55 protein-coding genes (2 of these 55 running past the window's edge) are annotated in these 56,175 nt (G+C 65.8%); 20 read left to right on the top strand and 35 right to left on the bottom strand.

The window, feature by feature from the left end:
- Nucleotides 1-58: the 5' end (the start) of an aldehyde dehydrogenase family protein gene (locus HS053_RS01330; RefSeq protein ID WP_174209381.1), read on the bottom strand. The gene continues 1,388 nt to the left of window position 1, outside the view; only the first 58 of its 1,446 coding nucleotides appear in the window; its start codon is at nt 56-58; its stop codon lies beyond the left edge, outside the window.
- Nucleotides 59-208: 150 nt separating this feature from the next.
- Between HS053_RS01330 and HS053_RS01325 the strand changes: the two genes are divergently transcribed.
- The 3 genes from HS053_RS01325 (at nt 209) to HS053_RS01315 (ending at nt 2,371) form a co-directional block, all read left to right on the top strand.
- Nucleotides 209-1,036 (top strand): glycosyltransferase, encoded by an 828-nt coding sequence (locus tag HS053_RS01325; RefSeq protein ID WP_174209380.1) that lies wholly within the window; start codon nt 209-211, stop codon nt 1,034-1,036.
- The gene (locus HS053_RS01320) at nt 1,037-1,633 is read left to right on the top strand and encodes a hypothetical protein (protein ID WP_174209379.1); all 597 of its coding nucleotides are present in this window, start codon (nt 1,037-1,039) and stop codon (nt 1,631-1,633) included.
- Nucleotides 1,634-1,714: 81 nt separating this feature from the next.
- Entirely contained in the window at nt 1,715-2,371 is a 657-nt protein-coding gene (locus tag HS053_RS01315; protein WP_174209378.1) for a peroxiredoxin, read from the top strand.
- Nucleotides 2,372-2,401: 30 nt separating this feature from the next.
- Here HS053_RS01315 and HS053_RS01310 read toward each other — a convergent pair whose 3' ends face one another.
- From HS053_RS01310 to pnp, 3 genes are all read right to left on the bottom strand, one after another.
- Nucleotides 2,402-3,217, bottom strand: a complete 816-nt coding sequence (locus HS053_RS01310; RefSeq protein WP_174209377.1) for a glycosyltransferase family 2 protein — start codon at nt 3,215-3,217, stop codon at nt 2,402-2,404.
- Nucleotides 3,218-3,236: 19 nt separating this feature from the next.
- Nucleotides 3,237-4,448: a Fic family protein gene (locus HS053_RS01305; protein WP_241699715.1), complete on the bottom strand. Its 1,212-nt coding sequence runs from the start codon at nt 4,446-4,448 to the stop codon at nt 3,237-3,239.
- A 153-nt stretch (nt 4,449-4,601) separates the two neighbouring features.
- On the bottom strand, nt 4,602-6,743 hold the full coding sequence (pnp, locus tag HS053_RS01300) for a polyribonucleotide nucleotidyltransferase (RefSeq protein ID WP_174209376.1): 2,142 nt from the start codon (nt 6,741-6,743) through the stop codon (nt 4,602-4,604).
- Nucleotides 6,744-6,951: 208 nt separating this feature from the next.
- Between pnp and HS053_RS01295 the strand changes: the two genes are divergently transcribed.
- Nucleotides 6,952-7,323: a hypothetical protein gene (locus tag HS053_RS01295; protein ID WP_174209375.1), complete on the top strand. Its 372-nt coding sequence runs from the start codon at nt 6,952-6,954 to the stop codon at nt 7,321-7,323.
- Between the two features lie 14 nt (nt 7,324-7,337).
- Here the strand turns inward: HS053_RS01295 and rpsO are convergent, their stop codons facing one another.
- Nucleotides 7,338-7,607, bottom strand: a complete 270-nt coding sequence (rpsO, locus tag HS053_RS01290; protein WP_174209374.1) for a 30S ribosomal protein S15 — start codon at nt 7,605-7,607, stop codon at nt 7,338-7,340.
- Between the two features lie 338 nt (nt 7,608-7,945).
- On the opposite strand from rpsO, the gene HS053_RS01285 reads away from it, so the two are divergent.
- Both HS053_RS01285 and HS053_RS01280 read left to right on the top strand, forming a co-directional pair.
- Nucleotides 7,946-8,602, top strand: a complete 657-nt coding sequence (locus HS053_RS01285; RefSeq protein ID WP_174209373.1) for a calcium-binding protein — start codon at nt 7,946-7,948, stop codon at nt 8,600-8,602.
- Nucleotides 8,603-8,625: 23 nt separating this feature from the next.
- On the top strand, nt 8,626-8,913 hold the full coding sequence (locus tag HS053_RS01280; protein ID WP_174209372.1) for a hypothetical protein: 288 nt from the start codon (nt 8,626-8,628) through the stop codon (nt 8,911-8,913).
- Here HS053_RS01280 and HS053_RS01275 read toward each other — a convergent pair whose 3' ends face one another.
- The 4 genes from HS053_RS01275 to rbfA form a co-directional block, all read right to left on the bottom strand.
- The gene (locus HS053_RS01275; RefSeq protein ID WP_174209371.1) at nt 8,914-9,417 is read right to left on the bottom strand and encodes a DUF1643 domain-containing protein; all 504 of its coding nucleotides are present in this window, start codon (nt 9,415-9,417) and stop codon (nt 8,914-8,916) included.
- Nucleotides 9,418-9,604: 187 nt separating this feature from the next.
- Nucleotides 9,605-10,513, bottom strand: a complete 909-nt coding sequence (gene truB, locus HS053_RS01270; protein WP_174209370.1) for a tRNA pseudouridine(55) synthase TruB — start codon at nt 10,511-10,513, stop codon at nt 9,605-9,607.
- Between the two features lie 3 nt (nt 10,514-10,516).
- Complete coding sequence (locus tag HS053_RS01265; protein WP_458358871.1) at nt 10,517-11,272, bottom strand: phosphodiester glycosidase family protein; 756 nt, start codon at nt 11,270-11,272, stop codon at nt 10,517-10,519.
- Entirely contained in the window at nt 11,250-11,675 is a 426-nt protein-coding gene (rbfA, locus tag HS053_RS01260) for a 30S ribosome-binding factor RbfA (protein WP_174209369.1), read from the bottom strand. The genes HS053_RS01265 and rbfA overlap by 23 nt, the downstream gene beginning before the upstream one ends.
- Nucleotides 11,676-11,775: 100 nt before the next feature.
- Between rbfA and dapB the strand changes: the two genes are divergently transcribed.
- Nucleotides 11,776-12,585, top strand: coding sequence for a 4-hydroxy-tetrahydrodipicolinate reductase (gene dapB, locus HS053_RS01255; RefSeq protein WP_174209368.1), 810 nt, complete (start codon nt 11,776-11,778; stop codon nt 12,583-12,585).
- A 227-nt stretch (nt 12,586-12,812) separates the two neighbouring features.
- On the opposite strand, the gene serB is transcribed toward dapB, so the two are convergent.
- Complete coding sequence (gene serB / locus HS053_RS01250; protein WP_174209367.1) at nt 12,813-13,688, bottom strand: phosphoserine phosphatase SerB; 876 nt, start codon at nt 13,686-13,688, stop codon at nt 12,813-12,815.
- 166 nt (nt 13,689-13,854) lie between these two features.
- On the opposite strand from serB, the gene HS053_RS01245 reads away from it, so the two are divergent.
- The 3 genes from HS053_RS01245 to HS053_RS01235 all read left to right on the top strand — a co-directional run bounded on the left by HS053_RS01245 (nt 13,855) and on the right by HS053_RS01235 (nt 17,501).
- Nucleotides 13,855-15,003 (top strand): phosphoserine transaminase, encoded by a 1,149-nt coding sequence (locus tag HS053_RS01245; RefSeq protein WP_174209366.1) that lies wholly within the window; start codon nt 13,855-13,857, stop codon nt 15,001-15,003.
- 79 nt (nt 15,004-15,082) lie between these two features.
- A complete protein-coding gene (gene serA / locus HS053_RS01240; RefSeq protein WP_174209365.1) occupies nt 15,083-16,678 on the top strand; it encodes a phosphoglycerate dehydrogenase in 1,596 nt (531 codons plus the stop codon).
- 94 nt (nt 16,679-16,772) lie between these two features.
- Nucleotides 16,773-17,501 (top strand): metallophosphoesterase, encoded by a 729-nt coding sequence (locus HS053_RS01235; RefSeq protein WP_174209364.1) that lies wholly within the window; start codon nt 16,773-16,775, stop codon nt 17,499-17,501.
- Here HS053_RS01235 and HS053_RS01230 read toward each other — a convergent pair.
- From HS053_RS01230 to HS053_RS01205, 6 genes are all read right to left on the bottom strand, one after another.
- On the bottom strand, nt 17,498-17,689 hold the full coding sequence (locus HS053_RS01230; RefSeq protein WP_174209363.1) for a DUF2783 domain-containing protein: 192 nt from the start codon (nt 17,687-17,689) through the stop codon (nt 17,498-17,500). The two genes, HS053_RS01235 and HS053_RS01230, sit on opposite strands and share 4 nt — an antisense overlap.
- A complete protein-coding gene (locus HS053_RS01225; protein ID WP_174209362.1) occupies nt 17,689-19,236 on the bottom strand; it encodes an FAD-dependent monooxygenase in 1,548 nt (515 codons plus the stop codon). The genes HS053_RS01230 and HS053_RS01225 overlap by 1 nt, the downstream gene beginning before the upstream one ends.
- 30 nt (nt 19,237-19,266) lie before the next feature.
- Nucleotides 19,267-20,217, bottom strand: a complete 951-nt coding sequence (locus HS053_RS01220) for an MBL fold metallo-hydrolase (protein WP_174209361.1) — start codon at nt 20,215-20,217, stop codon at nt 19,267-19,269.
- A complete protein-coding gene (gene fahA / locus HS053_RS01215) occupies nt 20,217-21,482 on the bottom strand; it encodes a fumarylacetoacetase (RefSeq protein WP_174209360.1) in 1,266 nt (421 codons plus the stop codon). Before fahA ends, HS053_RS01220 begins: the two co-directional genes overlap by 1 nt.
- Nucleotides 21,483-21,536: 54 nt before the next feature.
- Nucleotides 21,537-22,898, bottom strand: a complete 1,362-nt coding sequence (gene hmgA / locus HS053_RS01210; protein WP_458358870.1) for a homogentisate 1,2-dioxygenase — start codon at nt 22,896-22,898, stop codon at nt 21,537-21,539.
- Between the two features lie 105 nt (nt 22,899-23,003).
- A complete protein-coding gene (locus HS053_RS01205) occupies nt 23,004-24,104 on the bottom strand; it encodes an MFS transporter (RefSeq protein ID WP_174209359.1) in 1,101 nt (366 codons plus the stop codon).
- Nucleotides 24,105-24,226: 122 nt separating this feature from the next.
- On the opposite strand from HS053_RS01205, the gene HS053_RS01200 reads away from it, so the two are divergent.
- Genes HS053_RS01200 through HS053_RS01190 form a run of 3 tightly spaced genes read left to right on the top strand, consistent with a single transcriptional unit; the run spans nt 24,227 to nt 26,438 of the window.
- Nucleotides 24,227-24,649, top strand: a complete 423-nt coding sequence (locus HS053_RS01200; protein ID WP_174209358.1) for a MarR family winged helix-turn-helix transcriptional regulator — start codon at nt 24,227-24,229, stop codon at nt 24,647-24,649.
- Complete coding sequence (gene maiA / locus HS053_RS01195; RefSeq protein WP_174209357.1) at nt 24,646-25,272, top strand: maleylacetoacetate isomerase; 627 nt, start codon at nt 24,646-24,648, stop codon at nt 25,270-25,272. Before HS053_RS01200 ends, maiA begins: the two co-directional genes overlap by 4 nt.
- A complete protein-coding gene (locus tag HS053_RS01190; protein ID WP_174209356.1) occupies nt 25,269-26,438 on the top strand; it encodes an acetyl-CoA C-acyltransferase family protein in 1,170 nt (389 codons plus the stop codon). The genes maiA and HS053_RS01190 overlap by 4 nt, the downstream gene beginning before the upstream one ends.
- A 30-nt stretch (nt 26,439-26,468) precedes the next feature.
- Here HS053_RS01190 and pbpC read toward each other — a convergent pair whose 3' ends face one another.
- Together pbpC and HS053_RS01180 are read right to left on the bottom strand one after the other, a co-directional pair.
- Nucleotides 26,469-28,505 (bottom strand): penicillin-binding protein 1C, encoded by a 2,037-nt coding sequence (gene pbpC / locus HS053_RS01185; RefSeq protein ID WP_174209355.1) that lies wholly within the window; start codon nt 28,503-28,505, stop codon nt 26,469-26,471.
- A gap of 1 nt (nt 28,506) precedes the next feature.
- Nucleotides 28,507-33,960 (bottom strand): alpha-2-macroglobulin family protein, encoded by a 5,454-nt coding sequence (locus tag HS053_RS01180; protein WP_174209354.1) that lies wholly within the window; start codon nt 33,958-33,960, stop codon nt 28,507-28,509.
- A 172-nt stretch (nt 33,961-34,132) separates the two neighbouring features.
- On the opposite strand from HS053_RS01180, the gene HS053_RS01175 reads away from it, so the two are divergent.
- Complete coding sequence (locus tag HS053_RS01175) at nt 34,133-36,685, top strand: hybrid sensor histidine kinase/response regulator (protein ID WP_174209353.1); 2,553 nt, start codon at nt 34,133-34,135, stop codon at nt 36,683-36,685.
- A 27-nt stretch (nt 36,686-36,712) separates the two neighbouring features.
- Here HS053_RS01175 and HS053_RS01170 read toward each other — a convergent pair whose 3' ends face one another.
- From HS053_RS01170 to HS053_RS01135, 8 genes are all read right to left on the bottom strand, one after another.
- Nucleotides 36,713-37,297 (bottom strand): GNAT family N-acetyltransferase, encoded by a 585-nt coding sequence (locus tag HS053_RS01170; protein ID WP_174209352.1) that lies wholly within the window; start codon nt 37,295-37,297, stop codon nt 36,713-36,715.
- Complete coding sequence (locus tag HS053_RS01165) at nt 37,294-38,124, bottom strand: molybdopterin guanine dinucleotide synthesis (protein ID WP_174209351.1); 831 nt, start codon at nt 38,122-38,124, stop codon at nt 37,294-37,296. The genes HS053_RS01170 and HS053_RS01165 overlap by 4 nt, the downstream gene beginning before the upstream one ends.
- Nucleotides 38,121-38,705, bottom strand: coding sequence for a molybdenum cofactor guanylyltransferase MobA (gene mobA, locus HS053_RS01160; RefSeq protein ID WP_174209350.1), 585 nt, complete (start codon nt 38,703-38,705; stop codon nt 38,121-38,123). The genes HS053_RS01165 and mobA overlap by 4 nt, the downstream gene beginning before the upstream one ends.
- Before the next feature lie 14 nt (nt 38,706-38,719).
- Nucleotides 38,720-39,352: a hypothetical protein gene (locus HS053_RS01155; RefSeq protein WP_174209349.1), complete on the bottom strand. Its 633-nt coding sequence runs from the start codon at nt 39,350-39,352 to the stop codon at nt 38,720-38,722.
- Nucleotides 39,353-39,375: 23 nt separating this feature from the next.
- Entirely contained in the window at nt 39,376-39,510 is a 135-nt protein-coding gene (locus tag HS053_RS01150) for an aa3-type cytochrome c oxidase subunit IV (protein ID WP_174209348.1), read from the bottom strand.
- Between the two features lie 87 nt (nt 39,511-39,597).
- A complete protein-coding gene (locus HS053_RS01145) occupies nt 39,598-40,641 on the bottom strand; it encodes a S1 family serine peptidase (protein WP_174209347.1) in 1,044 nt (347 codons plus the stop codon).
- Nucleotides 40,638-41,801: a hypothetical protein gene (locus tag HS053_RS01140; RefSeq protein ID WP_174209346.1), complete on the bottom strand. Its 1,164-nt coding sequence runs from the start codon at nt 41,799-41,801 to the stop codon at nt 40,638-40,640. Before HS053_RS01140 ends, HS053_RS01145 begins: the two co-directional genes overlap by 4 nt.
- 45 nt (nt 41,802-41,846) lie before the next feature.
- Complete coding sequence (locus tag HS053_RS01135) at nt 41,847-42,596, bottom strand: caspase family protein (protein ID WP_174209345.1); 750 nt, start codon at nt 42,594-42,596, stop codon at nt 41,847-41,849.
- Between the two features lie 171 nt (nt 42,597-42,767).
- On the opposite strand from HS053_RS01135, the gene HS053_RS01130 reads away from it, so the two are divergent.
- From HS053_RS01130 to HS053_RS01120, 3 genes are all read left to right on the top strand, one after another.
- Nucleotides 42,768-43,727, top strand: coding sequence for an L-malyl-CoA/beta-methylmalyl-CoA lyase (locus tag HS053_RS01130; RefSeq protein WP_174209344.1), 960 nt, complete (start codon nt 42,768-42,770; stop codon nt 43,725-43,727).
- Between the two features lie 264 nt (nt 43,728-43,991).
- Entirely contained in the window at nt 43,992-44,951 is a 960-nt protein-coding gene (locus tag HS053_RS01125) for an acetyl-CoA carboxylase carboxyltransferase subunit alpha (RefSeq protein WP_174209343.1), read from the top strand.
- Between the two features lie 80 nt (nt 44,952-45,031).
- Entirely contained in the window at nt 45,032-45,526 is a 495-nt protein-coding gene (locus tag HS053_RS01120) for a hypothetical protein (RefSeq protein WP_174209342.1), read from the top strand.
- Here HS053_RS01120 and HS053_RS01115 read toward each other — a convergent pair whose 3' ends face one another.
- From HS053_RS01115 to HS053_RS01095, 5 genes are read right to left on the bottom strand one after another with little or no spacing between them, the layout of a single operon-like run.
- Nucleotides 45,527-46,132 carry an MSMEG_1061 family FMN-dependent PPOX-type flavoprotein gene (locus HS053_RS01115; protein ID WP_174209341.1) on the bottom strand — a complete coding sequence of 202 codons (606 nt, stop codon included), beginning with the start codon at nt 46,130-46,132 and terminating at the stop codon, nt 45,527-45,529. It abuts the gene before it with no gap.
- On the bottom strand, nt 46,132-46,455 hold the full coding sequence (locus HS053_RS01110) for a TfoX/Sxy family protein (protein WP_174209340.1): 324 nt from the start codon (nt 46,453-46,455) through the stop codon (nt 46,132-46,134). The genes HS053_RS01115 and HS053_RS01110 overlap by 1 nt, the downstream gene beginning before the upstream one ends.
- Complete coding sequence (locus tag HS053_RS01105) at nt 46,439-47,194, bottom strand: lysophospholipid acyltransferase family protein (RefSeq protein WP_174209339.1); 756 nt, start codon at nt 47,192-47,194, stop codon at nt 46,439-46,441. The genes HS053_RS01110 and HS053_RS01105 overlap by 17 nt, the downstream gene beginning before the upstream one ends.
- A complete protein-coding gene (locus HS053_RS01100) occupies nt 47,194-48,081 on the bottom strand; it encodes a cell division protein FtsX (RefSeq protein ID WP_194245486.1) in 888 nt (295 codons plus the stop codon). Before HS053_RS01100 ends, HS053_RS01105 begins: the two co-directional genes overlap by 1 nt.
- A 5-nt stretch (nt 48,082-48,086) precedes the next feature.
- Nucleotides 48,087-48,758: an ATP-binding cassette domain-containing protein gene (locus tag HS053_RS01095; RefSeq protein ID WP_174209337.1), complete on the bottom strand. Its 672-nt coding sequence runs from the start codon at nt 48,756-48,758 to the stop codon at nt 48,087-48,089.
- 178 nt (nt 48,759-48,936) lie between these two features.
- Between HS053_RS01095 and HS053_RS01090 the strand changes: the two genes are divergently transcribed.
- Nucleotides 48,937-49,788, top strand: a complete 852-nt coding sequence (locus tag HS053_RS01090) for a zinc-ribbon domain-containing protein (RefSeq protein ID WP_174209336.1) — start codon at nt 48,937-48,939, stop codon at nt 49,786-49,788.
- A gap of 112 nt (nt 49,789-49,900) precedes the next feature.
- Here HS053_RS01090 and HS053_RS01085 read toward each other — a convergent pair whose 3' ends face one another.
- The 4 genes from HS053_RS01085 to argH form a co-directional block, all read right to left on the bottom strand.
- Entirely contained in the window at nt 49,901-52,417 is a 2,517-nt protein-coding gene (locus HS053_RS01085) for a DUF4175 domain-containing protein (RefSeq protein WP_174209335.1), read from the bottom strand.
- 14 nt (nt 52,418-52,431) lie between these two features.
- Nucleotides 52,432-53,697: a diaminopimelate decarboxylase gene (gene lysA / locus HS053_RS01080; protein WP_174209334.1), complete on the bottom strand. Its 1,266-nt coding sequence runs from the start codon at nt 53,695-53,697 to the stop codon at nt 52,432-52,434.
- 128 nt (nt 53,698-53,825) lie between these two features.
- Nucleotides 53,826-53,948 carry a hypothetical protein gene (locus tag HS053_RS22460; RefSeq protein ID WP_277817034.1) on the bottom strand — a complete coding sequence of 41 codons (123 nt, stop codon included), beginning with the start codon at nt 53,946-53,948 and terminating at the stop codon, nt 53,826-53,828.
- 36 nt (nt 53,949-53,984) lie between these two features.
- On the bottom strand, nt 53,985-55,388 hold the full coding sequence (argH, locus tag HS053_RS01075; RefSeq protein WP_174209333.1) for an argininosuccinate lyase: 1,404 nt from the start codon (nt 55,386-55,388) through the stop codon (nt 53,985-53,987).
- A gap of 26 nt (nt 55,389-55,414) precedes the next feature.
- Between argH and HS053_RS01070 the strand changes: the two genes are divergently transcribed.
- Both HS053_RS01070 and pheS read left to right on the top strand, forming a co-directional pair.
- On the top strand, nt 55,415-55,957 hold the full coding sequence (locus tag HS053_RS01070) for a TlpA family protein disulfide reductase (protein WP_174209332.1): 543 nt from the start codon (nt 55,415-55,417) through the stop codon (nt 55,955-55,957).
- Nucleotides 55,958-56,074: 117 nt separating this feature from the next.
- Nucleotides 56,075-56,175 carry the 5' portion of a phenylalanine--tRNA ligase subunit alpha gene (gene pheS, locus HS053_RS01065; RefSeq protein ID WP_174209331.1) on the top strand. It continues 982 nt past the right edge of the window, so 101 of the gene's 1,083 nt are visible here — the first part of the coding sequence; it begins with the start codon at nt 56,075-56,077; its stop codon lies beyond the right edge, outside the window.

Raw genomic sequence — 56,175 nt, 5'->3', positions numbered from 1 at the left:
GCGGGGTGGCGGGGGCAACCCAAGCCCCGTTGATGTAGAATTCGCGGCGAATGATCATGGCAGACCTCCTGTTGCGGGCAGAGGGTGGCATTGTGCCGCGCGGGGCGCAAGCCGATGCGCGCCACGTTTGATCAAACCGCGACGCCCTGGCTGCATTGTGGCAGCATGGGCTTGGGTATAGAACGGCGCGCAGGCGGCGAGGTGGGCGATGTTTTCCGAACTGATCATCACGACATACGAGAACCCGCGCGCGCTGGCGCTGTGTCTTGAATCGCTGCGATATCAGACGCGGATGTGTGACGGCATCTGCATTGCCGATGACGGGTCGGGGGCGGAAACGGCGGCGGTGATCGCCCGCTATGTGGCCGAAAACCCGGCGGTGCCGCTGCGCCATGTCTGGCACGAAGACCGCGGGTTTGAGAAATGCGCGATTCTGAACAAGGCCATCGCATCAAGCGGGGCCGAGTTTCTGGTGTTTCTGGACGGCGATGTGATCCTGCACCCCCGGTTCATCGCCCGGCATTTTGAACTGGCGCGGCCGGGGCGGTTTAGCAGCGGCGGGATCATCCGGCTGGACGCCAAAGCCTCGGCGGCGGTGACGGCACAGGACATTGCCAGCGGGCGGCTGTTCGACCGGGGCTGGCTGCGTGCGAACCGGGCGATTGACCGGCTGGGCACCTGGCTGAAGACCATGCCGTTCGGGCCGCGCGTGATGGGCTGGTTCGACCGCCTGACCCCGGTGCCGAAATCGCTGCTGGGCGCGAACTGGTCGGCGTTCCGCGCCGATATCCTGAAGGTCAACGGCTTTGACGAGACGATCAAGTATGGCGGGCTGGACAAGGAAATGGGGTTCCGGCTGATGAATGCGGGGATTGCGGGGCAGCACATGCGCTATACGGCACCCCTCTTGCATCTGGACCACCCGCGCGGCTATCGAGACCCGGATCGGGTGCGCCGCCAGAAGGCCGCATTGCACGCGACGCGGCGTTCGGGCCAATTCTGGACCGAGAATGGTCTTACCCGGAAAGGTGACTGAATGTTCTTCCGCCCCAAGATTTACCTGCCGCCGCTGACCTTCCCCGATGCTGAACGCGATCTGCTCTGCGCCACCTATGAGGCGGCAAGCCGGATCGTCGAATATGGCTCGGGCGGGTCAACGCTGGTTGCGGCGGCGGCGGGCAAGCCGATTCTGTCGGTGGAAAGCGATCGGAAATGGGCCGCGAACATGAACGCCGTGCTGGCGCGCGACTTTTCGGGCGCCCGGGCCGAGGTGATCTGGTGCGATGTCGGCCCGACCAAGAAATGGGGCACCCCGCGCGGCACGGCGGCCCACCGCCAGTTCCATCTCTATCCGCTGGCGGTCTGGGACCGGCCCGATGTGGGGGTGCCCGATGTGGTGCTGGTTGACGGGCGGTTCCGCATCGCCTGCTTTTGCGCGACCGTGCTGCGGATGACGGCGCCGGTAACCCTGCTGTTTGACGATTACGTCAGCCGGCCCGAATATGCCGTGGTCGAGCAACTGGTGAAACCCCACCGGATCACCGGGCGGATGGCCGAATTCCGGCTGGAGCCGATGCAGGTTCCGCAGGATCAGTGGACCTGGTTCATCGGGGCTTTTGCGCGAACCCGCTAATAACGAGAAAACTGGTCGCCTTTTCTTCGCAACGGGGTTACACCTGTTGCTACCACCCTCGGCTCATACAGGAGTTGCACCATGGGCATCCGCATCAACGATATCGCCCCCGATTTCACTGCCGAATCCACTGCCGGGACCATTCATTTCCATGAGTGGCTGGCCGACAGTTATGCGATCATCTTCAGCCACCCGCGCGACTTTACCCCGGTCTGCACGACCGAGTTCGGCGCCGTGGCGCAACTGGCCGCCGAATGGGCCAAGCGCAAGACCAAGGTCATCGGCGTGTCGGTTGATTCGGTCGCGGATCACGAGAAATGGAAGCGCGACATCGAGGCGTTTTCGGGCAGCCCGGCCGATTTCCCGATCATCGACGACACCTCGCTGACGGTGTCGAAAGCCTATGACATGCTGCCGGCTGATTTCTATCTGCCGACCGAAGGCCGCACCCCGGCCAACTCGGCCACGGTGCGGACGGTCTACATCATCGGGCCAGACAAGAAGGTGCGGCTGACCATGACCTATCCGATGTCGGTGGGCCGCAACTTTGCCGAGATCCTGCGGGCGCTCGATGCGGTGCAGGCCACCGACGGCGTGCCCTTCGCCACCCCGGCCAACTGGGTGCCCGGTCAGGATGTGATCGTGGCGCTGTCGGTTTCGACCGACGATGCCAAGGCGAAATTCGGCGATCTGGACATCAAGCTGCCCTATCTGCGCTTCGCCAAGCGCCCGGTGTAAGGCGATTGGGGGGCTGCGGCCCCCCATTTGCTAGCCGTGCCACGCTCCGGCAAGGCGGCCGCGGGCATGGGCGCGGCCACTTGCGTTGCGCCACGCCTGCCGCTCAAGACAAAATCCCAGCGCCTTGATCCACCCCAGAACACGCGGCAGCGGCAGGCCATGCTTGCGCGCGGCATGGATATAAGACCGGCTGAGGTGATAGCCCCGCTGCCATGAAAGCGTGGGCGAGCGCGGGGTGCTGCTGCCGGGCTGGTGGGTAACCCTGGCGGCTGGCACCAGAACCAGCGGGCCGAAGGCGGCGCGCAGCCGCAACGACAGGTCATCATCCTCATAATAAAGGAAGATCGCCGGATCAAAGCCGCCAATCGCCTGAAATGCCGACCGCCGCACCAGAAGCGCCGCCCCGCTGAGAACCGGCATTTCGGTTTCCCTCTGCGGCGGTTGCGCAGGGGCGAAACGGTCGGTCGGGGAAAGCTCGGTCAGCCGCTTGTAGCTGATCCGCCCGGCGGCATCGGTCAGCGTGGGGCCAAAGGCCACCGCCGCAGGATGGCGGCGGGCCGCGTCCAGCAGTGTCGCAAGGCAACCGGGGTGCAGCCGGGCATCGGGATTGAGAAACAGAAGAAACCCCGTCGTCACCTCCGCGGCCCCCAGATTGCAGCCCCGGCCAAAGCCGATGTTGCCCGGCGCCGGGATCAGCCGCACGCCCTGCCCCACCGCCCAATCGGCCAACCCCGCTTCGCCTGCATTGTCCACCACCACCAGCGGCACCCCGGGCGGCAGACTGCCCGCCATCGCCGGCAGCACGGCAAGGCTGTGATAGGCAACGGTGATAACGGTGACGTCCATGCGGGGAGAACTGTGGGCTTCAGCCCTCCTCGGCTTCATGCCGGATGATGTCGATCAGGGGTTTGAAACCATAGATCGCGGGCCTCCGTCCGGCCCCCGCCTCAATCTGTGACAAGATACCGACCTCGCGCAGTTTGCGGGTCATGCTTGCCGCAACATGGGCTGGAATCCGGTCATGGCCCGTGAACCTGCTGTTCTTGAAGCTCGGATTGGCAAACATGAAATCCAGCGCCTCGATTGCCCACTCGCTTTTCAACTCATCGCGGAAGCGCAGCTTCATTTCGTCATACAGCCGGAAGATTCGTTCCGCGACGGTAATATTGCGCTCCGCTTGATCGCGCAGCCCGTCGAGGAAGAACACGCACCATTCTGTCCATTCCCCATGTGACGAGACACGCCGCATCATGTCGATATAGTCATCGCGGTGCCGCTCGAAGTAGGAACTGACGTAGAAATGCGGCTGCCGGATCAGCCCCGAGGTCCACAACATCAGGGTGATGAGCATCCGCCCGATCCGGCCATTGCCATCCTTGAACGGATGAAGCGCCTCGAACTCGACATGGGCGATGGCGGTCTTGAGCAGCCGGTTGAGCGGAGCCTCCCGAATAAAGCCGACAAGCGATTGCATTCCCAGAGGCAGAGCCTCGGGGCTGATCGGCACGAAGGAGACCGCCTGGCGGCGGCGCTCTCCGATATAATTTTGCTCGGTCTTGTAGGCGCCCGGGGATTTGGTGGCACCGCGCCCCCATGACAGCAGAATCTGATGTGCGGTTCGGATCAGATGCTCGGACAGAGGAACTCCGGCCTCAATCTCGCGCTGGATGCGTTGCATCGCACGCGCATAGAGGAAGGTCTCGACGGCTTCACTGCGGGCCAGACGGAATGCTTCGTCCTGACCGGCGTCGCCTTCGGCCTCGATCCGCAAAACCTCGTCCAAGGTCGAGATCGTGCCCTCCATGCGCGAAGAAACAACGGCCTCCTGATTGCGAAGCGGCGCCAGCAGAATTTCGCTGTTGTGCATGGCCGCAAGCATCTGGTCATAGCGCGAAATGGCGGCGGCGGTTTCCGTCGCCGGGTCAAGCAGGGTTTCATAACGCAGATTTTGCGGTGGAAAGACGCCATAGTGATAGGAAACAGCGCCGAGAAGACGATCCGGCATAGCTTGTCGTACTCCGATAGCCCCAAGAACTACGATAACATCCGTAGTAGCAGCGCTGCCGACGACAAGCAAGGTTGTCGTTCTTCATTGCCCAAACTGGCTACGACAACCACGTTTGTCCCATGCTTAAATCGCACAATCCTGCTCGTCACAGACAAAGCGGCAAGTTGGACACGACAAAGGCCCCGAGGTTTCCCCCGGGGCCTTTGCTTAATGTGGAAAGGATCAGCCTTCGGCCGATTCTTCCTTTTTCTCGGTGATTTCGAGGCCGGTTTCCTGATCGACCATCTTCATGCCGAGGCGGACCTTGCCGCGCTCGTCGAAGCCGAGCAGCTTGACCTTCACTTCCTGGCCTTCCTTCAGCACCTCGTTCGGGTGGGTCAGGCGCTTGTTGGCGATCTGGGAGACGTGGACCAGACCGTCGCGCTTGCCGAAGAAGTTCACGAAGGCGCCGAAATCGACCAGCTTCACCACCTTGCCGGTGTAGATCTGACCTTCTTCCGGTTCGGCCACGATCGACCAGATCATGTCATAGGCCTTCTTGATGGCCTTCTGGTCGTTCGAGGCGATCTTGATCACGCCATCGTCGTTGATATCGACCTTGGCGCCCGACACTTCGACGATTTCGCGGATGACCTTGCCGCCCGAGCCGATCACTTCACGGATCTTGTCGGTCGGGATCGAGAGGGTCTCGATCTTCGGCGCGTATTGGCTGAACGCCTGCGCCGAGGTCAGCGACTTGGCCATTTCGCCCAGGATATGCAGACGGCCGTCCTTGGCCTGCGCCAGCGCCTGCTCCATGATCTCGGGCGTGATGCCCGCAACCTTGATATCCATCTGCAGCGAGGTGATGCCGGCTGCGGTCCCGGCAACCTTGAAGTCCATGTCGCCGAGGTGATCCTCGTCGCCGAGGATGTCGGTCAGCACGGCCCAGCGGCCATCGTCTTCAAGGATCAGGCCCATGGCCACACCGGCGACCGGCGCCTTCAGCGGCACACCCGCATCCATCATCGACAGCGAACCGCCGCAGACCGAAGCCATCGAGGACGAGCCGTTCGACTCGGTGATCTCGGAGACAACACGGATGGTATAGGGGAAGTCGGTCGGCGCGGGCAGAACCGCCTGCAGCGCACGCCATGCCAGCTTGCCATGGCCGATTTCGCGGCGGCCGGGCGAGCCGACGCGACCGACTTCACCAACCGAATAGGGCGGGAAGTTGTAGTGCAGCAGGAAGTTCGAGCGCGAGTTGCCATGCAGGGCGTCGATGATCTGCTCATCCTCGCCGGTGCCGAGGGTGGTCACGACCAGGCCCTGGGTTTCGCCACGGGTGAACAGCGCCGAGCCATGGGTCCGCGGCAGGATGCCGGTTTCGCAGGTGATGGCGCGGACGGTCTTGGTGTCACGACCGTCGATGCGGGTGCCGTTCGACACCACGTCGCCGCGCAGGATCGAGCTTTCCAGCTTCTTGATCGCCGAGCCAAGGTTGGCGTCGGCCTGATCTTCCGCCGACAGCGCGCCCTTGATCGCCGAAACGGCAGCCGAGATGGCGTTGGTGCGGTCCTGCTTGTCGCGGATGGCGAAGGCGGCGCGCATCTGCGCCTCACCGGCGGCTTTCACGCGGGCGTAAAGGTCGGAGTAGTCGGGCGCGTGGAAATCGAAGGGTTCCTTGGCGCTGTCTTCGGCGAAGTCGATGATCAGGTCGATCACCGGCTGCATCGCGGCATGGCCGAACTTCACCGCGCCCAGCATTTCCTCTTCGGTCAGCTCATAGGCTTCGGATTCCACCATCATCACGGCGTCCTTGGTGCCGGCGATGACCAGATCAAGGCGCTGCTCGGGGTTGGCACGCAGGTTATGCATGTCATCGACCGAGGGGTTCAGCACATAATTGCCGTTCGAGAAGCCGACGCGCGCAGCGCCGATCGGGCCCATGAAGGGCACGCCCGAAATGGTCAGCGCTGCCGAAGCGGCGATCATGGCGACGATATCGGGATCGTTGACCAGATCGTGCGACAGCACGGTCGCCATGACGAGGACTTCATGCTTGAAGCCTTCGACGAACAGCGGACGGCAGGGACGGTCGATCAGGCGCGAGGTCAGCGTCTCTTTCTCGGACGGACGGGCTTCACGCTTGAAGAAGCCGCCGGGGATCTTGCCGGCAGCATAGTATTTTTCCTGGTAATGCACGGTCAGCGGGAAGAAGTCCTGCCCCGGCTTGGGCGCTTTGGCGAAGGTCACATTGGCCATGACCGAGGTTTCCCCCAGCGTGGCAATGACCGAACCATCGGCCTGACGGGCAACCTTGCCCGTTTCCAGCGTGAGCGTTTCGTTGCCCCACTGGATGGATTTCGTCGTCACATTGAACATATATCGTTCCTCAAGGAGGCATCCCGGCCCCTGCCGGTCCTCCGTTTGCATGGCGGCCCCATTGCCGCCGCCCCCTATCCTTTGCATGTGGCCGGGGGCATGGCCTCACGTCGCAGATTGCGGGCGCATACAGGAAAACGGGGGGTTTGGGAAGGGGAGGCTCAACCGCAAGCTTTGGAAATACCAAAAGGCGCTCGGCCTTGGGCTGTTGATGCGCTCAGAGCCCGCTTCTGATGACCGAGAATACGAGCCAAGCCAGAAGAGCCAGCACGAACCCTCCGGCAATCAGGTCAAACGGCGGCCCAGCAAGAAATCCAACGCAGATCAAGGCGCTTGCGACAGCCCCTGCGCGCATGACAGCCTTGCGCTGCGGTTGACCGACCACCGACAACACAGCGAAGACGATGGCAGCAAAGGCACTTACGGCGGGCCAACCGACCATTTTACCCCGACCTTTCCCGTCGAACCTGCCGTCAAAGTTCGCATGTTTTCAAAGGCCGACGACACGCCACAACAAGCCATAATCATGTCTTGGCATCAAATGAAAACGCCCGCAGGTTTCCCCGCGGGCGTTCCGTGAAACCGTGGTTCCGCTCAGCGGCGCAGGCCCAGACGCTGGATCAGCGTGTTGTAGCGGGCCTCGTCCTTGGCCTTGAGGTAGTCCAAGAGCTTGCGGCGCTGGGCCACCTGCATCAGCAGGCCGCGGCGGGAGTGGTTGTCTTTCTTGTGCGACTTGAAGTGTTCGGTCAGGGTCGCAATGCGCGAGGACAGGATCGCAACCTGCACTTCGGGCGAGCCGGTGTCGCCTTCCTTGGTCGCGTATTCCTTGATCAGGCGGGCTTTTTCTTCAACGGTGATCGACATCGGGATCTCCTTGCGGTTGGTGTGACGGCACAAGCCGGGATGTCGTCCAGCAGGGCCCTTGCCCCCTCTCACAAGGGGATGCGGGCGTATAGGGGAAAGCCGCGCGAAAGGGAAGCGGTTTCTGCACCCGGCCCGTCGCGCGGCACGCCCCCGGCAATCGTTTACCAATTCCCAAGATCGCCTCCCGGCCCGCTGGAAGCAAGCCGTCCCCTGTGATAGAGTATCGCTTGGAACATCCTGTTTTCATTGGAAGTTTCGTTAACTTTTCTTAACGGCCCCAGCGGTTCGGGGCGCAGGGGTGTGCGGTGCTGGGTTTATTGGGTCTTCTGGGGGCACTGATGGCGGGCCTCGCTGCCGACGCATTCATGTTCGCCGAAAAGGGCCATGGCGACAGCGAAGACGGGGCATCCGACACCGACCACCCCGAGGTGCAGGAGCCGCCCCGCGACCTCAGCCTGCTGGAGGGCGACGATGCCGGGATGCCTACCTCTGACGACACGCCCGACCCTGCCGAGCCGGATGAGGTTCTGTCCGGCAGCAGCGACGCCGATGTGATCGACAGCCACGGCGGTGATGATTCGGTCACAGGCCGGGAGGGAGACGATCTCCTTGGCGGCCGGGATGGCGACGACACGCTGTCGGGCGGCGACGGACGCGACGCGCTGGATGGCGGCGCGGGCGACGACTGGCTGATCGGCGATGCCGGAGACGACCAGTTGGTCGCGGGCGCCGGCGATGATCTGCTGCTGGGCGGCACCGGCAATGACCGGCTGGCTGGGTGTGAGGGCGACGATTCCCTGAACGGCGGCAGCGGCAACGACAGCCTGACCGGCGGCGAAGGCGCCGATACGGTGAACGGCGATACCGGCGACGATGAGGTTGCCGGTGGCCTTGGCGACGATCTGCTGACAGGCGGCGCCGGCCGCGATGTGCTTGAGGGGGGGCAGGCAATGACAGCCTCGACGGCGGGCCCGACGCCGAAACCGATTTCCTGAACGGCGGTCTGGGCGACGACCTCTTGTCTCTCGGCGCCGGTGACCTTGGCAGTGGCGGCGAGGGGGCCGACAGCTTCGCGCTGCGCGACATTGGCACCGGGGATGCACCGCCGCAGATCGCGGATTTCAACCCGCAAGAGGATGCGCTTCTGGTGCTTTATGACGCCACCCTGCATCCCGACCCGATGCTGTCGCTGACGGTGGACGAGGGCAGCGGAACAGTAACGCTGCTGCTTGACGGGGTGCCGCTGGCTGCGCTGACCAATGGCGCACTGCCGGACCTAAGCCAGGTGCAGTTGCGCGCCGCCTGATCACAGCCAAAGCTGCGGCGCCACGCCATAACCGACATAGAGCGGATGGCGCGGCTGACCGCCCTTGGTCAGGCCCAGATGATGCAACGCAACCCCCTGACCGCGCAGATTTTCCGCAACCAGCCGACCCTGCCCCAACAGATCGCCATGCGCGCCCCAGCCGCACAGAACCAGCCCGGCGGCCAGCGCCACTTCTTGCAGCACCGCCGCATTTCCCGGGCCGACCGGATCGGCGGCGCGACGCAGATCGGCGGGATAGGTGGCGCGGAAGGCGAAAAGATTGACCACCGACAACCCGCCAAACCCCAAGGCCCGCGCCCGTCGCTCACAGCGTTCGATGGTCGGGTCATTGCGTTCTTCGGTCGCGGTCGAGGGGTTGAGCATGACGCAAGCCAACAGTGCCCCCGGCGCCCAGACCCGCTCCAGCCGATAGCGATAGACGCCGCAGGGCGAATACCAGGCCCGGCTCGCCGCATCGCCCTTCTGGAAACCCCGAATGATCATCGCCCCTCCCTGCCCCGACGTTGCAGCCTCCGGCGGGGATATTTGCGCCAAGATGAATAGCGCGATTTCATCTTGGCCCAAATATCCCCCGCGGAGCGTTCCGCCCTTTCGGCACTCGCCACAGCACGGCACCCTTCCGCGGCAGCCCGGCCAAGCGGGCCCGATGCCCGCGCGGACGGCCCCCGGCTCAGGGCAGGTTGAACACCCGCGATGGGTGCAACTCTCCCGAACGATAAACCCCAACCGCAACGGCACGGCCCTGATCGCTGGCCCAGGCCGTATCCCCCCATTCGACACCCGAGGCCAGCACCATCCCCGGATTGCCGTTGCGCAGCCGCGCCGCACCTTCCGGCGTGGCAGGCAGCTCCGGCAGATCGGCCAGCCCCAGTTCCAGCGGCTTCAGATGCTGGTCCAGTTCCTCGGTCTTGGCAATCCGGTCGATCTCGTCCAGCGTAAGCCCCTCGCTGGCATGGAATGGCCCCGACCATTCCCGCCGCAACCATTGCACATGGCCAAGGCAGCCCAGAACCTGCCCCAGGTCGCGCGCGATTGAGCGGACATAGCCGCCCTTGCCGCAGACCATCTCCAGATCGACATGATCGGCGTCCGGTCGGCCCAGAACCTCCAGCCGCTCCACCCAAAGGGGGCGGGCGGCAAGGTCCATCACCTCGCCCTCGCGGGCCAGGTCATAGGCGCGTTCCCCCTCGACCTTCACGGCGGAAAACTGCGGCGGCACCTGCAGGATATCGCCGCGGAACCCGGCCAGCGCCGCCACAATCGCCGCATCCGATGGGCGCTGCGCGCAGGTTTCCGTCACCTCGCCCTCGGCATCGTCGGTGGTGGTCGCCGCTCCCAACGTCACACGGAAGCGATAGCACTTCAGCGCATCGGTGACATAGGGCACGGTCTTGGTCGCCTCGCCCAGCGCCACCGCCAGAACACCTGTCGCCGCCGGGTCAAGCGTGCCCGCGTGCCCGGCCTTCTGCGCCCCGAAGGCCCATTTCACCTTGTTGACCACCGTGGTCGAGCCGATGCCCGCAGGCTTGTCCACCACCAGCCAGCCCGAAACCGGGCGGCCCTTCTTGCCGCGTGCCATCGCCTACTCCTTTGCCCGAACCACGGCAACCATCGGCCCCATCGGCCAGCCGCCATCGTCGCGCCCGATCTGCGGCGCATAAAGCCGCGAGATCGAACCGTCCAGATACAGCGCCTCGGGCAGGTCCAGCACATCACGGAAGAGCCGCCCGAACGTGTCGAAATTCACCCGCCCGTCCGAAATCACGAAAACCGCGCGCTGACCGTCGCTGCTGACCCCGACGCCATTGCGGTATTTCACCGAATCGGAGCCGGGAATGAAGCGCGGATGCAGCGCGCCACCGATCACCAGCATCGGCCCCGATTGCGTGGCATGGCGGCAGGCGGGGCGCGTCTTCGCAAAGGCGCGGCTTTCGATCACCGCAAAGGGCCGCGTGCCGCCGATGCAGAAAACGCCGTTCGGAAGCATCCCGAAATTGCCCGGCCCGGCAGCCGTCACCAGCGGGTGGCCTTCGCGCCCACCCTCGACATAAAGGCCCACCGGCGCGAAATCCTCATGGAACATCCCGGCATTCATCGCAAATTCAAGGGTCAGACCCTGCGCCTGCAACGCAGTCTCCAGCGCTGCGAACGTGCCATAGGGGCCGGTGGCGCCGTTCAGGAACAGCCGCAGATCATCGGCAGCGGTCACCTCGCAGGCGGCATAACCCGCGCCCTCGAAACTCAGATCGCGGCAGGTCACGGCAGACACAGCCTGCGGCAAAAGCAGGCCGACCAACAGCGCCAGCGCCCGCATCCTAGGCGTCGCCGTCTTCGTCATCCTCGCCCGCGGCAAGATCGCGCTGCACGGCAGGATCGGCGAACATGCGTCGCGTCTCGTCCAGCCGGTCATAGGTTTCATCCGGGCGAAAGCGCAGGTCGGGCGTGTATTTCAGCGTCAGCTCGCCCCCGATCCGGTGGCGCAGCTCGGCCTTGTTGCGGGCCAGTGCCGCAATGGCATCGGCCACCGGAACCGACCCCATCAACGGCATGACATAGGCCGTCGCCACCTTGAGATCGGTCGAAAGCCGCACCTCGCCGACCGTGATCGACATCCGGTTCAACTCGGGGTCATGAATGTCGCCGCGATTCAGCACATCCGACAACGTGCGGCGGATAAGTTCGCCGACGCGCAGTTGCCGCTGGGAGGGGCCGTCGCCGGCATGAGAATGTTTTGGTGCCATAACGGGCCAGATACGCCCTTTTGCGCCCCCCCGCAACGGCGGGCTTTCAGGCCGGGGCGCGACGGGTTACACCCGTGTCGGGATGCAAAGGGGAAGTATCATGACGGATCTGCCGGGAATCGTGGTCACGGGCGCTTCGGGCCGGATGGGGCAGATGCTGGTCAAGATGCTGGCGGGGTCTGACAAGGCGCGGCTGGTCGCCTGTGTCGAGCGCAGCGGCCACCCCTGGATCGGCCGCGATGCGGGGGTGGCGATGGGCGGCGCCGCAATCGGCGTGACCGTCACCGACGACCCGCTTGCCGCCTTTGCCCGGGCGCAAGCGGTGATCGACTTTACCGCCCCTTCGGCCACGGTGGAATTTGCCGCCCTCGCCGCGCAGGCCCGCGCGGTGCATGTGATCGGCACCACCGGGCTGGAAGCCGAGCATCACGCGAAAATCGACCTTGCCGCCCATCACGCCGTGATCGTGCAGGCCGGCAACATGAGCCTGGGCGTTAACCTGATGCTGGGGCTGGCCCGCAAAGTCGCCGCGGCGCTGGATGCCGACTGGGATATCGAAGTGGTCGAAGCCCATCACCGGATGAAGGTCGATACCCCCTCGGGCACCGCGCTGATGCTGGGTCAGGCCGCCGCCGAAGGCCGCGGTATCAGCCTCGATGCGGCGATGGTCTCAGGCCGCGACGGCATCACCGGCGCCCGCACCCGCGGCAGCATCGGCTTTTCCGCGATCCGGGGCGGCGATATCGTCGGCGAACATGACCTGATCTTCGCCACCGAGGGTGAGCGGATCGTGCTGCGCCACCTCGCCACCGACCGCGCGATCTTTGCCCGCGGCGCGCTGCGGGCCGCGCTCTGGGGCCAAACCCAGAAGCCGGGGCGCTATGACATGGCGGATGTCCTCGGCCTCTGACCCGGCACGCCCGGCATTAACCGCGATGCCTCCGGCGGGAGTATTTCAAAAGGTGCAGTTGCAGGGGCGCGCGGGTTCGGCCGCCGCCCGCGAACTTTGGTTTGCACCTTTTTGAAATACTCCCGCCGGAGGCCCTTTTCCGACGCCGCCAAAGCGCAGCCAGAGGGCGGTCTTCCGTGGCAACGCTGCCTCGGGGGGCTCGATGCCTCCCGAGGCGGCCCCGTCCGTCAGATCACGAACTCTTCGCGCGCATAGCCCTGCAGGAACAACAGCGCCGTCAGGTCGCCGTGGTTGATGCGGATATCGCATTGGGCGGCGACCACCGGCTTGGCATGCAGGGCCGCGCCGGCGCCGGCGCGGGTCAGCATTCCCAGATCATTGGCGCCATCCCCCACCGCCAGCACCTCATCTTCTGTGATGCCCAGCCGGGCGGTGATCTCTTCCAGCGCATCGACCTTGGCCTGCTTGCCCAAGATCGGATCGGCCACTTCGCCGGTCAGCGCCCCGCCCGCCTGCAACAGCGTATTGGCCCGGTTTTCGTCAAATCCCAGCCGCGCCGCGATGGCGCCGGTGAAGGCGGTGAACCCGCCCGAGACCAGCGCCGCATGGGCACCATGGGCCTTCATCGTCGCCAGCAGCACCGGCCCCCCGGGCATCAGCGTGATGCGGTCGCGGATCACCCGGTCGATCACCGAGACCGGCAGGCCCTTCAGCAGCCCGACCCGCTCTCGCAGCGCCGCCTCGAAATCCAGCTCGCCATTCATCGCCCGGGCCGTAATCGCGGCGACGCGGGCGCCGACCCCGGCCTCATCCGCCAGTTCGTCGATGCATTCCTGCCGGATCATCGTGGAATCCATATCCGCCAGCAGCAATTTCTTCCGCCGCCCCTCGGCTTTCTGCACCACAAGATCGACGCCAAGGCTCTGTAGCGCTTCCCAGACTTCCCAGCGGTTGGCGGGAATCGCGGCCAGCGGAAACTCCGCAGCGACCCCCGGATCGAGCCAGAGCGCATCGCCGCCCCCCCAGGCATTGCGCAAGGATTCCACTGTGACCCGTTCCAGGATCGGGCGGTCGGGATTGGTCAGCAGGGTGGCGATGAACATGAGCGGGTTTCCCGGGCAAGTTTCCGATAGTGGAGCGGCGCGTCGCAAATCGCGCGTGATGCGGCGCTTTAGCGTGATTTTGGCTCTTGTGCCAGTGCGGCAAGGCCCATATCCACGGCGGCGGGACACCCCTCCCCAACGGGGGGCATTTATCTGGAAGGATACCATGGCTGATCTGATCGCCCCGGCAACGCGCCCGGCCAATCCGCGTTTCTCCTCTGGCCCCTGCGCCAAGATTCCCGGTTATTCCCTTGATATGCTTGTCGATGCGCCGCTTGGTCGCTCGCACCGTGCCGCTGTCGGCAAGGCCAAGCTGAAAGAGGCGATTGACCTCACCCGCGAGATTCTGGGCGTGCCCGCCGATTACCGCATCGGCATCGTCCCCGGCTCTGATACCGGCGCCGTCGAAATGGCGATGTGGTCGCTTTTGGGCGCCCGGCCGGTTGAGATGCTGGCTTGGGAAAGCTTTGGCGAAGGCTGGGTGACCGATGTGGTCAAGCAGCTCAAGCTGGATGCCACCGTCAGGAAGGCGCCCTATGGGCAGATCGTCGATCTGGCGACGGTCGATTTCGACAAGGATGTGGTCTTCACCTGGAACGGCACCACCTCGGGCTGCCGGGTGCCGAATGCCGATGCCATTCCGGCCGACCGCAAGGGTCTGACCATCTGCGACGCCACCTCTTCGGCCTTTGCCATGGAAATGGACTGGGCCAAGCTGGATGTCGTGACCTTCTCCTGGCAAAAGGTGCTGGGCGGCGAGGGCGCGCATGGCATGCTGATCCTCAGCCCCCGCGCGGTGGAACGGCTGGAAAGCTATACGCCCGCATGGCCGCTGCCGAAGATTTTCCGGCTGACCGCCAAGGGCAAGGTTTCCGAAGGTATTTTCGTCGGCGAGACGATCAACACCCCCTCTATGCTGGCGGTGGAGGATTATCTCGTCTCGCTGAAATGGGCGAAATCGGTGGGCGGTCTGCCCGGCCTCGTCGCCCGGGCCAAGGCCAATGCCCAGGTGGTCTGGGATTTCTGCGCCGCCAATCCCTGGCTGCAGAACCTGGCCGAGACGCCCGCGATTGCCTCGACAACCTCGGTCTGCCTGAAATTCGCCGATGACCGGATCAAGGATGGCGAGGCTTTCGCCAAGGCTGTGGCCAAGCGGCTGGAAAAGGCCGGGGTCGCCTATGATATCGGCGCCTACCGCGATGCCCCGGCGGGCTTGCGGATCTGGTGCGGCTCGACGGTGGAAACCGCCGATGTCGCGGCGCTGATGCCGTGGATCGCCCATGCCTTCGAAGCGGAGCTCGCCGCTCAGGTCTGAGATGCAGGGTCGGGCCAAGCCCCGGCCTACGTAGGTCGGGGTTCACCCCGACTCACCCCCCAAACATATGGAGTCCCTCATGGCCCCCCGCGTTCTCGTTTCCGACGAACTCTCCGAAACCGCCGTCCAGATCTTCCGCGACCGCGGGATTGAGGTCGATTACATGCCGAAGCTTGGCAAGGACAAGGAAAAGCTGGCCGAAATCATCGGTCAGTATGACGGCCTTGCCATCCGCTCGGCGACCAAGGTCACCGCGAACCTGCTGGAGAAGGCCACCAGCCTCAAGGTGGTGGGCCGGGCCGGGATCGGTGTGGACAATGTCGATATTCCCGCCGCCTCGAAAAACGGCGTGATCGTGATGAACACGCCCTTCGGCAATTCGATCACCACTGCCGAACATGCCATCGCCATGATGTTCGCCGTTGCCCGGCAAATCCCCGAGGCCAATGCCTCCACCCATGCGGGCAAATGGGAAAAGTCGCGCTTCATGGGGGTGGAGTTGTTCAACAAGACCCTTGGCGTGATCGGTGCCGGCAATATTGGCGGCATCGTCTGTGACCGCGCCGTCGGGCTGAAGATGAAGGTCATCGCCTATGACCCCTTCCTGTCGGACGAACGGGCCAAGGCGCTGGGCGTGCATAAGGTCGAGCTGGAAGAGCTGCTGGCGCGTGCCGATTTCATCACCCTGCATGTGCCGCTGACCGACAAGACCCGCAACATCCTGAGCCGTGAGAATCTGGCCAAGACCAAGAAGGGCGTGCGCATCATCAACTGCGCCCGCGGTGGTCTGATCGACGAGGTCGCGCTGAAAGAGGCGCTGGAATCGGGCCATGTCGCCGGGGCGGCGCTGGATGTGTTCGAGGTGGAGCCGGCTACCGAAAACCCGCTGTTCAACCTGCCCAATGTCGTCAGCACCCCGCATCTGGGCGCAGCCACCACCGAAGCGCAGGAAAACGTGGCGCTGCAGGTGGCCGAGCAGATGTCGGATTATCTGTTGTCAGGCGCCGTGCAGAACGCGCTGAACATGCCCAATGTCACCGCCGAAGAGGCCGCCGTGATGGGCCCCTGGATCAAGCTGGCCAGCCATCTGGGCGCCTTCATCGGCCAGATGACGGATGAGCCGATCAAGGCCATCAACATCCTTTACGATGGCAGCGTGACCACGATGAACCTTGCCGCGCTGAATCAGGCGGTGATTGCCGGGGTGATGAAGGCGTCGAACCCGGATGTGAACCTGGTATCCGCCCCGATCGTGGCCAAAGAGCGCGGCATTCAGGTTTCGACCACGCGGCAGGACAAATCGGGCGCCTTTGATGCTTATATCAAGGTCACCATGGTCACCGAAAAGCGCGAGCGTTCGGTGGCGGGCACCTGCTTTGCCGATGGCAAGCCGCGTTTCATCCAGATCAAGGGCATCAACATCGACGCCGAGGTCGGCGCCCATATGCTTTACACCACCAACGAAGACGTGCCGGGCATCATCGGCCTTCTGGGGATGACCATGGGCAAGAATGGCGTGAACATCGCCAACTTCACCCTTGGCCGTTCCGGTGTGGGACAAGATGCAATTGCGCTGCTCTATCTGGATCAGGCGATTGATCCGAAGGTGGTCGAGACGCTGGAGTCGACCGGCATGTTCCAACAGGTCAAGCCGCTGCAATTCGAAGTGGCCTGAGTTCGGGGGCGCCGGGAAACCGGCGCCCTTTCTGTTTTCGGCCATGGCCCTTGCCGCGCTGCGGCGATATGGTGGCAGCAAAAGGGGGGCACCCATGCGGACCTATGCCATCGGCGACATCCACGGCCATCTCGACAAGCTTCTGGCGCTGCACACGCTCATTGCGGCGGATATGGCGCAGCATGGCGCGGCCCCCATTGTGCATGTCGGCGATCTGGTGGACCGCGGTCCCGACAGCCGCGGCGTGGTGGAATACCTGCGGAACGGCATTGCCGAAGGGCGCGACTGGATCGTGCTGAAGGGCAATCATGACCGCCTGTTCACATATTTCCTCGACGATCCGGCCCGGCCCGACCCCGGCCTGCGCTCCGATCTGTCATGGCTGCATCCGCGCATCGGCGGGGCAGAAACGCTGGCCTCTTATGGCGTCGCCCATCCGGCAGACCGCCCCATTGCGCCGGTTCATCTGGATGCCGTGGCCGAGGTGCCCGCCGAACACCGCCGCTTTCTTGAACAGCGGCCCGGCCTGTATCAGCGCGGCGAGGTCGTGTTCGTTCATGCCGGCATCCGCCCCGGTGTTGCACTGAGCGCGCAAACTGAGACGGATCTGGTCTGGATTCGCAAGGATTTTCTTGAGGATACCCGCGATCATGGCGTGTTGGTGGTGCATGGTCATACTGCCATCGACCGGCCCACGCATTATGGCAACCGGGTGAATATCGACAGCTCGGTCGCCTATGGCGGCCCCCTTTCGGCCATCGTTCTGGAAGGGCGCGAGGTGTTCCAGATCACGGCTGAGGGCCGCTTGCCGCTGCGCCCCTAAGCGCCTTCACGCGCCAGTGCCAGCGCCTGTTGCAGCACGGTGGCATCGCCGATGTGATTGGCCAGAACCAAAACCAAACGGGCGTTCATTGCATGGCTTTCGGCCTCGCTCAAGCCCTTGTGCGCGGCCAGAAGTGCCGCATAAAACCCATCCGCGTCCGAAATGTTCGGGGTGGTCATCAATGCCATCACAGGCCCTCCCACGCCGCTTCGACCGCGGCCCTGATCCCCGCTGCATCGGGATTCACCCACCGCGCCGCGACCACCTGATCGGGCCGGATCAAATAGGTCGCCGCTGCCGCCTGCCCCAGATAGCGCTGACGCAACGGATCGGTGACATCGGGCGACAGAACGCGCAGGCCGGTGCCTGCGGGTGCTTCCTGACCCAAAACCAGCAGACAAAAATCCCGTCCCAGCGCCTCTGTCAGCCAGCCCTGACCCAGAGGCGCGTCGGGAGCCACAGCGCCGGGGCGGCTGCCCTCCGGCAAGGCGACATCATCCGGCGCCGACAGCGGATAGACGCAAGGCTTTGACAACCGCCCGGAATTTACCATCGGTCGTGCAAAGTCGGCTCGGCTTGCCAGATGCAGAACGGCATCGCGGAACAATCGCTCCACCCCATCCCCCGGCGACATGAACCGGGTCGAGCGTGACGAGTTCAGCAGGTTCTCATCCGTTCCGAACACCCGTTCACGATCATAACCGGCAAGTACCGATGCCGGCCTCTCTCCCTTTACCACCGCGGCAAGACGCCAGCCCAATGCATCGACATCGCCCAGCCCGCCATTGCCACCGCGGGCACCGAAAGGGCTGACGACATGGGCAGAATCCCCCGCAAACAGCACCGGCCCATGCACAAAACTGCGCAGCCGCCGGCATTGGAAGGTGTAGATTGAAGTCCAGTCCAGCGTGAAATCGCCGTGTCCCACCACCTTCTGAATGCGGGGAATGATCCGTTCGGGCAACCGCTCCTGCTCGGGGTCGCTGTCCCAGCCCAGTTGCAGATCAATGCGATAGATGGCATCGGGCTGCTTGTGCAGCAGGGCCGACTGGCCGGCATGAAAGCTCGGCTCAAACCAGAACAATCGTTCACTTGGAAAATCGGCCTGCATCCTGATATCCGCGATCAGGAAGCGTTCCTCGAACAATTCCCCCTCGAATTCCAGTCCCAGCATGGCGCGGATCGGGCTGCGCGCGCCATCGCAGGCGATCACCCAATCCGCTTCAAGCTGATAGTCACCATCCGGCGTCTGCACCGTCAAAACCGCGTGCCGGGCATGGCGATCAACCGCCACAACCTTGTTTTTCCAGCGTAAATCAGTGCCGACTTCCTGCGCCCGCTCGACCAGATATTCTTCGACATAATATTGCTGGAGGTTCACAAAGGCCGGCATCTTGTGCCCGTCCTCCGGCAGCAGATCAAAGTTGAACACCTCCGCCTCGCGGTGAAAGGTCCGGCCGACCTTCCACGTCACGCCTTTTGTGACCGATCGTTCACCAACACCCAGCCGATCCAGAATTTCAAGGCTGCGCTTGGACCAGCAAATTGCCCGGCTGCCCACAGAGACCACATTATTGTCGTCCAGAACGACCGCGGAAACGCCATGGTTGGCAAGTTCGATCGCCATAGCCAGGCCGATCGGCCCGGCACCGACAATCGCTACCTTATGGCGCGGCTCGGCCCCGGTCAGCCCGGGCGGCGGCGTATAGGCGAACGGCTTGTAATCGTAAGGCATGACCCCTCCCCGAGCCACAATATCCGGTATTCAACCCTGCAAGGCAGCCCACATTTCGCGGTCCCGCTCTGCGGTCCAGATGCGCGGATGGTCGATGCCGCGCGCTTCGTCATAGGCGCGGGCGACATTGAACGGCAGGCAATGTTCGTAGATCGCAAAGTCCCTGAACTTGGGATCACAGGCCGCGCGCACCGCGTCCCAAGCTTCTTTCAGACTGCCGCCGCGCGCCACAACGCGCGCCACCGGGCGATAGGTGCTGTCAACGAAATCCGCGGTCGCCTCAAGCGCGCGTGCCACCATGTCGCGGCCCAGAAGCGCGTCGCCGCGACCGGGCGCAATTGCCACCGGGTCGAAATCGGCAATCGCCTGCAGCGTGCCACCCCAATCGGCAAAATGGCCATCGCCGCAATAGCAGGCAGAGTGATATTCCACGATGTCGCCGGTGAACATCACCTCGGAATCCGGCACCCAGACCACCGCGTCGCCCGCCGTGTGCGCGCGACCAAGATGCATGATTTCAACCCGGCGCTTGCCAAGATAGACCGTCATGCTGTCGCTGAACGTGGTGGTCGGAAAGGTCAGACCCGGGATTTCTTCATGGCCCTGAAACAGCCGCGGAAAGCGGCCGAATTCGGAGGCCCAATCCTCGGCACCGCGCTCTTCCACCATGCCGCGGGCGGCGTCGGACATGATGATTTCCCTTGCACCATAGGCACTTGCGCCCAGAACCCGCACAGCGTGATAATGGGTCAGCACCACATGCGTTATCGGTTTGTCCGTTACCTGCCGAATGCAGTCGATCACCTTGCGGGCCAGCCGCGGCGTCGCCTGCGCCTCGACCACCATCACCGAATCATCGCCGATGATGACGCCGGTGTTCGGATCACCCTCGGCGGTGAAGGCGTAAAGCCCGGGGCCGATTTCGGTGAAACTCGTCTTTTTCTCGCCCAGATCGCCTTGCGATGCGAATGCCTTTGCCATCACTTCCCCCGTGCATATGGGTCGGCCAACGCGGGAAGCACCTGCCCCCGGCACGCGCCGAACCCGATCCGATATCCCTTGCCCTGCGCATGTCCGCGCAGGGTCAGCGTGTCATTGTCTTCGATGAAACTGCGGGTGCCGCCGTCGATGGCGAAGGGCTCTTTGCCCCCCCAGCTCAGTTCCAGAAGGCTGCCGCGTGCATCTTTTGCAGCGCCCGAAATCGTGCCCGAACCAAGCAGGTCACCGACCGTCATCGCGCAGCCGCTGGTGGTATGGTGGGCCAGTTGCTGCGGCGCAGAGTAATACATTTCCGCATAATTGGTGCGGCTGATCACGGTTTCCCGCCCTCCCTCCGGGGTCAGGGCGACCTCCAGCGCGATGTCATACAGCATCGGACGCGGTTCATGCAGATAGGGCAGCAGCGGCACCTCGCGCGCCGGGGTAGAGGTGCGGAACGGCTCCAGCGCCGCAGACATCACGATCCAGGGGCTGATGCTGGTGGCCGTTGCCTTGGCCTGAAACGGGCCGAGCGGCTGATACTCCCAAGCCTGAATGTCGCGTGCCGACCAATCGTTCAGCAAGACATAGCCGAAAATCATCGCTTCGGCTTCATCCACGGTCACCGGATGGCCATGGGTCGAAGCCTGTCCCACAACGGCGCCCAATTCCAGCTCGATATCAAAGCGGCGCGAGGGTTGGAACGCAGGCACAGCATGGTCCGGACCCTTGACCTGCCCCCAGGGGCGGCGAACCGGGGTGCCTGAAACCACCACCGACGAGGCGCGGCCATTATAACCAATGGGGATATGCAACCAATTGGGTGGCAAGGCATTTTCAGCGCCACGGAACATGGTTCCGACATTCTGGGCGTGGTTTCGTCCGGCATAGAAATCGGTATATTCCGAAACCAGCAAGGGCATATGCAGCGCCACATCGGCCAGCGGCACCAGATGCGGTTCGACCTGCGCGCGGAATTGTGAACCTTCGTTCAGAAATTCTGCGACCCGCGCCCGCAACGCAGCCCAGACCGCCGGCCCTACCTCCATGACCTCGTTCCAGAACGGCACGTCCAGCAGAGGTCCGCCGTCCAGAACCAGCAGGCCCTCTTCCTCAAGCGCCGCAACGTCCAGCACGAAATCGCCGATCGCCATGCCGCAGCGCGGCTCTTCGCCGGCGCGGGAGAAGACGCCGCAGGGCAGGTTGTTCAGCGGGAAATCCCCGTCGGGCCGGTTGGCGCCCGGCACCCAGGACAGTTGCAGGTTCATCGTTCCTCCTGATCGGGGCATGAGAAACCCTCATGCCCGCCAAATCCATCATGCCTATTTCTTGCCCGGCGTGCCGTCGAATTTCTTGCCAAGGCTGGTCCAGCAATCGATGTAATCATCCTGCAACGGCGCTTCACGGGCGGCAAAGGCGGTCAGGTGCTGCGGGAAGCGGGTTTCGAACATGAAGCTCATGGTCTCGTCCAGCTTTTCGGCGCGCAGTTCGGCGTTCGATGCCCCTTCGAACGCCTGTTTGTCCGGCCCGTGCGGCAGCATCATGTTGTGAAGGCTCATCCCGCCGGGCACAAACCCTTTGGGTTTGGCATCATAGACGCCATAGATATTGCCCATCAGCTCGGACATGATGTTCTTATGATACCATGGCGGACGGAAGGTATCTTCGGCCACCATCCAGCGTTCGCGGAACAGAACGAAGTCGATATTCGCCGTCCCCTCGACCCCCGAAGGCGCGGTGAGAACGGTAAAGATCGACGGATCGGGGTGATCGAACAGGATCGCGCCGACCGGGCAATAGGTGCGCAGGTCGTATTTCACCGGACAATAATTGCCATGCCAGGCCACCACATCCAGCGGGCTGTGGCCGATCTTCGTCTCGTGGAACTGACCGCACCATTTCACCGTGACGGTCGAAGGCACCTCGCGGTCTTCAAAGGCGGCAACCGGCGTCTTGAAATCGCGCCGGTTGGCCATGCAATTGGCGCCGATGGGGCCACGGCCCGGAAGCTGAAACTTCTGACCGTAGTTTTCGCAGACAAAGCCGCGGCAGGGCCCCTCGACCACCTCGACCCGGTAGACAAGGCCGCGCGGCAGCACGGCGATCTCTTGCGGCTCAAGGTCGATGATCCCCAGTTCCGTGCAGAAGCGCAGGCGGCCTTCCTGCGGCACCACCAGCAACTCGCTGTCGGCGCTGAAGAAATAGCTGTCCACCATGCTTTCGGTGACAAGGTAGATGTGGCTGGCCATGCCGACCTGGGTGTTCACATCGCCCGCCGTCGTCATTGTGCGCATTCCGGTCAGCCAGGTCAGGCTTTCGCCCGAATGCGGCACCGGATCCCAGCGGTATTGGCCCAGAGAAATCACGTCCGGGTCGATATGCGGCGCCGATTTCCAATAGGGCAGGTCGATCTTGGTAAAGCGCCCGGTATGCTTGACCGAAGGCCGGATGCGATAGCACCAGGTCCGTTCGTTCTGATGGCTCGGCGCGGTGAAGGCGGTGCCGGAAAGCTGCTCGCCATACAGACCATAGTTGCATTTCTGCGGGCTGTTCATGCCCTGCGGCAGCGCCCCCGGCAGCGCCTCGGTTTCAAAGTCGTTGCCGAAACCGGGCATATAGCCGGGATGGGTGCCCGTGGTGTCGGTAGCGCGGGTCAGACCGCTGATGCTGGACTGGAAATTCATGCTCCCCCCGGAGGCGATGGATTTGATGAGTCTCTCTGGCGGCAATTATCGTTGCACTTGCAACGATGTCAACAGAAGTCTGCTCCGGGGCAACAGAGCGCCTTTTTAGCGGTTCATTCGCGGAAGGGCGGCGGCAGAAGCCAGTGTCACGGCAGAGGCCCAGAACAGGATCAGCCAGAAAAAGCCGCGATCCCCCATCAGCCCGATCAGTTGCGCGCAAAGCAGCGGCAGAATGATGGCCCCGATCAGGCCCGAACCGATGATCACCGGCGGCACCCGTGCATCGCTGCCCATCTTGCGGGTGGCGGTCACGAAAAACCCGTGGAAAAACAGACTGGCCGAAATGCCCATGGGCGGAAAGAACCACGCCGGGCTGATGAACAGCGCCCCCAGGGCGCAGATCACGGTGAAAGCCATCGAGGCGACATAGACCGAAAACGCCGGAATGCGGTCGGCCACGAAAACCAGCACCAGCCGCGCCACCAGATACGAGACGTAGAAGATCGACAGCAGTTGCGATGCCTCTCCCGCCGCCACCCCGGCGCGGATCAGCGCCGTTGGCCCCAACGAGACCAGCGCCGCCTCCATCCCGATGGCCACCACGCCAAAGATCAGCATCGGCCAGTGCAGGCGGTAGCCGGTCCGTTCGGTCGCAGCCCCCACGGCGTCGCGGCTGACCGATCCCGAGGCCAGCCAGATCACCGCGCCAAAGGCGGCGAAGACCAGAAAGGTCGGTCGCGGCTCGGACCCCAGCGCAAGGAAGACCAGCGGCGCAGCGATGGCCCCAAAGGAAAAGATGGCGTTCAGAAGGCTCATCATCGCGCCGCCGCGGCTGCCATAGGCCGACAGGATGCGCGGGTTGAACACCGCTGCAAGGCTGCCATAGCCAGCCCCGAACACCAGCCCGCCCAGAAGGACCAGCGGCCACCACGGCGCCAGCCCCATAACCGCCGCCCCGATGACCGAAGCCGCCAGCCCCGGGCGCGGGCCCGCCTTGCCGGCGGCAAGGAACATGCCCACCACGCCCGAGAAACAGCCAACCCAGAAGGACGAGATCAGCCAGCCGGCCTGCGCGGTATCAAGGCCGAAATGTTGCTGATAGACCGGCAAGGCGGGGCCGAAAATTGCCTGCGCCAGCCCCAGCAGCACAAAGCTTGCCAATCCCGACGCCATCAGCGCCCGCCGCGCTGCCACTGTGCCTTGCATGTTCCGTCCTCTGTACGCACTGGCGCCACCATTTCCGCGCGCCCCGGAAAGGTCAACCAGATGGCTTGCGCGCCGGCCCGGCGCAAGGCACCTTTGGCGACAAGACTTTTGCGGGGGACATCATGGGTTTCGATCTGGCGGCCTTCCTGCCCTATCAACTGGCCGTCGCCGCCTCGCGCGTGTCGCGCGGCTTTGCCGAGCGCTACAAGGCCGAATTCGGCCTTTCGATACCGGAATGGCGGGTGCTGGCCCATCTGGCGCAGTCGGATTCGGTTTCCATCCGCGAGATTCATGCCCGGGTGGATATGGACAAATCCAAGGTCAGCCGGGCGGCGGCCCGGCTTGAGGCGCAGGGCCTGATCGAAAAGCGCGCCCATGCCGAGGACCGCCGCCTGCTGGATATGCGACTGACGGCCAAGGGCCGCACGCTGATCGACCGGATCGTGCCGATCGCCGATGCCTATCAGGCCGAGGTTCTGGCCCGGCTGGGGGTGGATGCTGCCGCCTTCCGCGCGGCGCTGTTGTTGTTACTGGAAGAACCATGATCCTTTTACATGATTACTGGCGTTCCTCTTCGGCCTATCGGGTGCGGATGGCGCTGAACCTGTGCGGGCTTGCCTATGAACGCGCGGCGGTTGACCTGTTGTCGGGCGCACAAAAGGCCGCCGACAATCTGGCGCGCAATCCGCAAGGACTGGTGCCGACGCTTGAGCTTGACGGGCTGGTTCTGACCCAATCTCTGGCCATCATCGAATACCTGCATGACAGCGGCCGCGGCAGTTTCCTGCCGCCCGACGCGGCGGGCCGTGCCCGGGTGCGGGCGCTGGCCCATGCCGTGGCGATGGAGATTGCGCCGATCTGCAATCTGTCGGTGCGCGCCCATGTGCAGCGCCTGACGGGCGGCACCTATACCGCCGAGGATTGGCAGCGCCATTACATCACTCAGGGGCTGGCGGCGCTTGAGGTGATGCTGGACAGCCCGGCCACCGGGCGCTTTTGCCATGGCGATGCGGTGACACTGGCCGACCTTTGCCTTGTGCCGCAAATCTACAACGCAGAAAGGGTCGGACTGGACGTTACGTCTCATCCCCGGATCGCGCGGATTGTGACAGAACTGCGGGACATCCCCGCCCTTGCGGCGGCCCATCCCGACAAGGTGAAACCATGACCGATATCGTCATTCTCTCTGCTGCCCGCACTGCCATCGGCACCTTTGGCGGATCGCTGGCCGCGCTGCCGCCGATCGAAATTGCCACCCATGCCGCCCGCGCCGCGATTGAGCGGTCGGGTGTCGCGGCGGCGCAGATCGGCACCGTGGTTTTCGGCCATGTCATCAACACCGAACCGCGTGACATGTATCTGAGCCGTGTTGCCGCGATGCAGGCCGGTGTGCCCGAAACAGCGCCCGCGATGAACGTCAACCGCCTCTGCGGTTCGGGCGCGCAGGCCATCGTTTCGGCGGCGCAGGCGCTGATGCTGGGCGATGCCGATTTCGCGCTGGCGGGCGGGGCGGAATGCATGAGCCGCTCGCCCTATGCGCTGACCGCTGCGCGCTGGGGTCAGAAGATGGGCGACACCAAGGCGCTGGACATGATGACCGGCGCCCTGACCTGCCCCTTCGGCACCGGCCATATGGGCGTGACGGCCGAGAATGTGGCCAAGCGCGACGGCATCAGCCGCGAAGATCAGGACGCTTTCGCGCTGGAAAGCCAGAGCCGCGCCGCCCGCGCGATTGCCGAGGGGCGCTTTGCGGAGCAGATCGTTCCGGTCGAACTGGCCAGCCGCAAGGGTCCGGTCAGCTTTGCGCAGGACGAACATCCGAAAGCCACCACGATTGAGGCTCTGGCGGGCCTGCGCCCGGCCTTCCAGAAAGACGGCACGGTGACGGCGGGCAATGCCTCGGGGCTGAATGACGGGGCGGGGGCGCTGGTGCTGGCGCGGGCCGATGCGGCCAAGGGGCTGAAGCCCCGGGCGCGGATCATGGGCTATGCTGTCGCGGGGGTGGACCCCACGATCATGGGCATCGGTCCGATCCCGGCGGTGCAGGCGCTCTGCGCCAAGCTGGGGGTCAAACCGTCGTCCTTTGACGTGGTGGAATCGAATGAGGCGTTCGCGGCGCAGGCCATTGCGGTGACCCGGGCGCTGGAGCTTGATCCGGCACGGGTGAACCCCAATGGCGGCGCGGTGGCGCTGGGCCATCCGGTGGGGGCGACGGGCGCCATCGTGACGGTCAAGGCGCTGCACGAGTTGGAGCGGACCGGCGGCAAGACCGCACTGATCACCATGTGCATCGGCGGCGGTCAGGGGATTGCGCTGGCGATCGAGCGGATCTGAGGCGAAGATTTTTCGTCGAAAAATCTTCGGTCAGCGCAGCCGCACCGTGGCGCGCGCTGACCGCCCCTCGGCGTCGATCACCGAAAGGGTGACAAAGCCGGTGCCAAGGCCCGCCAGCATGACCTCGCGCCCGGTCAGGGCCAGCGCAACCGGCACGCCATTCGCCATCCAGGTATAGGGCGGCGTGCCGCCCGCGACCCGGGCCAGCAGCCCCTCGGGCAGCAGCTCCACCTCGGCGCCATCGGGGGGGAAGCTGACGGCGGGGGCATCGGGGGTGGGTTTGAAGGCGGCGTGACGGTCGCGGAAATGCTGCAAGGGCTGCGGCAGTTGCGCGTTGGACACCAGCAGCGTCGCGGGGGGCGCGGGCGGTTGAGGCGCCAGTTTGGGTTTAAGCCGGGCGAAAGCCTGAAACAGCACCGGCGCGGCAAGGTCGGCGCCAAAGGCGCCCGGAACCGGCGTGCCATCGGGCCGCCCCATCCAGACCCCCACCACATGCCGCCCGTCAAAGCCGATGGCCCAGGCATCGCGGTGGCCATAGGAAGTGCCGGTCTTGTAGGCCAGCCTGTTGGCAGGCGCGCCCGGCGGCGGGGCAAGGCCGGCAAGGATATCGCCAACGAACCACGCGCTTGTCGTGGCCATCAGGCGCTGGCCCTCCTCACTGTCGCCCAACCGCCAGCGCAGCGGCAGGGCCACCCCGCCGCGCGCGATGGCGGCGTAAAGCTGCACCATGTCTTGCAGGGTCACCCCGATGCCACCCAGCGCGATGGCCAGCCCGGGCTGGCCCGGCGGCAGGCGGTATTTCACCCCGGCCCTGTCCAGCGCGGTCAGCAGTCGCGCCGGGCCCAGCGCCTCGGTCAGGGCGACCACGGGGATGTTCAGCGACTGTTGCAGCGCCTCGCGCAGGCGGATGGTGCCGCGATACTGCCGGTCGAAATTCTGCGGGCGGTAGCCGTTGAAATCGGTCGGGCGGTCTTCGATCAGGGTTTCGGGATGGGCCAGCCCCTCATCAAAGGCCAACCCATAGACCAGCGGTTTCAGGGTGGAGCCGGGGCTGCGCAGCGCCTGTGTCATATCGACAAAGCCGGCACGGGCATCGGCGCGGAACGCCGCCGAACCGACCGAGGCAAGAATTTCGCCGCTTTGGTGATCGGCCACCACCAGCGCGACCTGCACCCGATCGCCCTGCCCGGCCACCACCTCGGCTGCGAGCTTTTCCAGCGCGGTTTGCAGGCTTTTGTCCAGCGTCAGGGCGTGGCGCTGTGCCGTCGGGTCTTCGGCACGGGCGCGGTCGGCCAGATGCGGCGCCAGCGCCGGAAAGGGACGGCGGGTGGCGGGCACGGGTTCGGTGCGGGCGGCGCGGGCTTGATCGGCGTTGATCAGGACCGCCCCCTGCATCCGGTCCAGCACGCGGTCGCGGGCATCGCTGGCGCGGGTGATATTGCGGTCGGGGCGGCGGCTTTCAGGCGCCTGCGGGATGGCGACCAGCAGCGCAATCTCGGCGGGCGTCAGGCGGCGCGGTTCCTTGCCGAACCATGACAGGGTGGCGGCACGGATGCCCTCAAGATTGCCACCATAGGGGGCAAGGTGCAGATAAAGCGCCAGAATCTGCGCCTTGGTCAGCCGCCGTTCCAGTGCCAGCGCCACGCGCATCTGCCGCAGCTTGCCCTCCACCCTGCCGGTGCCCGATTCCTCCAGCAGTCGCGCGACCTGCATCGTCAGGGTCGATCCGCCCGACACCACCCGGCCATAGCGCAGCGCCTGCGCGGCCGCGCGCAGCACCGCGCGCGGGTCCACGCCGGGGTGATCGTAGAACCGCTTGTCCTCATAGGCGACCAGCGCGGCCAGAAAGGCCGGGTCCACCTGCCCCGGGTCCACCGCCAACCGCCAGCGGCCATCGGCCACGGTATAGGCGCGCAGCAGCGCCCCGCCCCGGTCCACCACCTCAACCGAGGTGGAGACGACCAGCGGCGGCAGCACCGTTGCATCGACCCATAAGTCAAAGCGGTCGCGCCCGTAGGCGGCAAGCCAGAGGCCCGCCGCCAGCGCAAAGACCCAAGCCGCGCGCATCTTACTCGGCGATCACCAGACGGCCGGTCTCGCTGCGGCCCGTCAGGTCGGGGCGATACATGTCTTCGACCGAGGCCGCCGGGTGGTGGAAACTGCCGGGCGAGATGGCGCGCACGATATAGGCCAGCCGGAAGGGCTGATTGTCGTAGCGGTCAATCGCGGTCAGGAAACGGTCCTGCCGGAATTCGCTGTGCGCCACTTCGGATTGCAGGTTCAGCCAGTCAAGCGCCTGCGTCGAGCCGCCGGTGATCAGGTTAGGATTGTCGATCTCCAGCCCCGCCGGAAGCGGATCGTTCACCATCAGCCGCGCTTCACCGCGACCAAAGGGCGTCACCTCCAGCACCACGACCAGCCGGTCACCCACCTTGAGCCCGTCCAGCGTCGCCGCCTCACCGGCCAGCGTGTAATAGCTGCGGGTGATGGCATAGCCGGTGCCGCCTGCGGGTTCGGGTTCCGACGGCACGCCATAGGTGGTGATGGTCAGCGTCGTGTCGGCGTCGCTGCCGTTCTTCACCGCCACCGGCTGCGTCGCCCCCGCGTCCAGCACCTTGACCAGCGGCCCACCCGCAGGGGCACCGTCGATGGTGATGCCCTCGGCCCCTTTGCGGTCGATCAGCGCATTGGCCGCCAGCAGGGCCCAGGTTGCCTCTTGCGTCGAAAGGCTGCGGTCCTGAGTGATGCGGGTGGTCAGCGCCTCGCGGTCCACGGCCTGACTGCCGGTTTCCGCCGCCAGTGCCAGCACCGCCGCTGCATCGCGGTAGGTGGTGCCATAATCGGCGCGGAAGATCTGCTCGGTCTCCGGGCCTTTCAGCGCATCCAGCGCCACAGCGGCACGGCGGAACATCGCATCCGCGCGGGGCTGGTCGCCATAGCTGGCCAAGGCCGCGCCCAGTTGCGCCATCGCCGCCGGGGTGGCAAAGGCATCGCCCTTGACATCGACGTAATAGCGCAGGTCGCCCACCGCCGCCGCGCCTTCACGCGCCAGCACCATCAGCGCATAGGCCAGCGCCTCGCCGCCCTTATCGAAATCGGGCTGATAGTTGACCTGATTGCGCAAGTTGTCGAGCGAACGGCGCAGCGCCAGTTCCGGCACCTCGAACCCGCGCGCCTTGGCACGGCTGAGGAAGTCGGTCACGAAGGCATCCAGCCACATGTCGCCATCGGCAGGCCCCCAGAGGCCAAAGCCGCCATTGGCCGACTGGTTCATCAGGATTTCGGTGATGGTTTCCTGCACCCGGCCCTTGATGTTGTCGGCCTGCGGCAGGTCCAGCGCCACCGCCACCTGATCGAAATACAACAGCGGCAGCGCCTTGGAGGTCATCTGCTCGGTGCAGCCATAGGGATAGCGGTCCAGCGCCGCGAGGATGCCGGGCGCGTTCAGCCGGGCAATCGGGCCGACGGCCATCGTCGCCTTGGCGGTGCCGGGGATCATCCCGGCAAAGGCGTTCTGGTCCAGCGTGAACGACTGCCCCTTGGCCAGCGTCAGACGGCTGACGCGCACCACCGGCGGGTCATTGACCTGCACCGGGACGGTCAGCTCTTTCTTCAGCACCTTGCCGTCCGGTGTGGTCAGCGAAACCGTAATGGTCTGGTTGCCGACCGCCCCCGCCGTGACCGGCACGGCAAAGACCGCCTTGGCCTTGTCGCCCAGATCAAAGCCCGACGGCACATCGCCCAGCGTCAGGCCGGCCGAGGCAACATCAAGGCTCATCCGGCCCGAAGGCCCGGTGGCATGGACGATTTCCAAGAGCAGACGGCTTTCATCGCCCGGCGACAGGAAGCGCGGCAGGCTGGCCGTGACCACCACCGGATCGCGCACCAGCACATCGGCATTCGCCTGCCCCACGCCGCGTTTCGACCAGGCAACGGCCATCACCTTCACGCTGCCGTTGAACGAGGGCAGGTCAAAGCTGGCACGGGCATAGCCATCGGCATCCACCGCAATCGGGCCGGTGAAATAGGCCACCAGCTCTTCCGTGGGGGGAGGGGCCTGCAGTCGCGCCTGCGCGCCCGCATCGCCGCCCGAACGCACGGTGCCTTCGGCTCCGTTCAGACCGTCGATCAGGCGGCCATAAATGTCACGGATGCCGACGCCCAGCTTGCGCTGACCAAAGTAATGGCCCTGCGGATCGGGTGGGGTAAAGCCGGTCAGGTTCAGGATGCCCTGATCAATCGCCGCGATGGTGACAAAGGCGGCATCGCCCGCGGCCACGCCATCGACCTTGACCGCCACCGCCATCGGCCCGCGCGGGGCGGCTTCGGCGGCGGTTTCAATCGTCGCCGTCAGCGCCCGCGTGCCCGGGTCAATCGTGGCATGGGTCAGGCCCAGCGCTCGGGCCGGGTTGCGGCCCGCCGCAACATCCATCGGCCGCAGCGCCGAAACGGTAACATAAACCCCTGCACCCCAATCATCGGTGACGGCCAGCGGGATCAGGTTTTCGCCCTCTTTCACCTCAACCGCCTGCATCGCCACCAGCCGGTTCGACAGCACGGTGACCAGCGCCGTTCCCGCCGCACGCGGCACCACCCGCAGCGTGGCGGTATCGCCCGGCTTGTAGGCGGGTTTGTCCAGCGAGAGTTCCAGCGTGTCCGGCGTGGCGCTGGCATCGGCGGGCGCATACCAACCGGCCCAGAACAGGGTAGAGGTGGCGGCCTCGCCATCCACCCGTTCCACCTTCAGCTCATATTCACCCCATTCCACCTTGGCGGCAATTTCCGCCGCCTGCGACAGGTCGGACAGCCCTTCGGCAACGCGGGTGCGGGAATAGACCGGCTCCCAGTTCCAGTTGCCATAGCTTTGATACCATTGATAATTCGTCTCGATCCGGGTGATTTCCCAGCGCACCTTCATCGGGGTCGCCTTCGCATCCGCACCGACGCCGACCAGACTGAACCGCGCCTCGCTGCCTTCGGGCACCACCGCATCGAACAGCGGCTTGACCCCGATCAGCGGGTTCGCGGGCGTCAACAGCTTGGTCACCTGCCGCTCCACCGGGCGGCCCGAACCTTCGGCGACGCGCACGGTGGCGCGCATTTCCAGCGGCAGGCCCGGATCATCCACCGGCGGCAGGTCCAGCGTGACCAGCGCGGTGCCATCCTCAGCCGTGCGGGTGCCGCCAAAGCTTTGCATGACGGCCGAGAAGGGTTGGTCATGGCGGCCAAAGACATAGCCCGGCCAGGCTTCAAGGCCCTTGGCAGCACGCAGCAGCACCTCGCCCTCAACCGCCAGATCGGCCCCCGGGGCACCGAACAGGTATTTCGCCGAAACGGTCAGTTCCGGGGTATCGCCCAGCCGGACGGCCTGATCGTCAAGGGTCAGGTCAAAGTCGATCCGCTCGGGCAGGAAATCCTCGACAAGGAAGGTCTTCGACTGCAAGGCGCCAGCATCGGCATCGGCATAAACCTCAAGCCGCCAGACACCGCGCGGGGCGGAACCGGCAATCGGCAGGGCAAAGACATGCCCGCCCGCCCCGCCATCCTGCACCAGCGCGCGGGAATATTCGACGCCATCGGGACGCAGCAGCACGGCGGTCAGCGGCAGACCTTCCACCGCCTCGGCCTGCGGATCGCGGGCAAGGGCGGTGGCATAGACGGTTTCCCCGGCGCGGTAGGCGCCCCGGTCGGTAGTCAGGAAGACATCAACCGGCGGCGCGGCTTCGCGCCCTTCCACCCCACGGTCAGACAGGTCAAACTCGGGGTCGGTCATCGACAGGAAGGCAAGGTCGCTGTCGCCCTCTTTCGCCACGATCATCGCCGGAGCGGCAGCGCCGGTGCCAAGCGCCAGCCCGGCATCAAAGCGGACATAGCCCTGCGCATCGGTCTTGGCAGACCCCAGAACCTCGTTCGTCTGGCTGAGGAGTTCAACCGTCACCCCCTCTTTCGCCGCCGCCGTGCCCAGCGAGCGGACGAAGACATGCAGCCCATCGACCCCGCTCATCGTGGTCAGGCCAAGGTCGGACACGACGAACCACTGCCATGCCGCGCCAATCTGATAGGGGTCCACCCCCGGCACCGCGGCGCGCAGGGCATAGACGCCGGCAGGTTGGCCATCAATCGCCTCGCCCATCGGCAGGCGGGTGGTCAGGTCGCGGTTGACCTCTTGCTTGACGCTGGCATCGCCATGCCAGACCTCGGTGCCGATCTGGCTGCCGAAATCGTATTCCTGATATTCCATCATCGGCCAGCCGAAATAGCCGTTCTGCGTGGCCCGCAGCAGGTTGCGGTCGGTCACCCGATACAGCGTCAGTTCCAGCTTTTCGGTGTTCACCGTCTCAACCGGGATCGAGGCACCCGCCATGCGCGGCAGGACATAGCCGCGCCCGGGGAAGCGCACCCCGGGGTTGCGGTCGCGGATATAGGCGGTGATCTCGACCGATTTCGCCAAAACCTGACCATCCGCCGCCGGAAGCCCCTCGCGGAAGGTCACCGAATTGCGGCTGCCATGGGTCAGGCCCTCGATACACAACTGCCGCCAGCCGTCGAAGCTGACCGACAGGTCGGGTGCGGGAAGCTGGACGAAGGTGGCGTAATCCACGCCCGTCTTCACCAGATCCTCGGTGAAATTCACGCAGATGCGGGGGCGGGCGGAATCGGCCTGCACCTCGTTATCGGCAACGCGAAAGCCGTATTTGCCGATGGCATCGTCCAGCGCGGCAGCGGTATCGTCGCGGTGCTGCAACTTTTCCGCCAGACGCAGCGCCTGCACCGTGTCGCGGCCACGGTCGGCACCTTCCAGCGCGTCGGCCATGGTCACCAGAATCGTGTGCTGTTGCGCGGCGCCGTCCGCCCGCAGATAGGCGTTGACGGCGGCTGTGTAAGCCTGCTCCAGCAGGCCACGGTTGGACCCGGGGTTAACTTGACCCGCCGCATTCAGCAGCCGGGCATATTCGGCCCAATCTGCCGCCGTATCGGTCAGGTTCAGCGCTGCACCAACAAAGCGGCTGGCCTCCAGAAGGTCGCCCTTGGCTTCCGCCTCGGCGGCGGCGGCAAGATGCTCTTCGGCGGAGTAGCCGTTGGTGACATGGGCATTGGCCAGATTGGCCGCCTGCGCGGTCACGCCGGGCAGTTCCCAGGCCCCGACAAAGGTCAGTTCCGCCGCCCGCGTCGCCGCCAGCGCCTCGGCCTTGGCATCGCCTTCAATCACGATGCCGGAATAGGCGCCCTGATAGGTCTCGGGCCCGCCCGCGCCCGATTTCGGAAAGCACGATCCGTTGCGGGTGTTGAAGGTGAAGGCGGTGCAGACGCGGTTGGTCAGGCAGGCCCGCTCGCAAGCGTCCAGCGTGGTGTCGAAAATCGAGGTGAGGTCGCCGCCCGGCATGTCGGTGTTTTCCGACAGCACGAAACGGCGGTCCGGGATCAGATCATCGGCCAGCGCCGGGGTCAGTGCGGGGGCCAGCGCCCCGAGCCAAGCAATTGCAAGCACCGCAAAAAAACGGGCCGGGCGAAAACCGCGCATCTGAAAATCCTCCGAAACTGAACGCGGGGAATCTCGCATGGGGTCTGCGGCTTCGCAAGGATTCTCGGGGCGGCGAAAGGATTTGTCACGTTAAGCGCCCGTTCATCTTGTTGCGGGAATGTTCTGGTGAGTCGCCCGGGTGAAACCCGGTGCCAAGGGTCAGGACGGCGGAATGGACATTGCGGAACGGCTGGCAAAGGAACGGCGCGCAAGACTGGCGGCCGAGCGGCTTCTGGAACAGAAAAGCCGTGAGCTTTTTGCCGCCAATGAAAAGCTGGCCCTGCACGCCCGCGCCCTTTCGGACCAGATCGTCGAACAGCGTCAGGTGGTGAAATCCGCCTTGACCCAGGCCGAGGTGCTGAAGGGTCAGAACTCGCGCTTTCTGGGCGATCTGGAAAAGGCCCATACCGCCGCCGTGATGGCCGAGCGGCGGCTGTGGGATTCGATCAACACCATCGAGGATGGCTTTGCCGTTTTCGATTCCAACGCGCGGCTGGTCGCCGCCAACCGCGCCTATCTGGCCGTCTTCAACGGCCAGCGGGTGGAGCCGGGCATCGGCTATGCCGAGCTTTTGCGCGTGGCGCTGCAATCTGGCGTGGTCGATCTGCCACCCGGCGGCGCCGAAGACTGGATTGCCATGATGCTCTCTCGCTGGGAGGGAGAGGTGGCCGAGCCGATTGAGCTGATGCTGCAGGGCGGGCGCTGGGTGCGCATCGCCGACCGGCGGGCGCGCGACGGCGACATGGTCAGCCTTGTGCTGGACATCACCGACCAGATGCGGATCTGGGCCGCGATCGAGGCTATTCCAGACGGTTTCGTGCTTTTCGACAGGGAGGAGAGGCTTTTGACCTGCAATCAGCGGTATCGTGACACCTATCACGAATCGGCCCCCGCCATGGTTCCCGGCGCGCGGTTCGAGGATATCCTGCGCTTTGGCCTGTCGCGCGGCCAGCACCTTGATGCCATCGGACGCGAGGAGGAATGGCTGGCCACCCGTCTGGCGCAGCACCGCAACCCCGGCGCGGCGGTGGAGCAGCAGCTTGCCGATGGCCGCTGGATCCGCGCGCAGGACCACATGACGCCCGACGGCGGCCGCGTGGGCCTGCGGGTGGACATCACGCGCGAAAAGGAACAGCAAAAGGCGCTTGAGGATGCCCGTTCGGCGGCCGAGGCGGCCAGCCGGGCCAAATCGGCCTTTCTTGCCAATATGTCCCATGAAATCCGCACGCCGATGAATGGCGTCGTGGGGATGGCCGAACTTCTCTGCGACACCGCCCTGACCGAGGAACAGCGCCTGTTCGCCGAGACCATCCGGTCGTCCGGCGAGGCGCTTCTGGTGATCATCAACGACATTCTGGACTATTCCAAGATCGAGGCGGAACGGCTGACGCTTTACCCCGAACCCTTCGATCTGGAACGCACCATCCATGAGGTGACGATGCTCTTGCAGCCGCGGGCGCGCGAGAAGGGCCTTGATCTGATGATCGACTACGACATGTTCCTGCCCACCCGCTATGTCGGCGATCCGGGGCGGCTGCGGCAGGTTCTGACCAATCTGATCGGCAACGCCGTCAAGTTCACCGAGGCGGGTCATGTGCTGATCCGCGTCGTCGGTCTTGAGCTGGACGAGGGCCGTCAGGAGCTGCATGTGACGGTCGAGGATACCGGCATCGGCATCGCGCCCGAAAACCTTGAACATGTCTTTGGCGAGTTCAATCAGGTCGAAAGCCAGTCCAACCGCAAATTCGAGGGCACCGGGCTGGGTCTTGCCATCACCCGCCGCCTGATCGAGCGGATGGAGGGCGCCGTCTGGGTGGACAGCGAATTCGGCCGTGGCTCGTGCTTTGGTTTCCGCCTCTCGCTGCCGGTGGCGGAAGAGGCGGGGGCGCCGCGGCTGCCGGTGGATATCCGCCGTGCGCTGGTGGTGGATGACCAGTTTATCAACCGCACCATCCTTGAACGGCAGTTGGTGCCCTGCGGAATCGAGGTGGTGCTGTGCCGTTCGGGTGCCGAGGCGCTTGCCGCCGCCGAGACTGCGCAGTTCGACGTGATCATCACCGACCACGAAATGCCCGAGATGGACGGCCTTGCCCTGACGCTGCGGTTGCGGGCGGTGGGGGTCGCAACGCCGGTGATCCTTCTGTCCTCGAATCCCGGTGCCGCGCGGGAAGAGGCGGGGGCGGCCGAGTTGGCCGCCGTCCTGCAAAAACCGCTGCTGCGGGCCGATCTCTACCGCCGCCTGCAATCGCTGACCCATCCCGCGCAAGAGGCTTTGCCCCTTCCGGCACCGCTCGCCCCGGGTGAGCGGCGGGCGATGCGGGTGCTGGCGGCAGAGGACAACCGCACCAATCAACTGGTGTTTCAGAAGATGGTGCGCGAAACCGGGATCGAGCTGACCTTTGCCGGCAATGGCCGCGAGGCGGTCGAGCTTTACCGCGCCGTCGCACCCGATCTGGTCTTCATGGACATCTCGATGCCCGAGATGGATGGCCGCGACGCCGCCCGCGCCATCCGCAAGCTGGAGGCCGGACGGCGCCATGTGCCCATCGTGGCGCTGACCGCCCATGCGATGGAGGGCGATGCCGAAAGCATCCTTGCCGCCGGGATCGACCGCTACATGACCAAACCGCTGCGCAAGGGCGCCATTCTGGACATTCTGGCCGAGTTCTGCCCCGATGAAGCGCATCCGGTCCAGATCGTGGCCGAAGCGATGACCGGCACATGAGCGCGGTATCCCGACAGCATGTGCCCGTCAGACCGGCCGCACCATGGTCAGCGCGGCACGAAAACCGAAGACCAGCCGCAGGGCACCGATCGGGGTTTCGCGCGTGACGCGAAAGCCCAGCCGTTCATAGAGCGCCCGGGCACGCGGGTTGCTGTCCACCACCTCCAGCCGCACCCCGGCATGGCCGCGCGCCCGGGCCTCGTCGCAGATCGCCTCGACCAAGGCGCTGCCGATGCCCAGACCGCGCGCATCTGCGGCCACGCAGATGCCGTCGAGGGCGAAATGATCGTCCGGCCCCTCATGCCCCAGCGCCCAGAGCAGCGGCAGGCGCCATGCGGCGCCAAGCCGCCCGTAGTGCGCCCGCACCTCTTCGACCGAACCGCCGGCAAAGCTGCCTTCCGCGCTGCGATAGCCCGCCATGCCCAGAAGCCGCCCGGCATCGTCCAGCGCCACGATGGCGTGATCGGGCCGCATGACCGCCCGCACAAAGGGCAGCGCCCGTGCCTCTGGCCCCAGAACCCGGCCCAGCTTGCCGCCAAACGCCTGCCAGTAAAGCTGCGCTGCCGCGTCCCGGGCGGATTCGGGAATGCCATGGCGCAGGGTCACCCTCACAGCGCCGCCTCCAACGCGGCCACATGACCCGCGCCCAGAATCCAGCCCTCTTCGCGCGCCGCCTCGGGCACGTCCAGCAAAGGCGCCAGATCCACCCGGGCCAGCGCCCGCGACAAGAGGCGCACCTGCACCTCATCCCGCAGGGGGTTGGTGTCAGCCGCCACCGCCCGGGCGAGGAGCGAGGGATAGACCTCGGCCAGCACCACCGGCGCCTCGGGCGCATCGAACGGCCAGACCGCCACGCCGGGGAGCGACGCCAGCCGGTGGATCATCGGCAGGCCCATGAGCGCCTGACTGCCCGCGGCGCCGGTGGTGTAAAGCTTCCAGACCGGCTGCGCGCGGGGCACCAGCCGCTCGACCGCACGACGCTCGGACAGGCCAAGGGCGGCGTAATTCACCGTCTTGCGCGCCGGCAACCCCGGCAGGTTCAGCCCCGGCGGGCAGCCCCAGAACGGCCCCGCCCCACCCATCTGCCGGTTGATCACCGCCGCCAGCGCAAAGCGGTTGTTGGCATTGTCCGGCCCGTCCATGATCCGCGCCGCAAGCCAGGACCAGACCGCCCGCGCCGATGCCTCTCCGGTCAGCCGGGCGGCAAAACCCGCCGGATAGCCGAAGGGAAAGTCGAACCCGATCAAAAGCCTGCGCCCTGCCGCCAGTTCCTGCGCAATCAGGTCGCGCAGCGCCGCCTCGGCCAACGCCCGACCCCGGAAATAGCGGCTTTCCTGCCCGTTCCGGCCAATCCAGACGGCATCCGGCGACGGGCGGGCGGGCGAAAGGACCGAAGCGGCGGACCAGTCCACCACCACCACGCTGTCAAACCGGCTCATCGCGCGGCCTGCAACAGCGCCTCTGCCGCGGCAAGGTCTTCGGGCGTGTTGAGATTGTCGAAACTGCCGTCATCGGGAAAATCGGCCAGCGCGGCCTGCGCCGCGAAATCCATCAGCCGGGGCTTGACGCCCGAGGCAAGGAAATCCGCCAGCGGCCCCGCCATGGCCACAGGCCAGAGCGCAAAGACCGGATGGACCCGCCCGCCCGCGCGGGCAATGGCCATGCCATGCGGCGCGGTCTCGGCGGCAAGGCAGAGGCGGGGCACCAGATCGCCGGGAACAAAGGGGCTGTCCACCGGCACGGTGACCAGCGCCGTCGCCCCCTCTGCCGCCGCGCGCCGCAAACCCGCCAGCACACCCGAAAGCGGCCCCATCGGCGCCGCATCGGGCAGGACGGTCAGGCCAAAGCGGGCGAACCGCGCCGCATCGCCATTGGCCGACAGCCAGAGCCGATCCACCTGCGGTGCAAAACGGTCGATCACATGCGACAAGAGGGGCCGCCCGGCGAGCAGGACAAGCGCCTTGTCGGCCCCCATCCGCCGCCCCTCGCCCCCCGCCAGAACACAACCGTCGATCCGCAAGGGGCCCTCCGGCCTTAGTCGCTTTCCTTGGGCGGCAGGACTTCCTGCTTTTGCTGCACCAAGAGAACGCCGTGATTGTCGTCGGCATCATCATCGGTGATCCGGCGCGTCGTGACACCCGGCAACTTGCCGAAAGCGTCGGAGAGCTTGTTGGGGAACCATGTGCCCGGGATGCTTTCAAAGCCCGGAACGCCCGACAGGATCGAGGTGATGGAATGGGCGCATTGCGCCTTGGGCACCGCACCATAGGCTTTGGCCCGCGCCATCACCAGATCGGCGATCTCGGGTGACACCACAAGCGTCTGCTCGATCACATCAAACGTCTCACGCGCATGATAGTCGATGTAGAAACTCACCATCCGGTCGGTCACGCCGAAATGCACGTCATTGCGCTCGGGCAGGGCCGGGTGGTGCCATGTGCCGGCGGGATCGAACATCACCCGTTCCGACCCGTTGATCAGCAGGCCCGAATGCGCGCCTGATCCGCTGCGGGTGCTGACCACGGTGAAGAGCGTGATGGTCTTCGGGCCCGGGGCAACGTAATGGGCCGCGGCCACCGCCGTATCGGGCGCCCAGACCGGCTCGGCGGTCGAGCAGGCGGACAGGGCAAGGGCGGCAATCAGCGCAAGCGCCTTGAACGGGGTCATCTGAGGCGCTCCGCTTGGTCGGTTCAGGCGTTGGCCAGAGCCATGAAGATCAGCACGAGGATAGAGATCACCGCACCCCAGGTTGACAGCTTCACAAAGCCCGCGAAGGTCTTTTCCTGAGCCCGGATATCCATGCTGCCCTGCTTGTGTTCGGCCATCTGTCGCGTCCCTTCCTGCTGCGCTTTCCCGCACATAGCCGATTCACGGCGCGCTGTCACGGGGGCAGAAACCGCAGGCAAAGCCACTTACGGATGGGCGTCGATCGTCGCCTCAAGCCAAGGCAGGAAATTCGACACCCGCGTATAGGCCGAGAAGAGGGCCGTTTCCTCGCAGCCCTTTCCGTCGGCCGCCGAAAGGCCCCAACTGACCACACCTGCCTGAATATAGCTGCCATCCTCCAAGGGCACCACCAAGGGCCCGCCGCTGTCGCCCGAACAGGCGGTCTTGCCGCCCTCGAACGTGCCGGAACACAGCATGTTCTGGCTCATCGGTGCCGGGGCGCGGGCGACGAGTTCGTCCCACAGCGCATAGGCGTCTTCCTCTTTCAGGCTGAGAACGCCAACGGCATAACCGAACCCGTCCACCGCCGCTTCGGCACGCGCCTCCAGCATGGCCTGATTGCACTGGTTGCGGTCCATCATCTGAATCTCGGTCTGATGCATGGCCTCGGGATGCGCGCCGCCTTCGGTCAGGCCCCAGCCGGTGACGACCGTCACCACGCCCGGCTGGTCCAACAGGTCGCCGAACTGGGCGTCGGGCACCTGAATGGTGGCATAGGGCACCTGCGGCGCGCGGGTCAGCTTGATCAGGGCGATGTCATGGTCAAAGGCGGTGCCGACATAATCGGGATGGCGGTAGATGCCCGCCACGCCCACCAGATCGCCCTTGCCCGGCGCGATGGTGTTGGTGCCCACCAGAACCGAGATCTTGGCCGGTTCCAGATCGGCCCAGTTGCCCGCGTCATCGGCCATATGCACGCAATGCGCCGCCGTCAGCACCCATTGGTCAAGGATCATCGAGCCGCCGCAGAACTGCCCGTCGGGCGAGACCGGCGCACCGTTGATCATCAGCGCCACCTGCCAGGGCCAGGCCCCTTCGGCCGCCACCGCCCCGCCGATCACCTTGCCGCCGCCTGCCGCCCGCGCAGCCGCCTCATGCGCGGCCTTGGCGCCCGAGCGGGCGTATTCATAGGGGTTCTTGCCCGCCGGTTTCAGCGCAAAGGGCTTGTCCTCGGCCAGCGCCGCACAGGGCAGCGCCAGCATCAGGGCGGCAATCAGCAAACGGTTCATTCTTGTCCCTCTCCCAAGGCAGACCCGGCGCCAAGCCGCACCGGCTGCCGCAGCATCATGACGGCAGCGGGGCGGGTGGAAAAGCCCCGCGTGACGCTGCCGCCCGTCATCCAGTCTTCGATCCAGTTTTCGGCCGGCCCGCTGAGGCTGGCAAAGCTGCGGGTCATCGCCGGTTCCGCCAGCCGGGTCAGGTCGGCGCGCGCGCCATCCTCGCCCACCGGCACGGCAAGCAGCAGCAACTCCTCGAACCCGGTTGAGCCGGGCAGGATCTGCAGCCCGGCCCGCGCGCTTTCGCCGGGGGCCAGCCTGTTGGACAGGCCCGCCTGCGGCCAGACCGGCGAGATGGTGAAATCGGCGTTGAAATACAGCGCCGAGACATCCAGCACCTTGCCGGAAACATTGGTGAAGGTCACCCAAAGCTGATCGCAGGGCTGCAGGCCGCGGGCCGGGTCCACCGGCTCTTTCGGGCCGAAATCGGTGCATTGGCCGCCCCCGTCGCGGCCCGGGCGCCGCTCATAGCGCGCCTCCAGCGCCGGTTTGCCAGTCAGGCTGCGCCCGGCGAGCCCCGCCAGAAGCTTGCGCAGCCGCAGGGAATGACCTGCGGCGGTCAGCACGCGCTCCACCGCCATCGCCTCGGTTTCGCTGCCCTCAAGCGCAATCCGCGGGGTCGAGCCGGGGCCACCCGGGTCCAGCACGCCGTCCGGCCCAACCAGCGCAACCTGACCGCCGGTCAGGATCGGCACCAGATCAACCTCGCCCTTGGCAGCCTCTGGCAGCGCCGCCTTCCAGCGGTCATAATCCGCACCATCCGCCTTCACCGGCACCGCCAGCCGCAGCGGCGGCGGGGGCGCCGGGGCCACCACCTCGGCCCAAAGCGCGCCCTGCGGCACCATGCCCGACAGCCCGGCGCTGCGCGCCTCGACCCCGGTCAGCACCGCCTCGCCCAGCATCTCGCCCCCGGCAGGAGCGGCAAAGAAGGCCACCGTATCGCCCTCGGCCAGCCCTTGCAGCAGGCCGGCAGACAACGCCCTTGCCTTGATGGCATGGCGCAGCGCCACCGCGCCCGTGCCGAAAACCGGCGCCTGCAACAGCGGCCCCTCGCCATCGGGCACCTGCCGCGCCGGTCCCTGCACCATCGCATCCGAGGTCGCGGCCAGCACCTGCGCCCAACTGGCACCGGGCGCTGCCTGCAGGATTTGCGCCAGTCACAAGGTGAACTCGCCATGCCAGCCGCTGCCATCGGCCAGCGGATATTCAAAACTGCGCTGATCGGATTGCGAGGAGTAAAGGAACACAAACTCCCCTGTCAGCGGCGGCGCAGGGGGGCCGGGGGGGGCGGATGCCACCCCCGCCGGGATCGACAGCGCCTCGGCCCCCAGCCCGCGCGGCACGCCCGCCCCGCCGACCGCGCGAAAGCCGGTGGCGGAATGGCAGGCGTCGATTAGCCCGACCAGCTTCACCCCCCTGGCCAGCACGCCCTGCGCCCAATCCTGCAATTCGTCGTCCATAATGGCGTTTTCCACCGCACCGATGGCGCCTTTCCAGCCCGCGGCATCGGCGGGCAGCAGGATTTCGTCATAGCCGCCGCCCTCGTCGCCGCTCAGGTCGGGCGCCTCTGCGCCATGGCCAGAGAAGTAGAAAACCACCGTATCACCCGGCGCGGCACCGGTCTCAAGCGCCACCATCGCCTGCAGGATCGCGGCACGGGTCGGCTGGCCGGTTGCAATCGCCGGGTCCAGCCCGCTGGCGTCCGAGGTCAGCGCCACCATCGCCCCCGGCGCCACACCGCGCGCCGCCAGCACCCCGGCCATCAGGCGCACATCGTCGGCAGGGCCTTTCAGGTCGGCATCCAGCACGGTGTAATCCGACACGCCGACCAGCAGCGCCCGCGTCTCGGCCTCCGCAGGAACGGCAAGCAGGGCCAGCAGGGCAAGGGGCGCATTAAACCGGGTCATGGCCGAAAGATACCGCCCCCTGCCGACCGGGCAAGGGGCTGCGGCGGCGTGACGAGATTTGTCATGCCGCATCTGCGATGCTGCATCCGCAAATTCAGCTTGCAAGCAAATGCGCAACAATATATCGCCATACGCAATTCAGACGAAACATCCTTGCCGAGAGACCCTGCGATGAGCTTCCGCCTGCAACCGCCCGCCCCCGCCCGCCCCAACCGCTGCCAGTTGTTCGGCCCCGGCTCGCGGCCCGCGCTGTTCGAGAAGATGGCGGCATCGGCGGCGGATGTGATCAACCTTGATCTTGAGGATTCGGTGGCGCCCACGGACAAACCGCAGGCGCGGGCGAATATCATTCAGACGATCAACACCATCGACTGGGGCCGCAAGACGCTGTCGGTGCGGATCAACGGGCTGGACACGCCCTTCTGGTATCGGGATGTGGTGGACCTGCTGGAGCAGGCGGGCGACCGGCTGGACCAGATCATGATTCCCAAGGTCGGCTGCGCCGCCGATGTCTATGCGGTGGATGCACTTGTCACCGGGATCGAGCGGGCAATGGGGCGGACGAAGCCGATCAGCTTTGAGGTGATCATCGAATCGGCCGCCGGGATTGCCCATGTCGAGGAAATCGCGGCCTCCTCCCCCCGGCTGCAGGCGATGAGCCTGGGGGCAGCCGATTTCGCGGCCTCCATGGGAATGCAGACCACCGGCATCGGCGGCACGCAGGAGAATTACTACATGCTGCGTGAGGGCGCGCGGCACTGGTCCGACCCCTGGCACTGGGCGCAGGCCGCCATCGTGGCCGCCTGCCGCACCCATGGCGTGCTGCCGGTGGACGGGCCCTTCGGCGATTTCTCGGATGACGAGGGGTTCCGTGCGCAGGCCCGCCGCTCGGCCACGCTGGGCATGGTCGGCAAATGGGCGATCCACCCCAAGCAGGTGGCATTGGCCAATGAGGTCTTTACTCCCTCGGAGGCTGCCGTGGCCGAAGCCCGCGAAATCCTTGCCGCGATGGAGGCCGCCAAGGCCCGGGGCGAGGGGGCGACGGTCTACAAGGGCCGTCTGGTGGACATCGCCAGCATCAAACAGGCCGAAGTCATCGTCAAACAGGCCGAGTTGATCGCATCCTCGTGATCGAACCCGTTGACAGGATGCCTGCGAAACGGGCAGACCTGTTACCGAAGCGTCACGATTCGACAGTGACGCCACGTCATACCCGCGCGGCGAAGGGAAAGGAGGCCCGACGCCGCATCCTCGGGAGGAAGAGCGCGCCCCGTAGTCTTCTACGGGGCGCAGCTTTTTGCCGGGTTGGCCACCGTTCCCCGCGCCCTAAATCTTGCCGAGTTGCATCTTGCCCCCCCTTTGGCCATATAGGGACGGTCCGTTGCGGAGTGCCCGATGAACTATCTGGATTTCGAAAAGCCCCTCGCCGAAATCGAAGGCAAGGCCGAAGAATTGCGGGCGCTGGCCCGGGCCAATCCGGCGATGGATGTCGCCAAAGAGGCCGAGGGGCTGGACCGCAAGGCGGATACCCTGCTCAAAGACCTCTACAAGGCGCTGACGCCCTGGCAGAAATGCCTTGTGGCCCGCCATCCCGACCGCCCCCATACCAAGGATTACATCGACGCGCTGTTCAGCGAATATACCCCCCTTGCCGGTGACCGCGGCTTTGCCGACGATCATGCGGTGATGGGCGGTCTTGCCCGGTTCAACGATCAGCCGGTCATCGTGATCGGCCATGAAAAGGGCAATGACACCAAAAGCCGGATCGAGCGCAACTTTGGCATGGCCCGCCCCGAAGGCTATCGCAAGGCGGTGCGGCTGATGGAGATGGCCGACCGTTTCCGCCTGCCGGTGATCACCCTGATCGACACGCCCGGCGCCTATCCGGGCAAGGGCGCCGAAGAGCGCGGGCAGGCCGAAGCGATTGCACGTTCTACCGAGAAATGCCTTGAGATCGGCGTGCCGCTGATTTCGGTGGTGATCGGCGAGGGCGGATCGGGCGGGGCCGTGGCCTTTGCCACGGCGAACCGGATCGCCATGCTGGAACATTCGGTCTATTCGGTGATCAGCCCCGAAGGATGCGCCTCGATCCTGTGGAAGGATGCCGACAAGATGCGCGAAGCCGCCGAGGCGCTGCGCCTGACCGCGCAAGACCTGCAAAAGCTGGGCGTGATCGACCGGATCGTCAAGGAACCGCTTGGCGGCGCCCAGCGTGGCCGCAAGGAAACCGTCGAGGCGGTGGGCAAGGCGATTGAAGCCATGCTCAAGGAGCTTTCGGGCAAGAAGCCGGACGCGCTGATCAAGGACCGTCGGCAGAAGTTCCTCGACATGGGGTCCAAGGGGCTGGCGGCCTGATCCGCACCTGACGGGTTTTGTCACGCGACAGGCAGGGCGCGGCACGGCATTCTGATGCCGCTGCCTGCCGGAGAATGCCCATGCGCCGACTGTTCCTGTTGCTTGCCCTGCTGACCGCCACGCCCGCCCCTGGCGGCACGCTGGAAGGGCGACTTGTCACGATGAATGTCCTGACATGGGACGACCCCGCCGCACCCCTGTTCGAAAGCGAGGGCGTGACGGTGAAAGTCGGTCAGGGCGTGGAATTCGGCATGGGGCCGGAGGGTCACGCCCTTGGCTTTGACGTGGTGCCGGTGCAGGTTGAAATCACACCGGGCCGGATCGAACTCAGCTATCCCGAGGCGCAGGGGAACTTCTGGCCCGCCGCCTTCAACGGCTATGTGCTGCATTTCAAGGGCGATTGTCTGGTCTTTTCCGAGGCGCGGATCGACCGGGCGGAAACCACCATGCCGATCCGCCCCGAAGCGGTCTATCGCAGCGGAAATGCGCTTTATATCAACGTATCCGGCCTTGATTACGGACCGAAAGCCAAGCTGGCACTGGACCTTGCCGTCACCGATTGCCCGATAAGCTGACTACCACCAGCCCAGGTGCGCCCGCGTGGCGCGTTCGGCGTCATAGGCGGCGCCGTCGATCTCGCCCGCGCTGGCCTCTTGCAGCATCTGGCCGACGGTCGGCAAACCACCCGACAAATCGCCGCTGGTCCACAGAGCCGAGCGTTGCAGCGCCCGCGCGCATTGCGAATAGACCTCGCCCACGCGGATCACGATCACCGTGCGGGGGTTCTTGCCGTCCCGCTCGAACCGGGCGCGCAGGGCGGCATCGGCGGTCAGCCGCGCGGTGCCGTTGACCCGCACCGAAATGGTGGAACCCGGCACCATGAAATACAGGCTCACCCGCCCGTCGCGCAGAATATTGCGCAGGCTGTCGATCCGCTCATTGCCCTTCCAGTCGGGCAAAAGCAGGGTCTGGGCATCCTCGACCGTCACCACCGGGCCTTCGTCGCCGCGCGGGCTGCCGTCGGTGCCTTCGGGGCCGACCGTGGTCAGCACGCAGAACCGCGATGCCTGAATGAAGGCGCGGTAGGCCGGGGTAAGCTGTGCGGTAACCTTGCGCAACGCGGGCTGCATCGGGGTGCCGTAATGGCCATGCAGCGCATCCAGATCGGTGATCCACTCCATCAGCGGGGCTTCCTTTTCGGCTTGGGCTTCGGCAGCGGCAGAACGGCGGCCAGTGCGCGGGCGGCAGCGGCCAGAACCTCGGGCTCGTCCAGCCAGGGGTCGGCAATCAGATGCGGTTTGGCGCCCGGATAGGGCGCGCCGGTTTCCGCGCCGTCCAGCAGCACCCGCGCTTCGGGCAAATCCTTGAGAAACAGCATGTCGTCGCAGATCAGCGCCACGACCCGCCCGTCAAGATACACGGCATATTCGCCGAACATCTTGCGCGCGGTGGCGCCGGGAATGGCGTCAAGGATCGGTGCAACGGTTTCAGCGCGCGTTGCCATCGGCGGGCCTTTCCTGCCGGAACCCCGCCTCGGCCAACAGCCGGTCCGATGCGGTTTCGATCTGCACCTCCAACGCTTCCATAAAGGGGCCAACCGGCAGCCCCGGGGCGATGGGCGGCAGGAACTCGACCACGGCAAGGCCCGGCTTGCGCAGGATGCCACGCTTGGGCCAGAACAGCCCGACATTGGCCGCCACCGGCACGCAGGGCTGCTCAAGCTGCTGATAAAGCAACCCCGTGCCCACCTTGTAGGGCCGCACCGCCCCCGGCGCGACCCGGGTGCCCTGCGGATAGATGATCAACTGCCCCGGATCGCTGGCACCGCGGGCCACATCGGCCCGCATCTTGGCAATCGCCGCGCCGCGCTTGCCGCGGTCCACCGGCACACAGCCGATGGCCAGCGCATACTGGCCAAGAAAGGGCGCATACATCAACTCACGCTTCATGATGAACTTGCCGCGTGGAACGGCGTTGTAGATCATGATGATGTCAAGAAAGCTCTGATGCTTGGCGGCGATCATCACCTCATCCGTGGGGGGCGTGCCGCGCACCTCGCAGCGCAGCCCGCAAAGCAACCGCAGCGAAAAGAGCGTCCAGCCGCAGAAGGCGTGGCAAGCCCGCACCGCTGCGGCCCGGCTGAACAGCGCGAAGGGCGCAAAGACCACCGCGATCACCGCCATGGCCAGATACATCTGGATGATGAACAGCAAGGACATCAGCCAGCGCAGCGGATTGACCATCAGTGAAACTCCCTCAGCTTGCGGAAGGCGGCCGCACGGGTGGCGGCAAAGGCCACGCCCCCGGCCAGAAACGGCAAAAGCAACGGCAAGAGCCAGCCCGCCCCCTGAAACCCGAGGCCGGTCAGGAACCCGCCTGCGGCCTCGGCACCGGGCAGGGCGGCAATTCCGATCATGCCGGCAACGGCGCCCACCCCGGCCCCCGCCAGCGCGCGCAGGGTAAAGCGCCGCACGAAGGCGCGGGCGATATAACTGTCGCGGGCGCCGACCAGCCGCAAGACCCGGATCACCTGCGCATTGGCCGCCAGCGCCGCATTGGCCGCCAGCGTGATCATCGCAGCCATCGTCAGCCCGATCAGCCCGATCGACAGCCACCCCAGCAGCACCAGCCGCGCCGCCGCCACCGCCAAGGGCCGCCGCCAGCGGGCGTGATCGTCCAGCACGGCCCCCGGCGCCTCGGCCGTCAGGCGCAGGCGCAGCCCCTCGGCGTCATAGCCCGCGCCATCCTCGACCACCTCGATCAGCCGGGGCAAGGGCAGCGCCTGCACCGGCAGGTCGGGGCCGAACCACGGTTCCAGCAACTTGCGCTGCTCCTCTTCGTCCAGCGCGCGGGCGCTGGCGATGCCGGGGGTGGTGGACAACAGCGCCAGCACCGCCTTGACCTGCCGGTCGATCTGGTCTTCCGGGGCCGAAAGCCGCACCGTTGCCGTGCGTTCCAGCGCGCCCGCCCACCGCTCGGCCAGCCGCCCGGAGGCCAGCGCAAGGGCCAGCGCAAAGACCGCCAGAAAGGTCATCGCCCCGGCGGTGAAGAGGGTCAGCCAGGCGGTATGGCCGCTGGGCGGCACCACCGCATCGGCAGGGCCGGGGGCCAGCAGGCGCGAGAGCGACAGACGGGTCACAGATCGGCCCCCGCAAGCTGTATCCGCCGCTTGGCAATGCGCAGCACCCGCGCCGGTATCTGGCTTTTGGCCTGCCGGATCAGGTTCAGGTCATGGGTGGCGACCAGCACCGTCTTGCCCATCCGGTTCAGCTCCACCAGCAGCGTCAGCAGCCGCAGCGACATTTCCCAGTCAAGGTTGCCGGTCGGCTCGTCGGCAAGGATCACATCCGGCCCCATGATGATCGCCCGGGCCAGCGCGGCCCGCTGCCGCTCCCCACCCGAAAGCGAGGGCGGCAAGGCATCGGTCAGCCGCTCCAGCCCAACCCAGGCCAGAAGATCGGCCAGATCGCGCGCCGCCCCGGGCCGCCCCGCCACCGTCAGGGGCAGGGCCACATTGTCGCCCAAAGGCAGGTGATCCAGAAACTGGCAATCCTGATGCACCACCCCGATGCGCCGCCGCGTCATCGCCACATCATCGCGCGCCAGCCCCCGCACCTCGCGGTCAAACAGCGTGACGCGCCCGGCAGTCGGCAGCAATTCGGCATAGCAGAGCTTGAGAAAGGTCGTTTTGCCCGCCCCCGAAGGTCCGGTCAGAAAGTGGAACGACCCCGGCGCAAGGCGCAGGCTGATATCGGACAAAAGCTCTCCGCCGCCATAGTTATAGGCGACATTCTCGAAGGAGATCACCTGTCCGTCCTTTGCCAGCCCTGTCTTGCACCTGCAACCATCGCCCGGAAACGCGGCGGTTTCAATTGGCGCGATTGCGCAAACATCGACAAAGGCTTCCAGAATGGCAATATCGTTGCTACAACAACGACGAAACGCCTGACAAAAACCCTGTGACAGCCTGCGGAACATGACCCCGATGCGCCTAGTCTGCCCAAACTGCGACGCGGAATACGAGGTTGATGCCACGGTGATCCCCGACACCGGGCGCGATGTGCAATGTTCCAACTGCGGCCACGCCTGGTTCCAGCTTCCCGCTGCGGTCGAGGCGGAACTTGCCGCGGAAGAGGCGCTGTTCACGCCGCCGCCCGCCCCCCCCCCCCGCCAGACGGTCGCCGATGTGCCGACCGAAGAGACACCGGCCCCCGAAGACGCCTCTCCGTCAGGGCAGGCGGACGGGGATGAGACTGTCGCACCCGATCCTGCACCTGTCGCGCCCGCGGCCCGTTCGATCGACGAAAGCGTGCTGGCCGTGCTGCGCGAAGAGGCCGAGCGCGAGTTGGGCGCCCGCCGCGCCGAAACCCCCGCCCCGATCGAGACGCAGACCGAAATGGGTCTGACGCCCCCCCCGGCGGCGCCCGCCGCAGCCGACCCGGTTGCCCGCCGCATCGCCCGCATGAAAGGGGTCGCGCCCGAGCCGCCGGTCCCTGCCAAGCCGCAGACCCGGCGCGAGATGCTGCCCGAGATCGAAGAGATCAATTCCACCCTGCGCGCCACATCCGAGCGCCGCTCGGGTGAGGCGGGGGCAGTTTCCGCCACCATGGAACGCCCTCGTTCGAACGGCTTTCGCAATGGCTTTCTGTTGATGGTGGTCCTGGCCACGGTGATCATCGCGCTTTACGCCATGGCACCACGTCTGGCGCAGCAGATCCCGGGCGCGGCGCCGGCGCTGACGGCCTATGTCGCGGCGGTCGATGCCGCGCGGACCTCGCTGGACAGCGGTGTGCAATGGCTGATCGGCGTCTTGCGCGGCCAGACCGGCGCGAACTGAGCCACGGGCGGCGCGCAGCACTCGTCTGTCCTTTGCAGCAAAGCGGCGGCGCAGCCCGTGAACGGGCTGCGCCGCCGCTTTTTCGGAACCGTCGTGCTGCGCCGGGATCCGGTCAGAACAGCTCCAGCAACCGCTTGAGATAGTCGCGTTCGCCCTCGGGCCGGGTCAATTCGCCCGAACGGCGGCGGATTTCATCCAGCAATTCTTCGGCGCGGCGGCGGATATCCTGTTCCTGAACCATGTTGCGGTCCGACCCGATCCGCGACCCTTCGCCAGTCTGCCGACCCAAGGGATCGCGCCCGGCGCGCGGATCGTCCTGGCCTTCGGCGTCGCCCATCCGGGTTTCGCCTTCGCGCCGGCTTTCTTCGGCCAGCGCCTCGCCGAACTCGCGCATCCCCTCGCGCAGCGCCTCCATCGCCTCGGCCTGCCGGTCGAGCGCGCCGGGCAGATCGCCGTCGCGCAGCGCCCGCTCTGCCTCGCGCATGGCCTCGCCCGAACGGTCAAGCTGACGCCGCCCCGCCTCGCCGCGTTCACTGCCGTCGCCGGGCAGGCGCCCGCCGCGCTCCAGCCGCTCGATCTGGCGGCGCAGGTCGCCCTGACGCTCGGCAAGGCTGTCGCCGGGCTGCTGGCCCTCACCGGGGTTCTGGCCCTGCTCGCCCTGCCCTTCGCCCGGCTGCTCGCCCTCAGGGTTGCCCGGCTGGCCGTCCTGCAAATCGCGGAAGGCATCGTCGGACAAATCCTGCTGCCCGCGCAGCGTGTCGCCCAACTCGCGCATGGCCTGCTGACCCGGGCCACCCTGACCCTGACCGCCCTGTCCTTCGCTCAACTGCATGTTTTCCATGAACTGGCGCAGTTGTTCCATCAGCTCGGCGGCTTCGGCGGTCTTGCCTTCCTCCATCAGACGCTGCAACTCATCCAGCATCTGCTGCAACTGATCCTGGCTCATCTCGATGGTCGGGCCGCTCGGCTGCTGCGGGTCTTCGCCGTTGCGCTCGGCCTCTTCGGCCATCTCGCGCATATAGTCGTTCAGGGCCTGACGCATCTCGTCCATCAGCTCCTGAATTTCTTCGGGCGAGGCGCCGTTGCGGATCGCCTCGTCCAGCCGGTCCTGCGCGCGGCGCAGCCGGTCGCGGGCCGAGGCGAGGTCGCCCTCTTCGACCATCAGGGCAATCTGCCACAGCTCTTCGGCCACTTCGTCGCGCAGCGCAGGGTCAAGGGCGGGCGCGGCAAGGCCCGCGTCCAGCCGCGCCATCACCGCCTGCAACCGGGTCAGCGCGGCCGCATTGCGCAACAGACCTTCGGGTTTCCAGACCATGGCCCGCAGCACCTGCGAAACGCGGGGGCCATTCGCAAGGCTCCACATCAGATCGCGGCGCATTTCCACCACTGCGGCAGCGAACGGGTCAAAGAACCGCCGTCCGGGCAGCGTCACCGACAGAGGCGGCGCCTCGGCCACCTGACCAGAGGCATCGGTGACCGAATAGCTCATCGTCACCGGCTGGTTCGACAGCAGCGTCTTCGACAGATCATCGACCAGAAGTTCGGTGAACTTCTTGCGGTCACCGCGCACCGGCATCGGCAGGTCCAGCACCATTTCAGGGATGGCATCGGGTTCGGTGGCCAGACCAAAGCGGCGGTCAACCGCAGCAAGGTCGAGGCGGATCACCACCTGCCCCTTGGTCACGCCATAATCGTCGCTGGCGCTGAACTCCTGACGAAAGCGGCCATCGGCCTCGCGTCTGATCTCGGCCTTGACCTCAACCGTGGGGGCGCCATCAGGGATCACCTCGACCTGCCAGTCACGCCCGCCCCGGCCCTCGATCTGCAAGCGGCCCGATTGCAGGACGATAAATTCCTGCTTCATTTCCGAAGCAGGCGGCACCTCGGTCCGGGCCGAGACGGTTTCCGACAGGATCAGCCCGCCCGGCTCACCATAGAACCGCAGTTGCACGCGGCTGCCCGCGGGCAAGCGCAGCGTGTCGCCGGTCTGGTCGGCAAGGTAGAGCGCGGGCTTGCCGGTATAGGCAGGCGGCTGCACCCAACCCTCCCAGGTCGGGCCGCTCTGCGCCGCCTCGGCACCGCCCGGCACCAGCCCCGCCACCGTCACCACCCGCCAGAGCGAGCCGAAGAACACCGCCATCACCAGCGCGGTCAGCGCCATATAGCGCAGCGCATAGGGGTCGCGGTCGGAAAGGCGCAGATCGGGTGCCACCGCCCGCGCCCCGGCGGCGCGCGCCGCCATCCGCGCCCGGTGCGCCGCCCAGACCGCCTGCGAGGCCGGATCGCCAAGCCCCAGCGCCTGCGCATCGGCCAGTGCCGCAAGGGGCTGGCCCGGCAGCCGCGCGTCCAGCCGCGCCATCGCCTCGGCCCGGGTCGGGCGGCGGAACCGCCGCGCCCCATGGACCAGCGCCCAGACCAGCCCCAGCGCCAGGGAAACCGTGCCATACCAGAAGGCATCCAGCGGCAGATGGTCCTGCAAGCCAAAGGCCAGCGCGGCCAGCACGGCAATGGACAGCGACCACAGCGGCCAGAACGCCCGCGCCAGCCGCTCGGCCCAAAGCCCGGCATGGGTCAGCCGCAGCGGCGTTTCGATCCGCTTGAGAACCTCGGGCGCGTCCAGCCGTTCCATGACCCTCCTTGGGCCTAAAGCCATTCGGGAAGGATATCCCGCTTGAGGATTTCATCAAAGCTTGGCCTTGCCCGGATGACGGCGAAGTGATCCCCCTGCACCAGCACTTCGGGCACCAGCGGGCGGGAATTGTATTCGCTGGCCATCACCGCGCCATAGGCCCCGGCCGAACGGAAGGCGACCAGATCGCCCTCGGCCATCAGCGGCAATTCGCGGCCTTTGCCAAAGGTGTCGCCGGTCTCGCAGACCGGGCCCACCACGTCAAAGGGCTGGGTCGGGCTGCCGGGAATCGCTTCGGCCACCGGAATGATGTCGTGATGCGCCTCATACATCGAGGGGCGGACCAGATCGTTCATCGCGGCATCAAGGATCAGGAAATCGCGCCCCTCACCGTTCTTTACATAGATCACCTGACTGACCAGCAGGCCCGAATTGCCTGAAATCAGCCGCCCCGGCTCGATCTCGATCTCGCAGCCCAGATCGCCAAGGGTGCGCTTGATCATGGCGCCGTAATCGGTGGGCAGGGGCGGCGCTTCGTTCGAGCGGGTGTAGGGAATGCCCAGCCCCCCGCCCAAGTCCAGCCGCCGGATGTCATGACCATCGGCCCGCAGCGCCAGCGTCAATTCCCGCACCTTCTGGAATGCCGCCTCGAACGGGGCAAGCTCGGTCAACTGGCTGCCGATATGCACGTCGATGCCCACCACCTTGAGGCCGGGCAGGCGGGCGATTTCGGCATAGACCTCCCGCGCCCGCGCGATGGGAATGCCGAACTTGTTCTCGCTCTTGCCGGTGGCGATCTTGGCATGGGTCTTGGCGTCAACATCCGGGTTCACCCGCACCGTGACCGGCGCCACCACGCCCAGCGCCGTCGCCACTTCGGACAGGGCGCGCATTTCCGGTTCACTCTCAAGGTTGAACTGCCGGACGCCGCCCTCAAGCGCCAAACGCATCTCCTCGCGCGTCTTGCCGACGCCGGAAAAGACAATGCGGTCACCGGGCACGCCCGCCGCCTTGGCGCGCAGATATTCCCCGCCCGAAACCACATCCATCCCGGCGCCCAGATCGCCCAACAGCTTCAGCACCGCGACGTTGGACAAGGATTTGATGGCAAAGCAGACCAGATGCGGCAAAGGCGCCAGCGCCTCGGTGAAAAGCCGGTAATGCCGGGTCAGCGTGGCCGCCGAATAGACGTAAAACGGCGTGCCCAGCGTGGCCGCAATATCGGGGATCGCCACGCCCTCGGCATGCAAAAGGCCGTCACGATAAAGGAAATGGTCCATGGGGCCTCCGCACTGTCGGGCCGGGTATAACACGCCCATCGTGGCGAGCAACGCAAGCCGCGGCGCGCGCAAGGATTTTCAAAAATCCTTGCCAAATTTCTTGCAAGAAATTTGCGGCGCGCCCTTGGCTACTTTACCACCACCCCTGCCGAGGCCGTGCCGCCCAGCGTGACACCGGGCGCCTGCGGTTCTCCGTCGGCGCCGCAGGCGGCAAGGGTCACGAGGCAAAGCAAGGCGATTGCGCGGGTCATGTCGGGCCTTTCCGGTGTTCCGGCCCGCACCCTGCCCTAGGCCAGCGCCGCCTTCCAGCGGGCAATCTGCTCAACCACCCGCACCGGCGAGGTTCCGCCATAAGAGGTGCGCGAACGGACCGAGTTTTCCACCCCCAGCACGGCAAACACCTCGGCGCTGATACCGGCATGAACCGATTGCATCTGTTCCAGCGTCAGGTCGGGCAGGTCGATCCCGGCCTTTTCCGCCATGGCCACCAGCGTTCCGGTGACGTGGTGGGCATCGCGGAACGGCAGGCCCAGCGCCCGCACCAGCCAGTCGGCAAGATCGGTCGCCGTGGAAAAGCCGCTGGCCGCCGCCGCCTTCAGCCCCTCGCGGTTGGCGGCCATGTCGCTGACCATGCCGGTCATCGCCGCCAGCCCCAGCATCAGCGTGTCGGCGGCGTCGAAGGTCTGCTCCTTGTCTTCCTGCATGTCCTTGGAATAGGTCAGCGCAAGGCCCTTCATCACGGTAAAGAGCGCCACCGTCGCCCCCAGCACCCGGCCCAGCTTGGAGCGCAGCAATTCGGCGGCATCGGGGTTCTTCTTCTGCGGCATGATCGAAGACCCGGTGGTCCATTTGTCCGACAGCCGCACGAAACGGAACTGCGCCGAAGACCAGATGACCAATTCCTCGGCAAAGCGCGACAGGTGCATGGCGCAAATGCTGGCCGCCGACAGGAATTCCAGCGCGAAATCGCGGTCCGACACCGAATCAAGGCTGTTGGCGGTGGGCCGGTCAAAGCCCAGCGCCGCCGCTGTCATGTGCCGGTCAATCGGGAAAGACGTCCCCGCCAGCGCCGCCGCCCCCAGGGGGCATTCGTTCATCCGCCTGCGGGCGTCCTGAAAGCGCGAACGGTCGCGGGCGAACATCTCGACATAGGCCATCATGTGATGGCCCCAGGTCACCGGCTGCGCGGTTTGCAGATGGGTGAAGCCCGGCATCACCCAATCCGCCCCCGCCTCGGCCTGCGCCAGAAAGGCCCGCATCAGCGCCTCAAGCCCGGAAATCGCCGCGTCGCACTGATCACGCACCCAGAGCCGGAAATCCACGGCCACCTGATCATTCCGACTGCGCCCGGTGTGCAGCCGCTTGCCCGCCTCGCCGACGATCTCGGTCAACCGGCTTTCGACGTTCAGGTGAATATCCTCCAGCGCGGTGGAAAACACGAACTTGCCGCCCTCAATCTCTGACAAGACCGTGAGCAGCCCTTCCCCGATCGCCTTTGCATCGCTATCGCTCAGGATGCCCTGCGCCGCCAGCATCGCGGCATGGGCCCGACTGCCCGCGATGTCCTGCGCATAAAGCCGCTGGTCAAACCCGATCGAGGCGTTGATCGCCGTCATGATCGCGTCCGGCCCCTCGGCGAAACGCCCGCCCCACATGGCGTTGGCGGCTTGGGTCTGAACGGGGTCGGTCATGGGATGCCTCTGGGAGAGTGTGGGAAATGCGCAACCTGCTGCTTGCGGTCCTTTATACGGCCTTGACGCTTGGTGCAAATCCCGCACCTGCGACCGATCTCGGCCCGCTCCAGACCGGCGAGATGAAGAAACTCATTCTCACCGAACCACCCGCCGCCCTGCCCGAAGCAATCCTGACCGATGCGAAGGATGGCGAGGTGCCGCTGTCGAACTGGAAAGGCAAGTGGCTGGTGCTGAACTTCTGGGCCACCTGGTGCGCGCCCTGCCGCCGCGAAATGCCCTCGCTTGACCGGCTGCAGGCGGCGATGCCCGGCATCGCCGTTCTGCCCGTCGCCACCGGCCGCAATGACCCCGAGGCGATTGCCCGCTTCTACGCCGATGCCGCCATCACCACCCTGCCGACGCTGCGTGATCCCAAATCCGCCCTGTCGCGCCAATTGGGGGTCTTCGGCCTGCCCGTCACCCTGATCGTCAACCCCGAAGGGCAAGAGGTTGCCCGCCTGATCGGCGATGCCGAATGGGACAGCCCCGAGGCGATTGCCCTGCTGACGGCCCTGACCCAACCCTAGGCCCTTCATCTTGGCCCAAATATCCCCGCCGGAGGCTCCCGCCCCCTTCCCCCGCGCGCCGCTTGCATTTCGGCCCCTCGCCCGCTAGCAACCATCCCGATCCTGCAGGAGGCTCCCATGGACGGGCTCGACACGCTCAAGGCCAAATACCTGACCGCCGCCGCCAATGCGACGGGCGAGGCGGCGCTGGAAGAGGTGCGCCTTGCCGCCCTTGGCAA

It is taken from the genome of Tabrizicola fusiformis (assembly GCF_013328815.1).
Classification (GTDB): Bacteria; Pseudomonadota; Alphaproteobacteria; order Rhodobacterales; family Rhodobacteraceae; genus Fuscibacter.
The sequence above is the reverse complement of the archived record's forward strand: the minus strand, read 5'-3'. Positions and strand labels throughout refer to the sequence as shown.

Bases quoted from the DNA above. Each gene is read 5' to 3' on its own strand.
- HS053_RS01320 (WP_174209379.1), top strand. From the start codon at position 1,037: ATGTTCTTCCGCCCCAAGATTTACCTGCCGCCGCTGACCTTCCCCGAT.
- lysA (WP_174209334.1), bottom strand. From the start codon at position 53,697: ATGGACCATTTCCTTTATCGTGACGGCCTTTTGCATGCCGAGGGCGTG.
- rpsO (WP_174209374.1), bottom strand. From the start codon at position 7,607: ATGTCGATCACCGTTGAAGAAAAAGCCCGCCTGATCAAGGAATACGCG.
- HS053_RS01070 (WP_174209332.1), top strand. From the start codon at position 55,415: ATGCGCAACCTGCTGCTTGCGGTCCTTTATACGGCCTTGACGCTTGGT.
- HS053_RS01105 (WP_174209339.1), bottom strand. From the start codon at position 47,194: ATGGTCAATCCGCTGCGCTGGCTGATGTCCTTGCTGTTCATCATCCAG.
- HS053_RS01175 (WP_174209353.1), top strand. From the start codon at position 34,133: ATGGACATTGCGGAACGGCTGGCAAAGGAACGGCGCGCAAGACTGGCG.
- HS053_RS01130 (WP_174209344.1), top strand. From the start codon at position 42,768: ATGAGCTTCCGCCTGCAACCGCCCGCCCCCGCCCGCCCCAACCGCTGC.
- HS053_RS01135 (WP_174209345.1), bottom strand. From the start codon at position 42,596: ATGACCCGGTTTAATGCGCCCCTTGCCCTGCTGGCCCTGCTTGCCGTT.
- HS053_RS01120 (WP_174209342.1), top strand. From the start codon at position 45,032: ATGCGCCGACTGTTCCTGTTGCTTGCCCTGCTGACCGCCACGCCCGCC.
- HS053_RS01165 (WP_174209351.1), bottom strand. From the start codon at position 38,124: ATGAGCCGGTTTGACAGCGTGGTGGTGGTGGACTGGTCCGCCGCTTCG.
- HS053_RS01125 (WP_174209343.1), top strand. From the start codon at position 43,992: ATGAACTATCTGGATTTCGAAAAGCCCCTCGCCGAAATCGAAGGCAAG.
- HS053_RS01275 (WP_174209371.1), bottom strand. From the start codon at position 9,417: ATGATCATTCGGGGTTTCCAGAAGGGCGATGCGGCGAGCCGGGCCTGG.
- HS053_RS01155 (WP_174209349.1), bottom strand. From the start codon at position 39,352: ATGACCCCGTTCAAGGCGCTTGCGCTGATTGCCGCCCTTGCCCTGTCC.
- HS053_RS01220 (WP_174209361.1), bottom strand. From the start codon at position 20,217: ATGGCAAAGGCATTCGCATCGCAAGGCGATCTGGGCGAGAAAAAGACG.
- pbpC (WP_174209355.1), bottom strand. From the start codon at position 28,505: ATGCGCGCGGCTTGGGTCTTTGCGCTGGCGGCGGGCCTCTGGCTTGCC.
- fahA (WP_174209360.1), bottom strand. From the start codon at position 21,482: ATGAACCTGCAACTGTCCTGGGTGCCGGGCGCCAACCGGCCCGACGGG.
- HS053_RS01225 (WP_174209362.1), bottom strand. From the start codon at position 19,236: ATGCCTTACGATTACAAGCCGTTCGCCTATACGCCGCCGCCCGGGCTG.
- dapB (WP_174209368.1), top strand. From the start codon at position 11,776: ATGACGGATCTGCCGGGAATCGTGGTCACGGGCGCTTCGGGCCGGATG.
- HS053_RS01230 (WP_174209363.1), bottom strand. From the start codon at position 17,689: ATGGCATTGATGACCACCCCGAACATTTCGGACGCGGATGGGTTTTAT.
- HS053_RS01190 (WP_174209356.1), top strand. From the start codon at position 25,269: ATGACCGATATCGTCATTCTCTCTGCTGCCCGCACTGCCATCGGCACC.
- rbfA (WP_174209369.1), bottom strand. From the start codon at position 11,675: ATGGCACCAAAACATTCTCATGCCGGCGACGGCCCCTCCCAGCGGCAA.
- HS053_RS01325 (WP_174209380.1), top strand. From the start codon at position 209: ATGTTTTCCGAACTGATCATCACGACATACGAGAACCCGCGCGCGCTG.
- maiA (WP_174209357.1), top strand. From the start codon at position 24,646: ATGATCCTTTTACATGATTACTGGCGTTCCTCTTCGGCCTATCGGGTG.
- HS053_RS01315 (WP_174209378.1), top strand. From the start codon at position 1,715: ATGGGCATCCGCATCAACGATATCGCCCCCGATTTCACTGCCGAATCC.
- HS053_RS01245 (WP_174209366.1), top strand. From the start codon at position 13,855: ATGGCTGATCTGATCGCCCCGGCAACGCGCCCGGCCAATCCGCGTTTC.
- HS053_RS01090 (WP_174209336.1), top strand. From the start codon at position 48,937: ATGCGCCTAGTCTGCCCAAACTGCGACGCGGAATACGAGGTTGATGCC.
- HS053_RS01085 (WP_174209335.1), bottom strand. From the start codon at position 52,417: ATGGAACGGCTGGACGCGCCCGAGGTTCTCAAGCGGATCGAAACGCCG.
- HS053_RS22460 (WP_277817034.1), bottom strand. From the start codon at position 53,948: ATGACCCGCGCAATCGCCTTGCTTTGCCTCGTGACCCTTGCCGCCTGC.
- HS053_RS01110 (WP_174209340.1), bottom strand. From the start codon at position 46,455: ATGGCAACGCGCGCTGAAACCGTTGCACCGATCCTTGACGCCATTCCC.
- HS053_RS01150 (WP_174209348.1), bottom strand. From the start codon at position 39,510: ATGGCCGAACACAAGCAGGGCAGCATGGATATCCGGGCTCAGGAAAAG.
- HS053_RS01200 (WP_174209358.1), top strand. From the start codon at position 24,227: ATGGGTTTCGATCTGGCGGCCTTCCTGCCCTATCAACTGGCCGTCGCC.
- truB (WP_174209370.1), bottom strand. From the start codon at position 10,513: ATGGCACGCGGCAAGAAGGGCCGCCCGGTTTCGGGCTGGCTGGTGGTG.
- HS053_RS01310 (WP_174209377.1), bottom strand. From the start codon at position 3,217: ATGGACGTCACCGTTATCACCGTTGCCTATCACAGCCTTGCCGTGCTG.
- serB (WP_174209367.1), bottom strand. From the start codon at position 13,688: ATGTTCATCGCCACCCTGCTGACCAATCCCGACCGCCCGATCCTGGAA.
- HS053_RS01235 (WP_174209364.1), top strand. From the start codon at position 16,773: ATGCGGACCTATGCCATCGGCGACATCCACGGCCATCTCGACAAGCTT.
- hmgA (WP_458358870.1), bottom strand. From the start codon at position 22,898: ATGAATTTCCAGTCCAGCATCAGCGGTCTGACCCGCGCTACCGACACC.
- HS053_RS01180 (WP_174209354.1), bottom strand. From the start codon at position 33,960: ATGCGCGGTTTTCGCCCGGCCCGTTTTTTTGCGGTGCTTGCAATTGCT.
- HS053_RS01285 (WP_174209373.1), top strand. From the start codon at position 7,946: ATGGCGGGCCTCGCTGCCGACGCATTCATGTTCGCCGAAAAGGGCCAT.
- pnp (WP_174209376.1), bottom strand. From the start codon at position 6,743: ATGTTCAATGTGACGACGAAATCCATCCAGTGGGGCAACGAAACGCTC.
- HS053_RS01205 (WP_174209359.1), bottom strand. From the start codon at position 24,104: ATGCAAGGCACAGTGGCAGCGCGGCGGGCGCTGATGGCGTCGGGATTG.
- HS053_RS01265 (WP_458358871.1), bottom strand. From the start codon at position 11,272: ATGACGAAGACGGCGACGCCTAGGATGCGGGCGCTGGCGCTGTTGGTC.
- HS053_RS01115 (WP_174209341.1), bottom strand. From the start codon at position 46,132: ATGGAGTGGATCACCGATCTGGATGCGCTGCATGGCCATTACGGCACC.
- HS053_RS01145 (WP_174209347.1), bottom strand. From the start codon at position 40,641: ATGAACCGTTTGCTGATTGCCGCCCTGATGCTGGCGCTGCCCTGTGCG.
- argH (WP_174209333.1), bottom strand. From the start codon at position 55,388: ATGACCGACCCCGTTCAGACCCAAGCCGCCAACGCCATGTGGGGCGGG.
- serA (WP_174209365.1), top strand. From the start codon at position 15,083: ATGGCCCCCCGCGTTCTCGTTTCCGACGAACTCTCCGAAACCGCCGTC.